Source organism: Thermus sp. 2.9 (genome assembly GCF_000794385.1).
GTDB lineage: Bacteria > Deinococcota > Deinococci > Deinococcales > Thermaceae > Thermus > Thermus thalpophilus.
Genome location: NZ_JTJB01000030.1, coordinates 1 through 51,601 on the forward strand (window position 1 = coordinate 1; position 51,601 = coordinate 51,601).

Here is a 51,601-nt window from a genome sequence, read left to right on the forward strand (position 1 = left end):
AATCCTAAGGCCAAGGGAGAGGGGTGCGGAATGTCGGCAGGAAGCAAGACCGGGGCCATAGAGTTCGTGGGCGAGTTTGACCGCTATAACGTGGCCAGCGCCACCGGCTACCTGCGCTTGACCTACGCCGGCCCGTTGGACCTGGTGGCCCTCCTCTATAACGGTCCGGGGGACGCTAGCCCCCGCGCCTTGGACCCCGTGATGAACTGCGCCCCTGTTTCCCCCGCCACGCTTTTGGTGGTGCGGGACCGGGGCCTGGCCCGGGCGGGGTTTGACGAGGAGGGAAGCGGCCGGTACACCCTGGAGCTTTCCAGCACCCCCTGCCCATAGGGTCTTTAAAGGAGATGAGCCTGAGCTAAAGGCCCTTAAGCAAGTTCTCATCCTACCCCGCTGAACCGGTTCCCTGTTCAGCGGGCTTTTTAAATTATGGGAACCATTGCAGGGATAGTGGGGGCGGGTTCCATGAGGGAAAGCCCTCATGGTTCTCAGCTTCCTCCAGGCTTTGCCCGCATACTTGGGGGCGCTATGCGGGGTTTGACGCTTTTGCTCCTTTTCGCCCTCGCCGTTGCGGGGGGTTTCGCCCAGGAAGCGCAAAAGGTTTTGCGCCTCCAGGCCACGGCCTATACCTCCAGCCTCCGGGAGACCGACGTCACCCCCTTCGTCACTGCCACGGGGATGCGCACCCGGCTTGGGGTTCTGGCCGTGAGCCACGACCTCTTAAAGGTGCTACCCTACGGCACCAAGGTGCGCCTGCGCGACCTTGGGAGCGTGTACGGGCGGGGTAAGGGCCAGTTTGACTACCTCTTCCAAGGCCGCCTCTTCGTGGTGGCGGACGTGATGCACCCCAGGATGCGGGAGAAGGTGGACGTCTGGCTTCCCGACCGGGCCACGGCGGTGCGCTTTGGCCGCCGTTTGGTGGAGCTCGTGGTGGTGGAATACCCCCGGCGCTAGGGACCCTCGTTATCCTGGTCTCGTGCGCTTCGCCCTTTTCCTCGCCTGGGCCCACTTGACGCGAAGACCCCTGCAGACCTCCTTGGCCCTCCTGGGGGTGGGGGTGGGGGTGGCGGTGCTCTTGGCCGCCCTTTCCCTAACCAACGGCTTCGTGAGCGGCCTGGTGCGGGCCACCCTGAAGGCCTACCCCCACCTGGTCCTCTTTAGCTTCACGGAAGACCTCCCGCTCCTCCCCTCCCACCCCGAGGTGGAGAGTGCGGCTCCCTTCGCCGCCACCAAAGCCCTCCTCACCCGGCCGGCGGAAGGGGCCCGGGGGCCGGGGGTGGACTTCGCCACCTTGGTGGGCCTGGGGGAAGGGGGCGAGGCCCTGTACCCCGAGCTCGGCCTGAGGCTTGCGCCGGGAGGGGTCTACCTGGGCGCGGCCCTGATGCAGTCCCTGGGGGCGGTGGTGGGGGACCGGGTATACGCCCTTTCCGCCACCCAGGAGCGGGTGGCGCTTCGGGTCTTGGGCTCCTTCCGCACGGGGAACTACCTTCTGGACTCGGGCTACGCCTTCGTGGACCTGGCTTCCGTGGAAAAGCTCGCGGGCCTAAAGGCCCAGGGCTACCAGGTGCGGCTCAAAGACCCTTGGCGGGCCAAGGAGGTGGGGGTGGCCCTGGCGGGCACCCGCTTCTTCCCCCAAGCCTGGCAGGACTCCCAGCGCACCCTCTTGGAGCAGCTTACCCTGCAGAAGCGGGTGCTGGGCATCCTGGTCTTCCTCATCGTGGCGGTGGCCGCCTTGGGGGTGGCTAACCTTTTGGTGCTCAAGGTGGTGGAGAAGACCCCGGAGATCGCCCTCCTTCGGGCCATGGGGGCCTCGAGGCTCACCGTGGGCTTGGTCTTCGCCCTGGAGGGGGTGTTCCTGGGGGTGGGGGGCGTTTTGCTGGGCAACCTTCTCGGCTACCTCCTTTGCCTCTACCTCGCCCTGCGCCCCTTGGACCTGCCGGGGGAGCTTTACTTCCTCACCCATCTGCCGGTGGAGATGCGGTTTTCGGACTTCCTGGCGGTGAGCGGGGCGAGCCTTTGCGCCACCTTCCTTTCCGCCCTCCTGCCCCTTTTCCGCGCCTTGAGGGTCCAGCCCGGGGTGGTCCTAAGGTAGTTGCACGGGCGGGGCTTCTGCCCTAAACTCTTCTGGGCGGGCCGGTGTAGCTCAGCGGTAGAGCAACCGCCTCGTAAGCGGTAGGCCGCCGGTTCAAATCCGGCCACCGGCTCCAGACCCCCCGCCTGCGGGTGGGGGTCTTTTTTGTGCTTGCCAAAAGGCCCGAGGCCATGTACACTAGGCAAGTTGAGGGCCCTCAGGGCCAGCCCCTGGCCCTGAGGGTGGTGCCCTGTGCGGGCTAAACCGGGAAACTTCCCGGGTGGATCTTGAGAACACGGGGGCAAGTCCAAGAAGAAGGGAGTGGTGGCACTGCCGACGATCAACCAGCTGGTCAGAAAGGGCCGCGAGAAGGTCCAAAAGAAGAGCAAGGTTCCGGCCTTGAAGGGCTCGCCCTTCCGCCGGGGGGTGTGCACGGTGGTGCGCACGGTTACCCCCAAAAAGCCCAACTCCGCCTTGCGGAAGGTGGCCAAGGTACGCCTCACCTCGGGCTACGAGGTCACCGCCTACATTCCCGGCGAGGGGCACAACCTGCAGGAGCACTCCGTGGTCCTCATCCGGGGTGGCCGTGTGAAGGACCTGCCGGGCGTGCGCTACCACATCGTCCGCGGGGTCTACGACACGCAAGGCGTGAAGGACCGGAAGAAGAGCCGCTCCAAGTATGGGACCAAGAAGCCCAAGGAAACCAAGGGCGCGGCCCCGGCCAAGAAGAAGTAGGTGAGCCATGGCGCGGAGAAGAAGAGCAGAGGTACGCCAACTCCAGCCTGACCTGGTCTACGGGGACGTGGTGGTGTCGGCCTTTATCAACAAGATAATGCGGGACGGAAAGAAGAACCTGGCCGCCCGCATCTTCTACGATGCCTGCCGCATCATCCAGGAGAAGACCGGGCAGGAGCCTTTGAAGGTCTTTAAGCAGGCGGTGGAGAACGTGAAGCCCCGCATGGAGGTGCGTTCCCGCCGCGTGGGCGGGGCCAACTACCAGGTGCCCATGGAGGTTCCTCCCCGCCGGCAGCAGTCCTTGGCCCTGCGCTGGTTGGTGCAGGCGGCCAACCAGCGCCCCGAGCGCGGCGCCGCGGTGCGCATCGCCCACGAGCTCATGGACGCCGCCGAGGGCAAGGGCGGGGCGGTCAAGAAGAAGGAGGACGTGGAGCGCATGGCCGAGGCCAACCGCGCTTACGCCCACTACCGGTGGTAAACCATGGCGGTCAAGGTAGCGTACGACCTAAAGCGGCTCCGCAACATCGGCATCGCCGCGCACATTGACGCCGGTAAGACCACCACCACCGAGCGCATCCTCTACTACACCGGCAAGATCCACAAGATCGGCGAAGTCCACGAGGGCGCGGCCACCATGGACTTCATGGAGCAGGAGCGGGAGCGGGGCATCACCATCACCGCCGCCGTGACCACCTGCTTTTGGAAGGACCACCGCATCAACATCATTGACACCCCGGGCCACGTGGACTTCACCATTGAGGTGGAGCGTTCCATGCGGGTGCTGGACGGGGCCATCGTGGTCTTTGACTCCAGCCAGGGGGTGGAGCCCCAGTCGGAAACCGTCTGGCGCCAGGCGGAAAAGTACAAGGTGCCCCGCATCGCCTTTGCCAACAAGATGGACAAGACGGGGGCCGATCTTTGGCTGGTGATCCGCACCATGCAGGAGCGCCTGGGGGCGCGCCCGGTGGTGATGCAGCTTCCCATCGGCCGGGAGGACACCTTCTCGGGGATCATTGACGTCCTCCGCATGAAGGCCTACACCTACGGCAACGACCTGGGGACGGACATCCGGGAGATTCCCATCCCCGAGGAGTACCTGGACCAGGCCCGGGAGTACCACGAGAAGCTCATAGAGACCGCCGCCGACTTTGACGAGAACATCATGCTCAAGTACCTCGAGGGCGAAGAGCCCAGCGAGGAAGAGCTGGTGGCGGCCATCCGCAAGGGCACCATTGACATCAAGATCACCCCGGTGTTCCTGGGCTCGGCCCTGAAGAACAAGGGGGTGCAGCTCCTCCTGGATGCGGTGGTGGACTACCTGCCTTCCCCCTTGGACATCCCCCCCATCCGGGGCACCACGCCGGAAGGGGAGGAGGTGGAGATCCACCCCGACCCCGACGGCCCCTTGGCGGCCTTGGCCTTCAAGATCATGGCCGACCCCTACGTGGGCCGCCTCACCTTCATCCGCGTCTACTCCGGCACCATCACCTCCGGCTCCTACGTCTACAACACCACCAAGGGGCGCAAGGAGCGGGTGGCCCGCCTTCTCCGGATGCACGCCAACCACCGGGAAGAGGTGGAGGAGCTCAAGGCCGGGGACCTGGGGGCGGTGGTGGGCCTGAAGGAGACCATCACCGGGGACACCCTGGTGGGCGAGGACGCGCCCCGGGTGGTTCTGGAGTCCATTGAGATCCCCGAGCCGGTCATTGACGTGGCCATTGAGCCCAAGACCAAGGCGGACCAGGACAAGCTCTCCCAGGCCCTGGCCCGCTTGGCGGAGGAGGACCCCACCTTCCGGGTGTCCACCCACCCCGAAACCGGCCAGACCATCATCTCCGGGATGGGCGAGCTTCACCTGGAGATCATCGTGGACCGGCTCAAGCGGGAGTTCAAGGTGGACGCCAACGTGGGCAAGCCCCAGGTGGCCTACCGGGAGACGATCACCCGCCCCGTGGACGTGGAGGGCAAGTTCATCCGCCAGACCGGTGGCCGGGGGCAGTACGGCCACGTGAAGATCAAGGCCGAGCCCCTGCCCCGCGGCTCCGGCTTTGAGTTCGTCAACGCCATCGTGGGCGGCGTGATCCCCAAGGAGTACATCCCCGCCGTCCAGAAGGGGATTGAGGAGGCCATGCAGTCGGGGCCCCTCATCGGCTTCCCCGTGGTGGACGTGAAGGTCACCCTTTACGACGGCTCCTACCACGAGGTGGACTCCTCGGAAATGGCCTTCAAGATCGCCGGCTCTATGGCCATCAAGGAGGCGGTGCAGAAGGGGGACCCGGTGATCCTCGAGCCCATCATGCGGGTGGAGGTCACCACCCCCGAGGAGTACATGGGGGATGTTATCGGCGACCTGAACTCCCGCCGGGGCCAGATCCTGGGGATGGAGCCCCGGGGCAACGCCCAGGTGATCCGGGCCTACGTGCCCCTGGCGGAGATGTTCGGCTACGCCACCGATCTGCGCTCCAAGACCCAAGGGCGGGGCTCCTTCGTCATGTTCTTTGACCACTACCAGGAGGTCCCCAAGCAGATTCAGGAGAAGCTCATCAAGGGGCAGTAAGGACGCTTTTGGGGTGGGCCTTAGGGCCCACCCGTGCTTGCCGAAAGGAGAACGAGGATGGCCAAGGGCGAGTTTGTTCGGACGAAGCCTCACGTGAACGTGGGGACGATTGGGCACGTGGACCACGGGAAGACGACGCTGACGGCGGCGTTGACGTACGTAGCTGCGGCGGAGAACCCGAATGTAGAGGTGAAGGACTACGGGGATATTGACAAGGCGCCGGAGGAGCGTGCGCGGGGGATTACGATCAACACGGCGCACGTGGAGTACGAGACGGCGAAGCGGCACTATTCGCACGTGGACTGTCCTGGGCACGCGGACTACATCAAGAACATGATTACGGGTGCGGCCCAGATGGACGGGGCGATTTTGGTGGTATCGGCGGCGGACGGGCCGATGCCGCAGACGCGGGAGCACATTTTGTTGGCGCGGCAGGTGGGCGTGCCGTACATTGTGGTGTTCATGAACAAGGTGGACATGGTGGACGATCCCGAGCTTTTGGACCTAGTGGAGATGGAGGTTCGGGATCTTTTGAACCAGTACGAGTTTCCTGGGGATGAGGTGCCGGTGATTCGTGGGAGTGCGTTGTTGGCGTTGGAGCAGATGCACCGGAATCCTCAGACGAAGCGAGGGGAGAACGAGTGGGTGGACCGGATTTGGGAGTTGTTGGATGCGATTGACGAGTACATTCCCACGCCGCAGCGGGACGTGGACAAGCCGTTCTTGATGCCGGTGGAGGATGTGTTTACGATTACTGGGCGCGGGACGGTGGCTACTGGGCGGATTGAGCGTGGGAGGGTGAAGGTTGGGGACGAGGTGGAGATTGTGGGGCTATCTCCGGAGACGCGCAAGACGGTGGTGACGGGTGTGGAGATGCACCGGAAGACGCTGCAGGAGGGGATAGCTGGGGACAATGTAGGTTTGTTGTTGCGTGGGGTAAGCCGGGAGGAGGTGGAGCGGGGGCAGGTGTTGGCGAGGCCTGGGAGCATTACGCCGCACACGAAGTTTGAGGCCTCCGTGTACGTGTTGAAGAAGGAGGAGGGTGGGAGGCACACGGGGTTTTTCACGGGGTATCGTCCGCAGTTTTACTTTCGGACGACGGATGTGACTGGGGTGGTGGAGTTGCCCCCGGGTGTGGAGATGGTGATGCCTGGGGACAATGTGACGTTTACGGTGGAGTTGATCAAGCCGGTGGCGTTGGAGGAGGGTTTGCGGTTTGCCATCCGGGAGGGTGGGCGGACCGTGGGCGCCGGCGTGGTCACCAAGATCCTGGAGTGAGGTGAAGCATGCCCAAGATCCGCATCAAGCTTCGGGGCTTTGACCACAAGACCCTGGACGCCTCGGCCCAGAAGATCGTGGAGGCCGCGCGGCGCTCGGGGGCGCAGGTCTCGGGCCCCGTACCCCTGCCCACCCGGGTGCGGCGCTTCACCGTGATCCGGGGTCCTTTCAAGCACAAGGACTCCCGGGAGCACTTTGAGCTCCGCACCCACAACCGCCTGGTGGACATCCTGAACCCCAACCGCAAGACCATTGAAAGCCTCATGAACCTGGACCTGCCCACCGGCGTGGAGATTGAAATCAAGACCGTGGGAGGTGGCAAGTGAAGGGCATCCTGGGCACGAAGGTGGGCATGACCCGGATCTACAAGGACGACCGGGCCGTTCCCGTCACCGTGATCCTGGCCGGGCCCTGCCCCGTGGTGCAGCGGCGCACCCCGGAGAAGGACGGGTACCTGGCGGTCCAGCTGGGGTTTCTGCCCCAAAAGCCCAAGCGGGTGAACCGGCCCATGAAGGGCCACTTCGCCAAGGCGGGCGTGGCCCCGGTGCGGATCCTCAAGGAGATCCGGGACTTTAACCCCGAAGGCGACGTGGTGACGGTGGAGATCTTCAAGCCGGGGGAGCGGGTGGACGTCACCGGCACCTCCAAGGGCCGGGGCACCGCCGGTGTGATGAAGCGCTGGAACTTCGCCGGTGGGCCGGACTCCCACGGCGCCCACAAGATCCACCGCCACCCCGGCTCCATCGGTAACCGCAAGACCCCGGGCCGGGTGTACAAGGGCAAGCGCATGGCCGGCCGCTACGGGGCCGAGCGGGTCACGGTGATGAACCTCGAGGTGGTGGACGTCATCCCCGAGGAAAACCTCCTCTTGGTCAAGGGCGCGGTGCCGGGGCCCAACGGCGGCCTCCTGGTGGTGCGCGAAACCAAGAAGGTGGCCAGGTGAAGGCAGGTAAGGAGGACATGGTGTACCAGATCCCTGTGCTCTCCTCTTCCGGCAAGCGGGAGCTTGCCGCCGACCTCCCCGCCGAGGTCAACCCCCACCTCCTTTGGGAGGTGGTGCGCTGGCAGCTGGCGAACCGCCGCCGGGGCACCGCCAGCACCAAGACCCGGGGTGAGGTGGCCTACTCCAGCCGTAAGATCTACCCCCAGAAGCACACGGGCCGCGCCCGCCACGGGGACATCGGTGCCCCCATCTTCGTGGGCGGCGGTACTGTCTTCGGGCCCAAGCCCCGCGACTACGGCTACACCCTGCCCAAGAAGGTGAGGAAGGCGGGGCTAGCCATGGCCGTGGCCGACCGGGCCCGGGAGGGGAAGCTCCTTTTGGTGGAGGACTTCGCCGGGGTGAACGGCAAGACCAAGGAGTTCTTGGCCTGGGCGAAGGCGGCGGGACTGGACGGCTCGGAAACCGTGCTTTTGGTGGCGGAAAACGAGGTGGTCCGCCGCGCCGCCCGCAACCTGCCCTGGGTGGTCACCCTGGCCCCTGAGGGGCTCAACGTGTACGACATCCTGCGCACCGAGCGGCTTGTCATGGACCTGAAGGCCTGGGAAGCCTTCCAGGCCCGTTTGGGAGGTGAGGCGTGAAAACCGCTTACGACATCATCCTCGCCCCCGTCCTCTCGGAGAAGGCCTACGCTGGCTTCGCCGAGGGCAAGTACACCTTCTGGGTTCACCCTAAGGCCACCAAGACCGAGATCAAGAACGCGGTGGAGGAGGCCTTCAAGGTGAAGGTGGTGGGGGTCAACACCCTGCGGGTGCGGGGCAAGAAGAAGCGCCTGGGCCGCTACCTGGGCAAGCGCCCCGACCGCAAGAAGGCCATCGTCCAGGTGGCCTCCGGGCAGAAGATTGAGGCCTTGGAGGGCCTCATCTAGACCTGGCCGGGTGGGGTGCCCGGCCCCGATCCGGCAAGGAGGATTGAGAATGGCAGTCAAGAAGTTCAAACCCTACACCCCAAGCCGCCGCTTCATGACGGTGGCGGACTTCTCCGAGATCACCAAGACGGAGCCGGAGAAGTCCTTGGTCAAGCCCCTGAAGAAGACGGGGGGGCGGAACAACCAGGGCCGCATCACCGTGCGCTTCCGGGGCGGCGGCCACAAGCGGCTTTACCGCATTGTGGACTTCAAGCGCTGGGACAAGGCGGGCATCCCCGCCAAGGTGGCGGCCATTGAGTACGACCCCAACCGCTCCGCCCGCATCGCCCTTCTCCACTACGCCGACGGGGAGAAGCGCTACATCATCGCCCCCGAGGGCCTGCAGGTGGGGCAGCAGGTGGTGGCGGGGCCCGATGCCCCCATCCAGGTGGGCAACGCCCTTCCCCTGCGCTTCATCCCCGTGGGTACCGTGGTCCACGCCGTGGAGCTGGAGCCCAAGAAGGGGGCCAAGCTGGCCCGCTCCGCCGGCACCAGCACCCAGATCCAGGGCCGGGAAGGGGACTACGTGATCCTGCGCCTTCCTTCTGGGGAGCTTCGCAAGGTGCACGGCGAGTGCTACGCCACCATCGGGGCCGTGGGCAACGCCGACCACAAGAACATCGTCTTGGGCAAGGCGGGCAGGACCCGCTGGCTGGGGCGCAAGCCCCACGTGCGCGGCGCCGCCATGAACCCGGTGGACCACCCCCACGGCGGTGGCGAGGGCCGGGCGCCCCGGGGCCGTCCCCCCGCTTCCCCCTGGGGCTGGCAGACCAAGGGCCTTAAGACCCGGAACCGGCGCAAGCCTTCCAGCCGCTTCATCCTGGCCCGGCGCAAGAAGTGAGGTGAGCCATGCCGCGTAGCTTGAAGAAGGGCGTTTTCGTAGACGACCACCTTCTGGAGAAGATCCTGGAGCTGAACGCCAAGGGGGAGAAGCGGCTCATCAAGACCTGGAGCCGCCGCTCCACCATCGTTCCCGAGATGGTGGGGCACACCATCGCGGTCTACAACGGCAAGCAGCACGTGCCCGTCTACATCACCGAGAACATGGTGGGGCACAAGCTGGGTGAGTTCGCACCCACCCGCACCTACCGGGGGCACGGCAAAGAGGCCAAGGCCACCAAGAAGAAGTAGCCATGGAAGCGAAAGCCATTGCCCGTTACGTGCGCATCGCCCCCAGGAAGGTCCGGCTCGTGGTGGACCTGATCCGGGGGAAGAGCCTCGAGGAGGCCCGCGCCATCCTGCGCTACACCCACAAGCGGGGGGCCTACCACGTGGCCAAGGTGCTGGAGTCCGCCGCCGCCAACGCGGTGAACAACCACGACATGCTGGAGGATCGGCTTTACGTGAAGGCGGCCTTCGTGGACGAGGGGCCCGCCTTGAAGCGGGTGCTTCCCCGGGCCCGGGGCCGGGCGGACATCATGAAGAAGAAGACCAGCCACATCACGGTGATCTTGGGGGAGAAGCATGGGAAATAAAATCCACCCCATCGGGTTCCGGCTCGGCATCACCCGGGACTGGGAGTCCCGCTGGTATGCGGGGAAGAAGCAGTACCGCCACCTCCTCTGGGAGGACCAGAAGATCCGCGAGGTCCTCACCAAGGAGCTCTACCCGGCGGGGCTTGCCCGCATTGACATTGAGCGGGCGGCGGACAACGTGGCGGTGACCGTGCACGTGGCCAAGCCCGGCGTGGTCATCGGCCGGGGCGGGGAGAAGATCAAGGTCCTGCGGGAAACCCTGTCCAAGATGACGGGGAAGAACGTGGCCTTGAACGTCCAGGAGATCCACAACCCCAACCTCTCCGCTCCCCTGGTGGCCCAGCGGGTGGCGGAGCAGATTGAGCGCCGCTTCGCCGTGCGCCGGGCCATCAAGCAGGCGGTGCAGCGGGTCATGGAATCCGGGGCCAAGGGGGCCAAGGTCATCGTCTCCGGGCGCATCGGGGGGGCGGAGCAGGCCCGCACCGAGTGGGCCGCCGAGGGCCGGGTGCCCCTTCACACCCTGCGTGCTAACATAGACTACGGCTTCGCTTTGGCCCGCACCACCTACGGGGTGCTGGGGGTCAAGGCGTACGTCTTCTTGGGCGAGGTGATCGGCGGCCAGAAGGCCAAGGCCCGGGCCGAAGGCCCCAAGGGCGAGGAGAAGCCCCGCCGCCGCCGCCCCGCCGTGCGGGTGAAAAAGGAGGAGTAGGCCATGCTGATGCCCAGGCGCATGAAGTACCGGAAGCAACACCGGGGCCGCATGAAGGGGGCCACGAAGGGGGGCGATTACGTGGCCTTCGGGGACTACGGCCTGGTGGCCCTCGAGCCCGCCTGGATCACCTCCCAGCAGATTGAGGCGGCCCGTGTGGCCATGGTGCGCCACTTCCGCCGCGGGGGGAAGATCTTCATCCGCATCTTCCCCGACAAGCCCTACACCAAGAAGCCCTTGGAGGTGCGGATGGGTAAGGGTAAGGGCAACGTGGAGGGGTACGTGGCGGTGGTGAAGCCGGGCCGGGTGATGTTTGAGGTGGCGGGGGTGAACGAGGAGCAGGCCCTGGAGGCCTTGCGCATCGCCGGCCACAAGCTTCCCATCAAGACCAAGATCGTGCGGAGGGACGCCTACGATGAAGCTCAGTGAGGTGAAGAAGGAGCTGGAGGAGGCCCGCAAGCTCTCCCCGGCGGAGCTGGAGAAGCTCATCCGGAAGAAGAAGCAGGAGCTGATGGAGCTCCGCTTCCAAGCCTCCATCGGCCAGCTTTCCCAGAACCATAGGATCCGGGAAACCCGCAAGTCCATTGCCCGGCTCCTCACGGTGCTGAACGAGAAGAGGAGGGCCAATGCCTAAGAAGGTGCTGACCGGGGTGGTGGTGAGCGACAAGATGCAAAAGACCGTCACGGTCTTGGTGGAGCGCCAGTTCCCCCACCCCCTCTACGGCAAGGTGATCAAGCGCTCCAAGAAGTACCTGGCCCACGACCCCGAGGAGCGGTACAAGGTGGGGGACGTGGTGGAGATCGTGGAGGCCCGCCCCATCTCCAAGCGCAAGCGCTTTAAGGTACTGCGGCTTCTGGAAAGCGGGCGGCTTGACCTGGTGGAAAGGTACGAGGTCCGCCGCCAAAACTACGCCAGCCTTTCCAAGCGGGGAGGTAAGGCATGATCCAGCCCCAGACCTATCTGGAGGTGGCCGACAACACCGGGGCCCGCAAGATCATGTGCATCCGCGTCCTCAAGGGCTCCAACGCCAAGTACGCCACCGTGGGGGACATCATCGTGGCCAGCGTCAAGGAGGCCATCCCCCGCGGGGCGGTGAAGGAAGGGGATGTGGTGAAGGCGGTGGTGGTGCGCACCAAGAAGGAGGTGAAGCGGCCCGACGGTTCGGCCATCCGTTTTGACGACAACGCCGCCGTCATCATCAACAACCAGCTGGAGCCCCGCGGCACCCGCGTCTTCGGCCCCGTGGCGAGGGAACTCCGCGAGAAGGGCTTCATGAAGATCGTTTCCCTGGCGCCGGAGGTGCTCTGATGCAGACCAAGGTGCACGTGAAGAAGGGGGACACCGTGCTGGTGGCCTCCGGCAAGTACAAAGGCCGCGTGGGCAAGGTGAAGGCGGTGTTACCCAAGCGCCAGGCGGTGATCGTGGAAGGGGTGAACATCGTCAAGAAGGCGGTGCGGGTGAGCCCGCAGCACCCCCAGGGCGGGTTCGTGGAGCAGGAGGCCCCCTTGCACGCCTCCAAGGTGCGCCCCATCTGCCCCGCCTGCGGCAAGCCCACCCGGGTGCGCAAGAAGCTCCTGGAAGACGGGCGGAAGATCCGGGCCTGCGCCAAGTGCGGCGGGTCCTTGGACGTGGAGGAGTAGCATGCCTCTGGACGTTGCCCTGAAGAAGAAGTACTACGAGGAGGTCCGGCCCGAGCTCATCCGCCGCTTCGGCTACCAGAACATCTGGGAGGTTCCCAGGCTGGTGAAGGTGGTGGTGAACCAGGGCCTGGGCGAGGCCAAGGAGGACGCCCGCATCCTGGAGAAGGCCTCCAAGGAGCTCGCCCTTATCACCGGCCAGAAGCCGGCGGTGACCCGGGCGAAGAAGTCCATCTCCAACTTCAAGCTCCGCAAGGGCATGCCCATCGGCCTTCGGGTGACGCTGCGGGGGGACCGCATGTGGATCTTCCTGGAAAAGCTCCTCAACGTGGCCCTGCCCCGCATCCGCGACTTCCGGGGCGTGAACCCGGCAAGCTTTGACGGCCGGGGCAACTACAACCTGGGCCTCAAGGAGCAGCTCATCTTCCCCGAGGTCACCTACGATATGGTGGACGCCCTTAGGGGGATGGACATCGCGGTGGTCACCACCGCCAGGACCGACGAGGAGGCCAAGGCCCTTTTGGAGCTCTTGGGTTTTCCCTTCCGCAAGTGAGGCGAGCATGGCGAGAAAAGCGCTGATTGAGAAGGCCAAGCGGACCCCTAAGTTCAAGGTGCGGGCCTACACCCGGTGCGTGCGGTGCGGGAGGGCCAGGAGCGTCTACCGCTACTTCGGTCTTTGCCGGCTCTGCCTGCGGGAGCTGGCCCACAAGGGGCAGCTTCCTGGGGTGAAGAAGGCCAGCTGGTAGGCCGTGGCCGGTCGGGGGGGTTCCCTCGAGACCGCATGGCTTGGGAGTGAGGTAAAAGGAGAGAGGAAATGCTGACGGACCCCATTGCCGACATGCTGACCCGGATACGCAACGCCACCCGGGTCTACAAGGAGAGCACCGAGGTGCCCGCCTCCCGCTTTAAGGAGGAGATCCTGAAGATCCTGGCGCGGGAGGGCTTCATCAAGGGGTACGAGCGGGTGGAGGTGGACGGCAAGCCCGTGCTGCGCATCCACCTGAAGTACGGCCCCAGGCGCCCCGGGCTTGACCCCCGCCCCGAACAGGTCATCAAGCACATCCGGCGCATCAGCCGCCCGGGACGGCGGGTTTACGTGGGGGTGAAGGAGATCCCCCGGGTGCGCCGGGGTCTCGGGATCGCCATCTTGTCCACGCCCAAAGGGGTTCTCACCGACCGGGAGGCCCGCAAGCTGGGCGTGGGCGGCGAGCTCATCTGCGAGGTGTGGTGATGTCTAGGATTGGTCGGCTTCCCATTCCCCTGCCCAAGGGGGTCAGCGTGGAGGTGGCCCCGGGCCTGGTCAAGGTCAAGGGCCCCAAGGGCGAGCTTTCCGTGGCCATCTCCCCCGAGATGCGGGTGGTGGTGGAGGAGGGTGTGGTCCGGGTGGAGCGCCCTTCGGACGAGCGCCGCCACAGGAGCCTTCACGGCCTCACCCGCACCCTCATCGCCAACGCGGTGAAGGGGGTGTCCGAGGGGTACGCCAAGGAGCTCCTCATCAAGGGCATCGGTTACCGGGCGCGGCTTGTGGGCCGGGCGGTGGAGCTTACCGTGGGCTACAGCCACCCCGTGGTGGTGGAGCCCCCGGAGGGGATCACCCTCGAGGTGCCCGAGCCCACCAGAATCCGGGTGGTGGGCATTGACAAGCAGCGGGTGGGCCAGGTGGCCGCCGACATCCGGGCCATCAAGAAGCCCAGCGCCTACCACGAAAAGGGCATCTACTACGCGGGCGAGCCCGTCCGCCTCAAGCCCGGCAAGGCCGGGGCCAAGAAGTAGGGGGGATTATGGCACGGCTTACCGCATACGAGCGCCGCAAGTTCCGGGTGCGCAACCGCATCAAGCGCACGGGCCGGCTACGCCTTTCCGTCTTCCGCAGCCTCAAGCACATCTACGCCCAGATCATTGACGACGAAAAAGGGGAGACCTTGGTGGCCGAGTCCAGCCTGGCCCTCAAGCTCCAGGGCAACAAGACCGAGGTGGCCCGGCAGGTGGGGCGGGCCCTGGCGGAGAAGGCTTTGGCCAAGGGCATCAAGCAGGTGGCCTTTGACCGCGGCCCCTACAAGTACCACGGCCGGGTGAAAGCCCTGGCCGAGGGGGCCCGGGAGGGCGGTCTGGAGTTCTAAGGGGGGGACCATGCCCGAGACCGACTTTGAAGAGAAGATGATCCTGGTGCGGCGCACCGCCAAGACCTACCAGGGCGGCCGCCGCTTCCGCTTCGGGGCCTTGGTGGTGGTGGGCGATCGGCAGGGCCGGGTGGGCCTGGGCCTGGGCAAGGCCAAGGAGGTGCCCTTGGCGGTGCAGAAGGCCGGGTACTACGCCCGCCGCAACATGGTGGAGGTGCCCATCCAAAACGGCACCATCCCCCACGAGATTGAGGTGGAGTACGGGGCGTCCAAGATCCTCCTGAAGCCCGCCGCCCCCGGCACCGGGGTGATCGCCGGGGCGGTGCCCCGGGCCATTTTGGAGCTGGCGGGCATCACCGACATCCTCACCAAGGAGCTGGGAAGCCGCAACCCCATCAACATCGCCTACGCCACCATGGAAGCCCTGCGGCAGCTCCAGACCAAGGAGGACGTGAAGCGCCTCCGGAAGGGCGGGGAGGAGTGATGGCTAAGCTCAAGGTCAAGTTGGTGAAAAGCCCCATCGGCTATCCCAAGGACCAGAAGGCGGCCCTGAAGGCCTTGGGACTCACCAAGTTGCAGAAGGAGAAGGTGTTGGAGGATACCCCGGCCATCCGGGGCAACGTGGCCAAGGTGGCCCACCTTCTCCGGGTGGAGGTGCTGGAATGAAGCTCACCGACCTAAAGCCCAATCCCGGGGCGAACAAGAAGCGCAAGCGGGTGGGGCGGGGCCCTGGCTCCGGCCACGGCAAGACGGCCACCCGGGGTCATAAGGGGCAGAAGTCCCGCTCCGGTGGCCTCAAGGATCCCCGCCGCTTTGAGGGGGGGCGCTCCACCACCCTCATGCGCCTGCCCAAGCGGGGCATGCAGGGGCAGGTGCCGGGGGAGATCAAGCGCCCCAAGTACCAGGGGGTGAACCTCAAGGACCTGGCCCGCTTTGAAGGGGAGGTGACCCCGGAGCTTCTCGTGCAGGCGGGCCTTCTGAAGAAGGGGTACCGGCTCAAGGTGCTGGGGGAAGGGGAGGCCAAACCCCTCAAGGTGGTGGCCCACGCCTTCTCCAAAAGCGCCCTGGAAAAGCTGAAGGCCGCGGGCGGGGAAGCCGTCCTCTTGGAGGGCTAAGATGCTGAAGGCCTTCCGGAGCGCCCTCCAGATCCCCGAGCTTCGCCAGCGCATCCTCTTCACGCTCCTGGTCCTGGCCGCATACCGCCTGGGGGCCTTCATCCCCACCCCGGGGGTGGACCTGGATAAGGTCCAGGAGTTCTTGCGCACCACCCAAGGGGGGGTCTTCGGCATCATCAACCTCTTTTCCGGCGGTAACTTTGAGCGCTTCTCCATCTTCGCCCTGGGCATCATGCCCTACATCACCGCCGCCATCGTCATGCAGCTTCTGGTGAACGTGGTGCCGGCGTTGGAGAAGCTATCCAAGGAAGGGGAGGAGGGCCGCCGCATCATCAACCAGTACACCCGCATCGGCGGCATCGCTCTGGGGGCCTTCCAGGGCTTCTTCCTGGCCACGGCCTTCTTGGGGGCGGAGGGGGGGAGGTTCCTCCTCCCCGGCTGGTCCCCGGGGCCCTTCTTCTGGCTGGTGGTGGTGGTCACCCAGGTGGCGGGGATCGCCCTCCTCCTCTGGTTGGCGGAGCGCATCACCGAGTACGGCATCGGCAACGGCACCAGCATGATCATCTTCGCCGGCATCGTGGTGGAATGGCTGCCGCAGCTGGTGCGCACCGCGGGCCTCATCCGCACCGGGGAGGTGAACCTGGTGGCCTTCCTCTTCTTCCTGGCCTTCATCGTGCTGGCCTTCGCCGGGATGGTGGCGGTGCAGCAGGCGGAGCGCCGCATCCCGGTGCAGTACGCCCGCAAGGTGGTGGGCCGCAGGGTGTACGGGGGCCAGGCCACCTACATTCCCATCAAGCTGAACGCCGCCGGGGTGATCCCCATCGTCTTCGCCGCCGCCATATTGCAGATCCCCATCTTCCTCGCTGCCCCCTTCCAGGACAACCCCGTGCTCCAGGCCATCGCCAACTTCTTCAACCCCACCCATCTTTCCGGGCTCCTCCTCGAGGTCCTCCTCATCGTCCTCTTCACCTACGTCTACACCGCGGTGCAGTTTGACCCCAAGCGCATCGCCGAGTCCTTGCGGGAGTACGGGGGGTTCATCCCGGGCATCCGCCCTGGGGAGCCCACGGTGAAGTTCCTGGAGCACATCGTCTCCCGCCTCACCCTCTGGGGAGCCATTTTCCTGGGCCTGGTGGCGGCCTTGCCCCAGATCATCCAAAACCTCACCGGGGTGAGGAGCATCGCCTTCTCAGGGATCGGCCTGTTGATCGTGGTGGGGGTGGCCCTGGACACCCTGAGGCAGATTGAGAGCCAGCTGATGCTCAGGAACTACGAAGGGTTCCTTTCCAAGGGCCGCATCCGCGGCCGCACGCGCTAGGAGGCGGAATGGGGGAAGCGGTGATCTTCTTGGGGCCGCCGGGGGCGGGCAAGGGCACCCAGGCAGCCAGGCTTGCGGCGGAGCTGGGCTTTAAGAAGCTCTCCACCGGGGACATCCTGCGGGACCACGTGGCCCGGGGCACCCCCTTGGGCCAGCAGGTGAAGCCCATCATGGACCGGGGGGACCTGGTGCCGGATGACCTGATCCTGGCCTTGATCCGGGAGGAGCTTGCCGAGCGGGTGATCTTTGACGGCTTTCCCCGGACCTTGCCCCAGGCGGAGGCCCTGGACCGCCTCCTGAAAGAGACGGGCACCCGGCTTCTTGGGGTGGTGCTGGTGGAGGTGCCCGAGGGGGAGCTGGTCCGGCGCATGCTCAAGCGGGCGGAGCTGGAGGGCCGCTCCGACGACAACGAAGAGACCATAAGGCGCCGCCTCGAGGTCTACCGGGAGAAAACCGAGCCCCTCATCCAGTATTATGAGAAGACGGGCGCCCTGAAGCGGGTGGACGGCCTGGGCACGCCCGATGAGGTCTACGCCCGCATCCGGGCCGCCTTGGGAATCTGATGGCCATCAAGCTGAAAAGCCCCTGGGAGATTGAGCGCATGCGGGAGGCGGGCGCCCTCCTCACCGAGGTGGTGGAGGAGGTGGCCCGCCACGTGGAGCCGGGGATCACCACCAAGGAGCTGGACCGGATCGCCCACGCCGCCATCCTGAAGCGCAAGGCCAAGCCGGCCTTCCTCGGGCTCTACGGGTTTCCCGCCACCCTTTGCACCTCGGTGAACGAGGTGGTGGTCCACGGCATCCCCTCGGACAAGCCTCTCCGGGAGGGGGATATCCTCTCCGTGGACGTGGGCCTCTTCTACGGGGGCTTCGCCGCCGACATGGCCCGCACCTTTCCCGTGGGGAAGGTTTCCCCCGAGGCACAAAGGCTCATCCAAGACACGGAGGCCGCCTTCTGGGAGGGGATGAAGTACCTCAGGCCCGGCTTCCGCATCGGGGACGTGGCCCACGCGGTGCAGACCTTCTTGGAAAGCCGGGGCTACGGGGTGGTGCGGGAGTTCGTGGGCCACGGGGTGGGCCGGGAAATCCACGAAGACCCCCAGCTCCCCAACTTCGGCAAGCCGGGCACGGGGCCCAAAATCCGCCCCGGCATGACCTTGGCCCTCGAGCCCATGGTCACCTTGCGCCCGGCGCCTGTGGTAATATTGGAAGATGGCTGGACGGCGAGCGCCGGCCAAGGCAACCTCGCCGCCCACTACGAGAACACCGTCTTGGTGACGGAGGAGGGCCCGGAGCTCCTCACCGGGGTTCCCCTGGTGCGGGCGCGGTAGGAGGGGTATGGCGAAGGAGAAGGACACCATTCGGGCGGAAGGCGTGATCACCGAGGCTTTGCCCAACGCCACCTTTCGGGTAAAGCTGGACTCGGGACCGGAGATCCTGGCCTATATCTCCGGCAAGATGCGCATGCACTACATCCGCATCCTGCCGGGGGACCGGGTGGTGGTGGAGATAACCCCCTACGACCCCACGCGGGGCCGCATCGTCTATAGAAAGTAGGAGGCGCGATGAAGGTACGGGCGTCGGTCAAGAAGATGTGCGAGAAGTGCAAGGTGGTGCGCCGGCACGGGCGGGTCTACGTGATCTGCGAAAACCCCAAGCACAAGCAACGGCAAGGTTAGGTAAGGAGGCAACGTGGCGAGGATTGCAGGCGTAGAGATTCCCAGGAACAAGCGGGTGGACGTGGCCCTCACCTACATCTACGGCATCGGGCCGGCCCGGGCCAAGGAGGCGTTGGAGAAGACGGGCATCAACCCCGCCACCCGGGTCAAGGACCTCACCGAGGCCGAGGTGGTGCGCCTCCGCGAGTACGTGGAGAACACCTGGAAGCTGGAAGGCGAGCTCCGGGCGGAGGTGGCCGCCAACATCAAGCGGCTCATGGACATCGGGTGCTACCGGGGGCTCAGGCACCGCCGGGGCCTGCCCGTGCGCGGCCAGCGCACCCGCACCAACGCCCGCACCCGCAAAGGACCCCGCAAGACCGTGGCGGGCAAGAAGAAGGCTCCGAGGAAGTAATCCTAGGGCCAGCGGATACTCCGGTAGAGGGAGAGTATGGCCAAGAAAACCACCAAGAAAAAGGTCAAGCGACAGGTCGCCAGCGGGAAGGCGTACATCCACGCCTCCTACAACAACACCATCGTCACCATCACCGACCCGGACGGCAACCCCATCACCTGGTCCTCGGGCGGGGTCATCGGCTACAAGGGGAGCCGCAAGGGCACCCCTTACGCCGCCCAGCTCGCGGCCATGGACGCCGCCAAGAAGGCCATGGCCTACGGCATGCAGAGCGTGGACGTGATCGTGCGGGGCACCGGGGCGGGCCGGGAGCAGGCCATCCGCGCCCTCCAGGCTTCGGGCCTCCAGGTGAAGTCCATCGTGGACGACACCCCCGTGCCCCACAACGGCTGCCGGCCCAAGAAGAAGTTCCGCAAGGCCTCTTAGGGAGTGAGAGAAGATGGGTCGTTACATTGGACCAGTTTGCCGTCTTTGCCGCCGGGAAGGAGTCAAGCTTTACCTCAAGGGGGAGCGGTGCTACAGCCCCAAGTGCGCCATGGAGCGCCGGCCCTATCCCCCGGGCCAGCACGGGCAGAAGCGGGCCCGCCGCCCTTCCGACTACGCGGTGCGCCTGCGGGAGAAGCAGAAGCTTCGCCGCATCTACGGGATCTCGGAAACCCAGTTCCGCAACCTCTTTGAAGAGGCGAGCCGGAAGAAGGGGGTCACGGGTACCGTCTTCCTGGGGCTTCTGGAGTCCCGGCTGGACAATGTGGTCTACCGCCTGGGCTTCGCCGCAAGCCGGCGCCAGGCCCGCCAGATGGTGCGCCACGGCCACATCACCGTGAACGGGCGCCGGGTGGACCTGCCCGCCTACCGGGTGAAGCCGGGGGACGAGATCGCCATCGCCGAGGGGAGCAGGAACCTGGCCTTCATCCGGGAGAACCTCGAGGCCATGAAGGGCCGCAAGGTGGGTCCTTGGCTTTCCCTGGACGTGGAGAACATGAAGGGCAAGTTCCTCAGGCTCCCCGACCGGGAGGATCTGGCCCTGCCGGTGAACGAGCAGCTGGTGATCGAGTTCTACTCCAGGTGAGGTTTTGGGGCCCGGGCGGACCGGGCCCCCATTGCCCCTTTAGAGGAGGCCTATGTTAGAGAGCAAGCTGAAAGCCCCGGTCTTCACGGTGCGAACCCAGGGGCGGGAGTACGGGGAGTTCGTCTTGGAGCCCCTGGAGCGGGGGTTTGGCGTCACCCTGGGCAACCCCTTGCGGCGCATCCTCCTTTCCTCCATCCCCGGGACCGCGGTCACCAGCGTCTACATTGAGGACGTCCTGCACGAGTTCTCCACCATCCCCGGAGTGAAGGAGGACGTGGTGGAGATTGTTCTGAACCTGAAGGAGCTGGTGGTCCGCTTCTTGGACCCCAAGATGCAGACCACCACCCTGGTCCTGCGGGCGGAAGGCCCCAAGGTGGTCACCGCCCGGGACTTCACCCCTTCTAGCGACGTGGAGATCCTGAACCCCGACCTCCCCATCGCCACCCTCGAGGCGGGGGGGAAGCTCTACATGGAGGTCCGGGTGGACCGCGGGGTGGGGTACGTGCCGGCGGAGCGCCACGGCATCAAGGACCGCATCAACGCCATCCCCGTGGACGCCATCTTTTCCCCGGTGCGCCGGGTGGCCTTCCAGGTGGAGGACACCCGCTTGGGCCAGCGCACGGATTTGGACAAGCTCACCCTGCGCATCTGGACCGACGGCTCCGTCACCCCCCTGGAGGCCTTGAACCAGGCGGTGGAGATTCTGAAGGAGCACCTTTCCTACTTCGCCAACCCCCAGGCCACCGCCTTGCCCACCCCGGAACCCGTGGCCGAGCGGGTGGAGAAGGAGGAGGACCTGGACCTGCCCCTGGAGGAGCTCGGGCTTTCCACCCGGGTTTTGCACAGCCTCAAGGAGGAGGGGATTGAGTCGGTGCGGGCCCTTTTGGCCCTCAACCTCAAGGACCTCCGCAACATCCCCGGCATCGGGGAAAGAAGCCTGGAGGAGATCCGCGAGGCCCTGGCCAAGCGGGGCTTCGCCTTGAAGGAGTGAGACCATGCGCCACCTAAAGTCTGGAAGGAAGCTAAACCGCCACTCTTCCCACCGCCTGGCCCTTTACCGCAACCAGGCCAAAAGCCTCCTGACCCACGGCCGCATCACCACCACCGTGCCCAAGGCCAAGGAGATCACCGGCTTCGTGGACCACCTGATCCACTTGGCCAAGCGGGGGGACCTGCACGCCCGCCGCCTGGTGCTCCGGGACCTGCAGGACGTGAAGCTGGTGCGAAAGCTCTTTGACGAGATCGCCCCCAAGTACCAAAACCGCCCCGGGGGGTACACCCGGGTCCTCAAGCTGGCGGAGCGCCGCCGGGGGGACGGGGCGCCCTTGGCCCTGGTGGAGCTGGTGGAGTAGGGCGAACGGGAAGGCGTGGGGGGCGGCCACGCCCCCTAGCTTTTTTCTTCCCCTTTGGGGGAAAGGAGCCTCAAAAGCTGGTCCTCCAGCTCGCCAATGTAGGCGGCCAAGGTGTTCCCGTGCTTCTCCAGGGTTTCGGCGATGCGGGCCTCGAGGGCCCGGATCTCCTCCTTTTCCGCCTCCTTCAAGCGGGCGAACTCCGCCTCCAGGTAGCGCCTGAGCTCCGTGTAGCGGCTTTGCTCGGCGTCTTCCGCAAGCTTCTTGTACTGGAGGACCTCCCGGGCGTAGCGGCGCACCTCCAAGAGGGCGGCCGTTTCCAGGCCGATGGTGAAGAGGAGGTAAAGGAGGGAAACCACCCCCAGGGCCACCACGAGGACGAGGCCCAAGGGGGCCTCCACCCGGGTGAGGCCCAAGGACAAGGGGGCGGGCCGGGTGATCTCCCCCCAGTTGAGCCAGGCGAAAAGGGCGAGGAGGAGAAGGAAAAAGAGGGCGAAGAGGGTACGCGCGCTCATAAGACCTCCATGAAGCACCTGGGGGGATTATACTCCCTTGCCATGGGCTACCTCTTTTTGCTCCTCGCCGCCTTCTTGTGGGGCCTTATTGGCCCGGTGAGCCGCCTGGCCTTCCAGGAAGGGCTTTCCCCCCTCTTGGTGGCCTTCTTCCGCGCGGGGATCGCCTGGGCCTTCTTCGCCCTCCACGCCGCGCTTTTGCGCCAGGTCAGGGTGGCGCCGCGGGACCTACCCGTCCTCCTCCTCTTCGGTTTGGTGGGGGTTTCCCTCTTCTACGGGTCCTACCAGCTGGCGGTGGGGTACGGGGGGGCGGCGTTGGCCTCGGTCCTCCTCTACACCGCCCCCGCCTGGGTGGCCCTCCTTTCCTCCTTGGTCCTCAAGGAGCCCTTGGACCGGGTGGGGGCCTTGGCCGTGGTCCTCACCCTCCTCGGGGTGGGGCTCATGGGCCTGGGCGGGGGGAGCGAGGTGCGGGCCGGGCCTTTGGCCCTTTTCTTCGGCCTCCTTTCCGGCTTCACCTACGCCCTTTACTACATCTTCGGCAAGCTCTACCTGCCCCGCTACGCCACCCCCACCCTTTTCCTTTACGCCCTGCCCGTGGGGGCGTTGGGGCTTCTGCCCTTCGTGGACTTCGTTCCCCTAAGCCCCAAGGCCCTTCTCGCCCTCCTTTTCCTCGGGGGCTTCTCCACCTATGGGGCCTACCTGGCCTACTACGCCGGGCTCAAGCGCCTTCCCGCCACCCGGGCCAGCGTGGTGGCCACCCTCGAGCCCGTGGTGGCCAACTTCTTTGCCTTCTTCCTCTTTAGAGAGGTCCTTTCCCCCTTGGGCTACCTGGGGGCGCTTCTGGTCCTCTTGGCGGTCCTCCTTTCGGTGCGGCGGTAGACTCTTGCCATGAAGCGCTTCCAAGCCCTGGCGCTCTTCCTGAGCCTGGCCCTGGCCCAGGCCCACGACCCGCAAGACCCCGCCCAGTTTTCCCGCCTCCCCGAGGGGTATTCCGTCCGCTTCCAGGCCCCGGCGGAGGAGGTGCGGGAGGCTTGGGTGGTCCAGGGAGGGCGGACCTTTCCCATGGGGCGCCAACTGGTCTTTGGGGGCCAGGAGGTGTGGCGGGGGCTCATCCCGGAGGCCGCCCCCTATACCTTGCGGGTGCGGGGCAGGGCGGGGGAGAAGGTCCTGGGCCCCTTCACCCCGCCCAAGGCTCCCTTCGCCGCCTTGGCCTGGGTGGGGCGAAAGGGGGGCTACCAGGTGTTCCCCGACCGCTTCCAAAACGGCGACCCGGGCAACGACGCCCTGGCCCTGGAGGACGACGAGTACCGCTACAACCTGCTCTGGCAGAGCCGCGGCGGGCCCTTGCCCCACCTCTCCGCCTGGCGGGACCCGCCCAGCCCCTTGCACTGCTGCCACCAGTACTACGGGGGCGACCTGAAGGGCCTGTGGGAGCGGCTTCCCCACCTGGCGGAGCTCGGGGTGGGGCTTCTTTACCTGAACCCCATCTTCCGCTCGGGAAGCGCCCACGGGTACGACACCCACGACTACCTCCAGGTGGCCCCCCGCCTGGGGGACGAGGCCCTGTTGCGCCAGGTTTTGGACCGGGCCCACGCCTTGGGCATCCGGGTCCTCTTTGACTTCGTGCCCAACCACACGGGCCTGGGCTTTTTCGCCTTTCAGGACGTGGTGAGGCGGGGCCCCGCTTCGCCGTACTGGAACTGGTACTTCGTGCGCCGCTACCCCTTCACCCCGGGGGACGCCTCCGCCTACGAGGCCTGGTGGGGGGTGGGGAGCCTGCCCAAGCTGAACACCGGCAACCCCGAGGTGCGGGCCTACCTCCTGGGGGTGGCGGAGCGCTGGGTGCGCTTCGGCTTTGACGGGGTGCGGGTGGACGCGCCCGAGGACCTCCTCGAGGCCCCAGCCTTCTTCCGCGAGCTCAAGCGCCGCCTGCGGGCCGTGAACCCGGAGGCCTACCTGGTGGGGGAGATCTGGCGCCGGGCCCCGGGCTGGGTGGGAGACGCCTTTGACAGCCTGATGAACTACGCCATCGGCCGGGACATCGTCCTGCGCTACGCCCAAGGGCTCCACCCCGCCCTTTTCGGCGGGCCCAGGGCCCTTAGCCTCCTTGCGGAAACCTACGCCCTTTACCCGGAGGCGGCCGCCGCCATGGGCTTTAACCTCATCAGCTCCCACGACACCTCCCGCCTCCTTTCCGACCTGGGGGGAAGCGCCCCGAAGGCCCGCCTCGCCTGGGCTCTCCTCTTCGCCTTGCCCGGGACACCCATGGTGTGGCAGGGGGAGGAGTGCGGTCTTTTGGGGGAGAAGGAGCCTTTGGACCTCCAGCGCCGCCCCATCCCCTGGGAGGCTTGCAACCAGGATTTTCGCGCCTACCTCCAAGGGCTTTACCGCCTGAAGGCCCAAGAGCCCGCGCTAAGGGGGAGCTCCTTCGCCACCTATTTGGCGGAGGGGGGCCTCCTTTCCTTCTTCCGGGGGGGAGGGGAGGAGAGCCTCCTTTTGGCCTTCAACAACCAAAGCGCCCCCGCCACTTTGCCCCTGCCCCAGGGGAGCTGGCGCGACCTCCTCACGGGGGAGGTCTTCCAGGGGCAGGCGGAGGTGCCGGGGCTTGGAGTCCGCTACTTCAAGAGGGCTTCCAGGTAAGGCCGCCAGTCCTCGGGGATCTCCCGCATCTCCGCCAAAAAAAGGGGCGCCTTGGGCGCCCGGGGGGGCTTCAAGAGGCGCATGCCCGCTTCCTCCGGGGTGCGGTCCCCCTTCTTGAGGTTGCAGCTGCGGCAAGCGGCCACCAGGTTTTCCCAGGTGCGCTGGCCCCCGCGGCTTTTGGGCACCACGTGGTCCACGGTGAGGTCGCTCCCCTGGCGGCCGCAGTACTGGCAGGTGTACCGGTCCCGCCGGAGGACGTTGCGGCGGTTTAGGGGGACGCGGCTTACGCCCCGGCGCACCATGCGCTTCAGGCGGATGACGCTGGGCACGGGGATGCGGGTGGAGGGGGTGTGGAGGTGGCGCCCGCTTTCGGAAACCATCTCCGCCCCCCCGGAAAGCACCAGGAGGACGCTCCGCTTGATGCTGGCTAGGCCCAAGACCTCGTAGGCGGCGTTGAGGACCAAGACCTTGGGGGCGTCCAGGTCCAAGGGCCTCGAGGGGGGTGCCTCCACGTCTTCTAGGATAGCAAAGCGGGTTTGCTTTCCTTGGGCGTGTGCTATGCTTAGGGCAAAGACGGGTTTGGAGGCCCTTATGATGAGACGCGTTCCCAAAGCCCTGCCGCTCCTGCTGGGGTTGGGCCTGGCCCTGGCCCAGCCTTCCTTGGAGGAGGCCGAGGCCCTTTTGCGCGCTGGAGAGTACGGCAAAGCCGCGCTGGCCTACGAGGAGATCCTGGCCCAGGACTATGGCCGCCTCGAGGCCCACCTGGGCCTGGGGGTGGCCCTGGCCAAGTCGGGCCGCTTGGAGGAGGCCCGCTTCGCCTTCTTGCAGATGACCCAGGTCTTCCCCGACCGCTACGAGGGGTACTACAACCTGGGCCAGGTCTACCTGCGCCTGGCCAAGCCCAAGGAGGCGGCGGAGGCTTTTTCCAAGGCAGTGGAGCTAAACCCCACGGAGGAGGCCTACCTGGGCCTCGCCAGTGCTTTGAGCCAAGCCGGCCAAGCCCAGGAAGCGGCGCAGGCCCTCAAGCGGGGCCTCACCCCCGAGCGCACCCCCGCCTACCGCCTGGCCTTGGCCCAGGCCCTCTACGCCGCTCAGGCCTGGGTGGAGGCCGTGCCCGTGCTCTATGGCCTTGTGAACCGGGAGCCCGGCCTGGCGGAGGCCTGGGACCTTTTGGCCCGCATCCTGGCGGAGGAGGGGCTAAAGGAAAGGGCCTTGCGGGAGCTGGACCGGGGGCTAAAGGCGGTGGAGGGTAAGGAGCGGGCCAAGCTCCTCCTGCGCAAGGCCCTCCTTTCCCCCACCCCGGAGCCCCTCTTGCGCGAGGCCTACGCCCTGGACCCCAGCCTTTGGCAGGCGGCTTACCTCCTTGGGCAAAGGCGCTTGGAGGCGGGCGACGCCCGGGGAGCTTTGGGCTTCCTCCAGGCGGCGTACCGGGTGAGCCCCGAGCCCGAGGTGGCCCTGGCCTTGGCCGCGGCCTATTTGCGCCTGGGGGACGCCCAGAACGCTTACCGCTACGCCGAGGAGGCGGGGCCCCCGGGGACCTTCCTCAAGGCCCAGGCGGCGGTGGCCTTGGGGCGAAAGGCGGAGGCTTTGCGCCTTTTGGAGGGGTTATCCGCGCCCGAGGCCCAGGCCCTGAGGGGGGCGTTGCTCTTGGAGGCGGGCCGGGCCGAGGAGGCGGTGGCCCTCCTCCGGCCCCTTTACGAGGCGGGCCGCAACCCCGAGGTGGGGGTGAACCTGGCGGCGGGGCTTTTGGCCCTGGGGCGGTTGGGGGAGGCGGAGCTGGTCCTTCGGGAGGTGCTGGAGCGGGCGCCTCGGCAGGCCGCCGCCTGGTATAACCTGGGCCTCGCCCTCCGGGGCCTTGGCCGGCAGCAGGAGGCGGAAAGGGCCCTGCGGCAGGCGGCGAGCCTTGGTTCCAAGGAGGCCCAGGCCCTCTTGCGGAGGTAGGATGCGCTGGCTTAAGGAGAACTGGCTGGACCTTTTCATCTTCCTCCTCATCGCCTTGGTGGCGGCGGGAATCGTCTTATACCTCACGGGCATCAACCCCTTTTCCCGTCCCGCCTCCCAGGCGGTGGCCCCGTCCCCCGCGCCAAGCCCCTCCGCGGCCCCCACCCCGCCTCCTTCCCCAACGCCTCCCTCCACCCCCGCTGAGCCCGTGGTCACCGTGATCCCCCTGCCCAAGGCCCCCGAGGCCCCGGCCGCACCCCAGGCCACACCGAAGGCCACCCGGGGCCGGGAGGAAGGGGCCAAGCCTGCTCCTTCCCCGGCGCCCACCCCCACCGCAAGCGGAGCCTACCGGGTGGTGGTGGGGGCTTTCGCCAACCCGGAAAACGCCCTTAGGTTAGAACGGGAGCTGAAGGCCAAAGGATACCTGGCCCGCCTCGAGGCCGCGGGCAACCTCACCCGGGTGGTGGTGGGCCCCTACGCCACGGAGGGGGAGGCGGCCCGGGTAGCCCGGGCCCTGGCCTCCTACGGGGCCCAGGTTTACCGGGGCCAGGGGGCGGCGCCTCCCGAGGGCCAGGTGTATTTGCAGGTGGGGGCGTTTCAAAAGGAGGAAAACGCCTTGGCCTTGGCGGGGAAGCTCAAGGAGGTGGGCTTGCCGGTGGTCTTGGTCAAAAACGGCGTGTACCGGGTGCGGGTAGGCCCGGTGGCGGAAGGGGAGAAAGAGGCGGTGAAGGCCAAGGTGGAGGCCCTGGGCCTTACGGCGTTGGAGGTGCAATGAAGGTTCCGAGCGCCGCCATCATCCGCCTGGTCACCTATTTGCGCATCCTGGAGGAGCTGGAGGCCAAGGGGGTGCACCGCACGAGCTCGGAGCAACTGGCCGAACTGGCCCAGGTTACCGCCTTCCAGGTGCGCAAGGACCTTTCCTACTTCGGCTCCTACGGCACCCGGGGCGTGGGGTACACGGTGCCCGTCTTAAAGCGGGGGCTCCGGCACATCCTGGGCCTGAACCGCCGCTGGGGGCTTTGCATCGTGGGTATGGGCCGTTTGGGCAGCGCCTTGGCCGACTACCCGGGCTTTGGGGAAAGCTTTGAGCTCCGGGGTTTCTTTGACGTGGATCCGGAGAAGGTGGGCCGCCCCGTGGGCAAAGGGGTGGTGGAACACATTGACCGCCTTCCCGAGAGGGTGCCGGGGCGCATAGAGATCGCCCTCCTCACCGTGCCCCGGGAGGCCGCCCAGGAGGCGGCGGACCGCCTGGTGGCGGCCGGGATCAAGGGCATCCTCAATTTTGCTCCCGCCGTCCTCGAGGTGCCCAAGGAGGTGGCGGTGGAGAACGTGGATTTTCTCGCTGGCCTTTCGCGGCTGACCTTCTCTATACTGAACCCTAAGTGGAGAGAGGAGATGATGGGATGAAGGGGAAGTGGTTGTTGGTTGGGTTATCGGGTGTGTTGGCTTTGCTCGTCTCGGGTTGTAGCAACTTTTTTGCAGGAGGGGTCATCTTTGGCGGTCCCACGGTCTTGGTGTCGCGGGAAAACTTCTCCTTCTCCACGGAAACGGACCAGAACGACAACACCACCTACACATATCGCTACGATATCGTTCTTTACGCTTTGCCCGGCTCTGGGGCGGGAAGCGTGGTTCTCCTGGACGCCCAGGACAATCCCTTGGACGCTCCCTTCCTGATCCCCCAGGCTTGCCCGCCTTCCAGTGCGGACCCTTGTGGCCCCTACACCCGCACTTACGAGAAAAAAGCTGCTACCCCCCTTTCGCCGGTGCAGGCGGTGAAGTACCGCACCACCTCCGCCAACGGCCAGTCCAAGGTGGTGCCCCTGCCCGCACCCATAGCGCTCTACTAGCCCTATACTGGGGGGCGTGACGGTCCACGAGGCCCTCGAGGCCCCCCTCCTTCGCTTTGAGGAAGCCCTTTCCGAGCTGGTGCAGTCCGAGGTCCTCTTCATCCGCCTCATCCACCAGGACCTGGTGACCGCCGGGGGCAAGCGGATCCGCCCCCGGCTCGTCTTTTTGGCCTCCAGGGCCTTGGGCGGGGCGCCCTTTGAGCTGGAGCTGGCCTTGGCCGTGGAGCTCCTCCACTCCGCCACCCTTCTCCACGACGACCTCATTGACGATGCCCAAATGCGCCGGGGCAAGGAGGCGGCCTTCCGCCGCTACGGAAACGCCGTTTCCGTGCTCTCCGGGGACTTTCTCCTGTCCCGGCTCCTCTACGTCATCGCCCAAACGGGGCGCATGGAGCTGGTGGAGCGCTTCGCCGAGGTGGCCAAAACCCTTTCCGAGGGAGAGGTTTTGCAGTTCCAGGTGGCGGCCTTGGAGGACTATTCCCTGGAAAACTACGAGCGCATTATCACCGCCAAGACCGCCGCCCTCATGGCCCTCTGCACCGAGGGACCCGCCCTTTTGCGGGGGGAAGGGGAGGAGGTGCGGGAGGCTTTGCGCCGCTTCGGCCTCCTCTACGGCCAGGCCTTCCAGATGCGGGACGACTACCTGGACCTCATGGGGACGCCCGAGGCCTTAGGCAAGCCCGTGGGCGGTGACGTGCGGGAGGGGAAGGCCACCCTCATCACCCTCCTCCTTATGGAGCGCTTTCCCGAGGCGCGGGAAATCCTGAAGCGCAAGGGGCGGGAAGAGGGGGACCTGGAGCGCCTTCGGGCCTGGGCCTGGGAAAGCGGGGTGGCGGCGGAGGTGGAAGGCCAAATCCGCGCCCGGGCGGAGGAGGCGGCGAGGGCCCTTACGCCCCTGCCGGATAGCCCCTACAAGGAGGCCCTGAAGGCGCTTGCCCTCAAGGAGGCAAAGCGGCTTTCCTAGCGGGCGGTTTGCCCCCAAGGGGCGGGGTATAATCCCCCCAGGTGATGCTATGAGCCTGCCCGCCTACCGTCCTCCCGAGGACCCTGGCCTTTGGGAGGCCTTCCTAGAGCGGCTAGAAAAGACCCTGAAGGTGGCCGCCGTTCACCCCACCACCTTGGAGTACCTGGCCCACCCCAAGCGCCTGGTCACGGTCTCCTTGCCCGTGGTGATGGACGACGGCAAGGTGCGGGTCTTCCAGGGCTACCGGGTGGTGCACGACATTGCCCGGGGGCCCGCCAAGGGTGGGGTGCGCCTCCACCCCAAGGTGAGCCTGGGCCAGACCGCGGGCCTTGCCGCCTGGATGACCCTGAAGGCGGCGGTGTATGATCTTCCCTTCGGTGGGGCGGCGGGCGGGGTGGCGGTGGACCCCAAGCTCCTTTCCCGGAGGGAGTTGGAACGTTTGGTGCGCCGGTATACCGCCGAGCTGGTCACCCTCATCGGCCCGGACATGGACATCCTGGGCCCCGACGTGGGGACGGACCAACAGGTGATGGCCTGGATCATGGACACCTACTCCATGACCGTGGGCTCCACCGTGCCCGGGGTGGTGACGGGAAAGCCCCACGCCCTTGGGGGCACCGAAGGGAGGGACGACGCCGCCGGGCTGGGCGTGGCCCTGGTCCTGGCGGAGCTGGCCAAAAGGCGGGGCCTGCCCCTAAAGGGGGCGAAGGTGGCGGTCCAGGGCTTCGGCCAGGTGGGGGGGAGCTTCGCTCTCCACGCCGAGCGCTTGGGCCTGAAGGTGGTGGCGGTTTCCACGAGCCGGGGGGCGCTTTACCGGGAAGAGGGGCTTGCGGTGGCTGAGCTTTTGGCCCACCACGAGGCCACGGGGGAGCTTCCCGCGTACAACCTGGCCCCGGAGGAACTCTTTGGCCTTCCCGTGGACTACCTGGTCCTGGCTGCTCTGGAAGGGGCCTTGGATGGGGAGGGGGCTAAGGGGGTAAAGGCCCCGGTGGTGTTGGAGGCGGCCAACTTCGGCCTCACCGCCGAGGCCGAGGCCTACCTCCTGGGCAAGGGGGTCTTGGTGGTGCCCGACCTCCTCACCGGGGGTGGGGGGCTTCTGGCGAGCTACCTGGAGTGGGTGCAGGACCTCAACATGTTCTTCTGGAGCGCGGAGGAAGTGCAGGCGAGCTTCGCCAAGAGCGTGGCCAGGGCGGTGGCGGAGGTGTGCGCCAAGGCTGAGGGGCTTTCCCTGGACCTCCGCACCGGGGCCTTGGTCTTGGCGTTGGAGCGGTTGAACGAGGCCACACGGCTTCGCGGCGTGTACCCCTAAAGAAGAGGCGGCTATGAAGAGCGAACCCCTTTCCTACCTGGGCAAAGACGGCGGCCCTTGGGAGATTTTTACCGAGCAGGTGGACCGGGTGGTCCCCTACCTGGGGCGCTACGCCCCCCTGGCGGAGAGCCTAAAGCGGCCCAAGCGGGTCTTGATCGTGGACGTGCCCATCCACTTGGACGACGGCACCGTGGCCCACTTTGAGGGCTACCGCGTCCACCACAACACCGCCCGGGGGCCGGCCAAGGGCGGGGTGCGTTACCACCCCGAGGTCACCCTCTCCGAGGTCATGGCCCTGGCGGCCTGGATGACCATCAAGAACGCCGCCGTGGGCCTGCCCTACGGCGGGGGCAAGGGGGGGATCCGGGTGGACCCCAAGAGGCTTTCCTCCCACGAGCTGGAGCGCTTAACCCGCCGCTACACCTCGGAAATCGGCATCCTCCTGGGGCCTGACCGGGATATCCCGGCCCCCGACGTGAACACCGGGGAGCGGGAGATGGCCTGGATGATGGACACCTTCTCCATGAACGTGGGCCGCACCGCACCCGGGGTGGTGACGGGGAAGCCCATCGCCCTGGGGGGCTCCCTGGGGCGGCGGGACGCCACGGGCCGGGGGGTCTTCGTCACCGCGGCGGCGGCGGCGGAGAAGATCGGGCTTCCCATTGAGGGAAGCCGGGTCACCTTGCAGGGCTTTGGCAACGTGGGGAACGCCGCCGCCCGCATCTTCCACGACCACGGGGCCCGGATCATCGCCGTGCAGGACCACACGGGCACCATCTACAACGAGGCGGGGATTGACCCCTACGACCTCCTCCGCCACGTGGGGGAGTACGGGGGGGTGCGGGGCTACCCCAAGGCGGAGCCTTTGCCCAACCCCGAGTTTTGGGCGGTGCCCACGGACTTCCTCATCCCCGCCGCCTTGGAGAAGCAGATCACGGAGCAGAACGCTTGGCGCATCCAGGCCAAGATCATCGCCGAGGGGGCCAACGGCCCCACCACCCCGGCCGCGGACGACATCCTGCAGGAGAAGGGGGTGCTGGTGGTGCCGGACGTGATCGCCAACGCCGGCGGGGTCACGGTGAGCTACTTTGAGTGGGTGCAGGACTTCAACTCCTACTTCTGGACGGAGGAGGAGATCAACCATAGGCTGGAGCGGGTCTTGAGGAACGCCTTTGAGGCGGTGTGGCAGGTGAGCCAGGAGAAGAAGATCCCCCTGCGCACCGCCGCTTACGTGGTGGCCGCCACCCGGGTCCTCGAGGCCCGCGCCCTAAGGGGGCTTTACCCCTAGGGGTCTTGCGCTAGGCTATCCCTTGTGGACTGGCCCCGCTATGGCCGCGTGACGCTGAAGCCCTTTAGCGCGGGGCTGAGCGAGGCGGAGTGGAAGGGCCTCTACGAGACCTTCCGCGACCCCGAGGTGGCGGAGTGGAACGGCTCTAGCCCCTTGCGCTCCCCCTTTTGGCTCTTTAGGCGCTTTGTCCAAGCGGAAACACGGCGGAAGGACCGCCTGGCCTTCGCCATCTTGGACGAGGAGGGGGGGTATTTGGGTACGCTTGAGCTTTACGACCTCACCCCGGAGGAGGCCACCTTGGGCATCCTCATCGGCAAAAAGGAGCGCTGGGGCCAAGGCTACGGCACGGAGGCGGTGCGGGCGGCCTTGGCCTACGCCTTTAGGGAGCTAGGCCTTAAGCGGGTGAAGCTCCGCACCTTCGCCCACAACCACCGGGCCCGGCGGGCCTTTCAGAAGGCGGGCTTCCGCGAGGTGGGCTTAGTCCCTGGGCCCCAAGGCAAGGAAGACGTGTACATGGAGGTGCGCCGTGAGGATTTTGGCCCCGAGGCTTAGGCAAGAGGTCTTCGCCCTCCTGCCCGAGGGGGTGGAGGTGCGCTTTTTGGACGAGCCCTGGCCCAAGACGGCGGATTTCTTCCTCCCCCCCTTCCGCCAGGAGGAGGTGGTGCGGAAGGTGCTGGCGGAGGTGGAGGTGAAGGTGGTGCAAACCCTCTCCGCCGGGGTGGACTGGATCCTTCCCCTGGTGCCGCAAGGGGTGGTGCTTTGCGACGGCTCCGGCATCCACGACGCGCCCGTGGCGGAGTGGGTGGTGATGGCCCTCCTCGCCCTCCTCAAGGACCTACCGGGTTTCCTCGAGGCGCAAAAGGAAAGGCGCTGGGCCCCCAAGCGGCTTTTGGGCCTAGAGGGGAAGACGGTTCTTCTCTTGGGCTACGGGGCCATCGGCCGGGCGGTGGCGGAAAGGCTTAAGCCCTTTGGGGTGGAGCTTCTTCCCGTAGCCCGCCACGCCCGCCCCGGGGTCTACACCCCCAAGGACCTCCCCCACCTCCTGCCCCAGGCGGACGCCGTGGTCCTCCTCCTTCCCCTAACCCCAGAAACCCAAAGGATGGTGGACCGGGACTTCCTCGCCCAAATGAAGCCGGGGGCTTTTTTGGTGAACGCTGGAAGGGGGGCTTTGGTGGACACGGAGGCGCTCCTTGAGGCTTTAGAGGCGGGAAGGGTGCGGGCCTTTCTGGACGTCACCGAGCCCGAGCCCTTGCCGGAGGACCATCCCCTCTGGCGGGCCAAGGGGGTGGTCATCACCCCCCACGTGGCGGGGCTTTCCGAGGGGTTTCATCGGCGGGCGGCCCGCTTTTTGGCGGAGCAGGTGGGGCGGTACCTCCGGGGGGAGCCCCTTTGGAACGTGGTGCGGGAGGGGTATTAGGATGCTATCCTGGAGAAGGATGAGGAGCGTTGCCCTACCTGAGGACGTGGCCGAGGCTTTGGAGCGCTTCCGCCGTGCCAGGGGACGGGGTTGGCGCAAGGCGCTTATGGACCTTCTTACGCAGGAAGAACGGAAGGCCTTGGCCCAGTTGGTGTGGGAGCTCAGGGCTACGGCTGCGTCCCAGGGGCTTACCGAAGAGGAAGTGGCCCGCCGCCTGGAAGGGTGAGGGTGGTCTTGGACACCAATGTTTTGGTGGCGGCTCTCCTCACCCAAGGAGTGGCGGCCCGCGTGGTGGACCTTTGGTTGGAGGGTCGCTACATCCTCCTCACCGCTGAGGTCCAGTTACGGGAGCTAAGGCGGGTGCTGCGGGATAAGTTTCCCGAGCTACCCCGGGCCAAGGTGGGTAGACTCGTCAACCTGCTGCGTCGCCAGGCGGAAGTGGTGGCCCGCTCCAAGCCGCCAGGCCTTTCCCCGGACCCCGATGACGACCTTCTCTTAGGCATCGCTTTGGCGGGACGAGCGGACTGCTTAGTGACCGGGGACAAGGCCCACCTCCTTTCCCTCAAGGTCCCTGGCCTGCGGGTTCTTCCAGTGAGGTCCTTTTTGCAGGAGGTGGGCTAATGGAGGTTGTTCTACACGGCGATCTGCGCCGCTACGGCGAGCGCCTGCAGGTGGAGGCCAGAACCCCGAAGGAGGCCCTGGAGAAGCTGGGCGTCCCCTTGGACGAGGTGTGGCTTCTGGCGGTGGGGGACAGGGTGGTGGGCCTCGAGGAGGAGGTGGAGGGCCCCTTGGAGGTTTACCCCCCCATCGCCGGGGGATGGTATACTTGAGGTCCTGCCCTAAGGAGGCAGGGGGCGCAGGAAGGGGGGAGCCGCCCAACGCCCACCCCGCGTAGAAAGGAGAAGCATGGAGAAGAAGGAACTCCTCTCTACGCCCGTGGTCCCCATTGACATCAAGGCCTTTGACGCCGGGCCCATCCTCGAGGCCATGGGCAAGACCGCCTTCCAGGCCAGGAACCTCCACAGGGCGGCGGAGATCTACCTCAGGATGCTGGAAGACGACGCCGCCGTCATCCTCACCCTGGCGGGGAGCCTGGTTTCCGCTGGCCAAGGGCTCATCATCCACGACCTGATCCGAAAGGGCCTGGTGGACGCCATCGTGGCCACCGGGGCCAACATCGTGGACCAGGACTTCTTTGAGGCCCTGGGCCACCGCCACTACCAGGGGGACCCCAAGGCCGACGACGAGGCCCTGCGCCGCCTTTGGATTGACCGCATCTACGACACCTACATTGACGAGGAAGAGCTCCGGCACACCGACTACACCATCGCCGAGATCGCCGATGGCTTGGAGCCCCGCCCCTACTCTAGCCGGGAGTTCATCTGGCACATGGGCCGCTACCTGGCGGAAAGGGGCCTGGGGGAAACGAGCATCGTCCGGGCGGCCTATGAGGAGGGGGTGCCCATCTTCGTCCCCGCCTTCTCCGACTCCTCCGCCGGCTTCGGCCTGGTCTACCACCAGGTGAAAAACCCCAAGGCCCACGTGACCATTGACTCGGTGGCGGACTTCCGCGAGCTCACGGAGATCAAGCTAAAGGCGGGCACCACGGGGCTCGTGATGCTGGGGGGCGGGGTGCCCAAGAACTTCGCCCAGGACATCGTGGTGGCGGCGGAGGTCCTGGGGCACCAGGTGGAGATGCACAAGTACGCCATCCAGATCACCGTGGCGGACGAGCGGGACGGGGGGCTCTCCGGCTCCACGCTTTCCGAGGCGCAAAGCTGGGGCAAGGTGGACGCCGCCCTTTCCCAGATGGTCTTCGCCGAGGCCACCTTGGCCTTCCCCCTCCTCGCCTCCTACGTCTACCACCGGGCCCCCATGCGGGCCAAGCGCCGCTACGCCGACCTCTTCCGCCAGGAGGTGCCCGCTTAGGGTCCCGGGGTCTTGGGGGGGCGGCTTTACCGCCCCCCTCCCTTTTTGGTACACTCCCGGCAAATGCCCGATGAGCTAAGGCTCTACCTAAAGGAGCGTTTCGGCGTTCAGGGGCCTGTTTCCCCGGGGCGCTTTGAAGCGGAGCTGGCCAAGCGCATGGGAAGCCCCGCCCGCCGGGAGCCCCTGCTCAAGGCCTGGCGCGCCTATCTGGCCGGGGGGGGCAGGGAAGCGGTGCGAAGTTTTTACCGGGAGGTGCTCAAGGTCCCCAAGGGGGAGGCCCTGGTCTACGGGATGCACCTTCCCTTCCTGGAGTTTTACGCCAAGGAGGTGCCTTCCCGGGTGGAGGGGCGGGTCTTGGAGGTGGGGGCGTTTACCGGGGCCTTGGTGGGCTACCTGCAAAGGAAGCGGCCCGAGCTTTCCTGGCACGCCCTGGACGGGGTGGAGGAGGCCGTGGACCTGGGGCGGAAGCGGGTGCCCGAGGTGGCGTGGCACCTGGGGTGGGCCGAGGAGGTGGACCTCCCCCCCTTTGACACCCTTTTGCTCCTTTCCGTCTTCCCGGAAGGGCAGGTGGACCAGGAGCTGGAAAGCCGCCTGGAGCCCGAGGCCTTTTGGAAGCGCTTCGCCTTCTTTGAGCGCCTGCCCCTCTTCGCCCGGCTCCTGAAGCCTGGGGGGCTTTTGGTCTACGGCCACGGGCCCTTTTTGGGCAAAAGCCTCGAGGGGGTGGAGGAGGGCCTGAGGCGGCTTGGGTTCCAGGAGGTGGCGCGGGTGGGGGAGGGGGAGTACTTTCTGGTGCTGGCCAGGAGGCCCGAGGCCTTGGCCGAGGTTTCGGCGGAGGAGGCCCTTTGGGAAGCGCCCGCCTTGGAGCCGGTGGCGGTTTTGGCGGAAGGGCCGGACCTGGCCCGGGTGCGGGCGCTTTTGGAGGCGGGGCAGTACGCCGAGGTGCTTTCCCTCCTGCCCGAGGGGGTGGAAGGGGAGGCGGCCCTCCTGCGGGGCAAGGCCCTTTTCGCCCTTTCCCGTTTCGCCGAGGCGGAGGAGGCCTTGCGGCGGGCCCTTTCCGAGGAAGCGGAGGACCTTAGGGCCTTGGTCCTGGTGGAGCTTGGGGAGTACGCCCGGGCCCAGGGGCGCCTCGAGGCCCTGGCGGGGCGGGGCGGGCGGTACCGCTTGGCCCTGGGGCGGGTCTACCTGGCCCAGGGGCGGTACGCCGACGCCCTAAGGCAGTTCGTGGAATCGGGCCTGCCCGAGGCGGAGCTTTACGTGCGGGAGGCCCTGGAGCGCATCACCGAGCGCATGCGCCGCTACGCCAAGGAGGGGGAGTGGGCGGAGGTGAGCCGCCGGGCGGAGTTCGTGGAGGACCTTTCCCCGAGCCTCCTCACCCGGGAGATGCTCCGCCTCGGCCTGAAGGCGGCCCTTCTGCAGGGGCTCTTCGCCCGGGCGGAGCGCTACGCCCGGCGGCTTGCCGACCTGGACGAGGCGGAGGGGTTTTTGGGCCTGGCCTTGGCCGCCTTGCGCCTGCGCACCCCCTTGGACCACAAGGGGGAGGACCTCAAAGGGGTGGAGCCCTACCTCACCGAGGCCTTGGCCCGGGCGGAGATCCCGGAGGCCCTCTTGCTCCTCGGGGTTTTGCGGGAGCGGGAAGGGCGCTACCGGGAAGCCCTTCACCTCCTGGAGCGGGCGGCCCGGCACGGGGAAGGGGAGGTGGCGGGGCTCGCCTACCACCACCTGGCGGAGGTGAAGCGGGCCTTAAGGCGCCCCCTTAGGGAGGTGCTGGGGGACCACAAGCGGGCCCACGCCCTGAGGGCCTACCCCGCCCCTTACCTCTTCCGCCTGGCCCAGGAGGCCCTGGCGGGGGGAGAGGAGGTCTTGGCCCGGGAGCTCCTCTCCCGGGCCCGGGACGCCGGGCTCGCCGAGGTGGCGGAGGAGGACCTAAGGGGGCTCCTTTCCCTTTTGGAGCGGCTAGAAGGCCCCTGGGCCGCCTTCCACGTCCTCTACCAGGCCCTAGGCCGCACCCCCGAGCCCCCCCTGGAGCTTCTGGCCTTGGCCTACCGCCTTTCCCGCTCCTTCCGGGAAAGCCCGGAGGCGGAGGCGGTGCGGGGGCGGTACCTGGCGGCCCTCTACGCCTCGGGGCGGGTGGGGGAGGCGGAGGCCTTGTTAAAGGCGGAGCTTGGGCAAAACCCCCAGGCCCTGGAGGTCCTCTTTGACCTGGCGGAGCACCAGGAGGCCCAGGGGAACTGGCGCCAGGCGGCGGAGTACTGGCAGAAGGCCCTGGAGGTGGCCCTTTACCGGGAGAAGGACCTGGAACTGGCCCGGGAGCTTCTCAGGAACCTCCTCTTCCTTAGGCCCCACGACGAAAGCCTCCTCCTCTACCTGGAGGAGCTAAGGGCGGTGGCCCGGGGCCTCGAGGCCTTGGGGGAGGAGGCCAAGCCCCTGCCCGAAAGTCCGGGGGAGCTAGTGGAAGAGGCCCTGCCCCGCTTCCACGGGGAGCACCTTTTGGTGGTGGGGGGGCACACGCAACTCCGGAGCCGCCTGGTGCCCTTCCTGGAGGGCCGGGGGCTCAAGGTGGACTGGTTTGACGCGGATAGCGCCGGGGTGGGGAAGGAGGCCCTAAAGCGCATCCTGAACCGGCTGGAGCGGGCCCACGGCCTCATGATCGTTTCCAGTTACGTGGGCCACGACCTTTCCGAGCCGGTGCGCCAGGAGGCCGAGCGCCTGGGCATCCCGGTCCACATCATCCCCGGGCGGGCCCGGGGGGCCACGGGTTTCCTCCGGGCCCTAAAGGGCTTCGCCCCCGAGCTCTTCAAGCGGGCCCTCAAGGGGGTACAGTAAGGGGCATGGAGGCTTTAAAGCTCGGCTACTCCCCCTGCCCCAACGACACCTTCATCTTCTACGCCTTGGTGCACGGCGAGGTGGCGAGCCCCGTGCCCGTGGAGGCGGTCTTGGAGGATGTGGAAACCCTAAACCGCTTTGCCCTAGAGGGAAGGCTTCCCCTCACCAAGCTCTCCTACGCCGCCTACGGCCGGGTGCGGGACCGGTACGTGGCCCTAAGGAGCGGGGGGGCCTTGGGCCGGGGGGTGGGGCCCCTTTTGGTGGCCAAGAGGCCCCTAAAGCGCCTGGAAGGGGCGCGGGTGGCCATCCCCGGGCGGAACACCACCGCCTTTTTGCTCCTCTCCCTTTATGCCGAGGGCTTCCACCCGGTGGAGGTGCGCTACGACCGGATCATGCCCTTGGTGGCCCGAGGCGAGGTGGAGGCGGGGCTCATCATCCACGAAAGCCGCTTCACCTACCCCCAGTACGGCCTGGTGAAGCTTTTGGACCTGGGGGAGTGGTGGGAAGGGGAGACGGGCCTGCCCCTGCCCCTCGGGGCCATCCTGGCCCGGCGGGACCTGGGGGAGGACCTCATAAAGGCCCTGGACGAGGCGGTGCGGCGGAGCCTAGAGTACGCCTTCGCCCACCCCGAGAGGACGCTTCCCTACCTCAAGGCCCACGCCCAGGAGCTCTCCGAAGAGGTCATCTGGGCCCACGTGCGCACCTACGTGAACCCCTTTAGCCTGGACGTGGGCGAGGAGGGGGAGAAGGCGGTGGAAAAGCTCTTCGCTCTGGCGGAGGCCAAAGGGCTTATGCCGTCCTCCTCCTTACCCCTTTTTCGGTAGACTCGGGGCATGTTCCAGGAACTTCCCCTCGAGGCCCGGCGGGAACTGGCCCGCATCTTCCTGCCCCTTAGGGTGCGGCGGGGGGCCACCCTGTACGCCCTGGGGGACGGGGTGGATGGGGTCTACCTGGTGCGGGAAGGGCTTCTTTGGCTGGAGGGCCCCCGCTCGGCCACGGGCGAGGCGGCGAGCCTGGGGGTGGTGGGGCCGGGGGGGCTTTTGGGGGAGGAGGCCTTGGTGGGGGAGAGGCGGCGCACCGCCGGGGCCACGGCCCTCACCTACGCCGAGCTCCTCTTCGCCAAGGCCGAGGAGCTTTCGGCCCTAAGGCGCTTCCCGGAGGTGGAGGCCTTTTTCCTCAAGGCCCTCTACAGGAGGCTCAAGGCTGCCGAGGAGGCCCTCTGGGCCGCCCGCCACCTCTCCGTGGCCCAGCGCCTGGCCCGCCTCCTCTTGGATCTGGCCCAGGAGGGGGAGGTGGCCCTTTCCCACCAGGACCTGGCCCACATGGTGGGGGCCACCCGGGAAACGGTGACCAAGCTCCTGGGGGAGTGGGCCCTGAAGGGCCTGGTGGACCTGGGCTACCGCCGGGTGGAGCTTCAGGACAAGGAAGCCCTTGCCCGCTTGGCCGAGGCGCTATAGGCTTTAAAGCTATGGAAGCCGCCCTTTTGGCCCGCCTCCTGGGCCTGCCCCAGGGGGAGGAGGCCCTTAAGGCGCGCCTTGGGCGGGCGGCCCACCCGGGGCTTGCCCAAGCCCTAGGGGCTTACCTGAAACGCCTGGGGGCACCCCCAGAAGCCTTGGCCGCCTTGGCGGGGCTTGCCCGGGGAGCGGTGGTCACGGGGCAGCAGGCGGGGCTTTTGGGGGGGCCTTCCCTCACCTTTTACAAGGCCCACGCCGCCCTTTCCCTGGCGGGGGGGTAGGGGGGAGCGCGGTCTTTTGGGTGGCCTCCCAGGACCACGATGTGGAGGAGGTACGCCACCTCCACCTCCTCCTGGACGAGGAGGTGAGGACCCTTTCCCTTCCTTTGCCCCCCTTGCCCGCGGGGCGCATTCCCCTGGCCCCCTACCGGGAGGACCTCAAGGCCTTCCTCGGGCCCTGGGCCAAGGACGCGCGGGTGGCCTACGCCCTGGAGGGGAAGACCCTTTCCGAGTTTTTCGCCCGCACCCTCCTGGCCTTTTTGGGGGAGCGGGGGCTCATCCCCTTTGACCCCATGGCCGAGGAGCTTGCCCCCCTTTTCCTGGAGGCGCTAGAGCGGGAGCTTTCCGACCCCCTAGCCAGCGCCGAGGCCATCAACCAGGAGGCGGAAAGGATCCGGGCCCTAGGGGGAAAGCCCCCCTTGCGGCGCAAGCCCGGGGCCACCAACCTCTTTCTGGAAACCGATGCCCGCCGCCTCCTCTTCTACGAGGGCGGAGCCTTCACCGACGGGGTGCGCCGCTACACGGCCAAGGAGCTTGGGGAAATCGCACGACAGGACCCTTCCCGCCTCACCCCGGCTGCGGGCTTGAGGCCCGTCTTCCAGGACCTCGTCCTGCCCACGGCGGGCTTTGTGGTGGGGCCCAACGAGTTCCGCTACGTGGCGGAGCTTTCCCGGGTCTATGCCCTTTACGGCCTTCCTGTGCCCGCCCTGTTTCTCAGGCTTCAGGCGGTAGTCCTGGAGCCCCCCATCCGGCGCATTCTGGAAAACTACCGCCTTTCCCCCTGGGCCTTCCTGGAGCGGGGAGAGGAGGCCTTTTTGGAAGCGGTCCGGGGCCTTTTGGAGGGCTACCGCTCCTTGGAGGAGGAGCTTCGGGAGCTTCTGGCCCGGCTCGAGGCCTTGCAGGCCCAGGCCAAGGCCTTGGAGCCCACCCTGGAGCGCCCCTTCCGCCGCTTTAGGGTGCGGCTTGCGGGAGAGGGGGAAAGGCTTTTGCGCAAGCTCCTCAGGGCCCGCATGGGCAAGGATGCGGTGCTCATGGGGCATCTTGAGCGGCTTAAGCGCCACCTCCTGCCCTTAGGGATGCCCCAGGAGCGGGTCTACCCCTTCGCCATGTACGCCCTGCGCCACCCGGAGGCCTTGGCCCGCTTGGTGGAGGCCCCGCCCCAGGGCAGGGCCACCCTGGTCTTGGGCTAGGATGGAGGGGAAGGCTATGGTCCGCTTCTGGCCCCTTATGTTCCTCCTTCCCCTCCTCGCCTTTTTCCCCGCCCGGGGGCAGGGGAAAGACCTCCTCCTCCGGGTGCTCCTTCGGGAGGTGCCTCCAGGGCAGGCGGTGCGCCTGGCCCTTCCTTCCGGGGAGGTACGCGCCTCTGCGGGCGGGGAAGGGGTGGTCCTGGAGGGGCGGGTTGCGCCCTCCTTTGACCTGGAGGTGCCCTACTTTAGCCTCGAGGGCCGCCCTTACCGGGGTGGGGTGCGGCTTCTCCCCCAGGGAGGCAAGCTCCTTGTGATCAACTTGGTCCTCCTGGAGGACTACCTCCTCGGGGTCCTGCCGGGGGAGATGCCCGAGGGCTTTCCCCTGGAGGCCCTGAAGGCCCAGGCGGTCCTGGCCCGCACCTTCGCCGTGAACCGCCTGAACCCCAAGGCGCCCTACGACCTCTGCGCGAGCGAGCTCTGCCAGGTCTACCTGGGCTTCGCCGCCGAGAAGCCCAAGCACGCCCAGGCGGTGGCCGCCACCCGTGGCCAGGTCCTGAGCTACGGGGGCAAGGCCATCTCCGCCCTGTACCACGCCGACTCTGGAGGCATGACGGCGGGGAGCGAGGAGGTGTTCCAAAAGGCTCTTCCCTACCTCCGCCCCCGGCCCGACCCCTACGCCAAGGGGCCCAAGAGCGCCTGGCGGGTTTCCGTGTCCAAGGAGGCGGCGGAGCAGGCCCTCAGGGCCTTGGGCTACACCCCTAAAGGGGAAGAGGCGCCCCAGGTGTTGGAGCGTAGCCCCTCGGGCCGGGCCTGGCGGGTGCGGCTTATGGGGGTGGAGGTATGGGGTCCGGAGGCCCAGCGCCTCCTCCGCCTCATGGGCCTTCCCTCCGCCTTGGCCGAGTTCCAGGGCTTTGAGGCGGTGGGCCGGGGGGCGGGGCACGGGGTGGGGCTTTCCCAGTGGGGGGCCAAGGGGATGGCGGAGGCGGGCTTTGACCACCGGGAGATCCTGGGCCACTACTTCCCCGGCACCTTCCTCTCCGAGCTCCTCCTGGCGGGGGTGCCCTAGGTGCTCCTTTCCACCCCCCTAGGCCCCCTTTGGCTGGCGGTTTCCCCCGTGGGGGTGGCGTGCCTAGAGCCCGCCCTTTTTCCCCGGGGCAAGGAGGCGCAAGGTCCCTTGGCCGAAAGGGTGCGGGAAAGCCTCGCCGCCTACTTCGCCGGAAAACGCCCGGACTTTTTGGACATCCCCCTAGACTATAGCGGGCTTTCCCCGGAGCGCATCCGCCTTTACGAGAGGGTACGCCGCATCCCCTACGGCAAGACCACAAGCTACGGGGCCCTCGCCCGGGAACTGGGGCTTTCCCCCCGGGCGGTGGGGGCGGGGCTTCGGGCCTCTCCCTTCTTCCTCCTGGTGCCCGCCCACCGGGTCATCCACCAGGATGGCCGGCTTGGGGGCTTCGCCGGGCAGGAGGGGCTAAAGCTTTGGCTCCTCCGCTTTGAAGGGGCCCTTTAGACCTCGGTCCAGACCGCCACGGAAAAGGGCGGAAGCTCGGGGCCGCAAAGCCGCCCCCCCTTGGGGGTGCAGAGGGCGCCCGAGAGGAGGTCCACCGCCTGGGCCCCCCGGGGCAGGGCCCCATGCAGGGGGATGTCCTGGAGGAAAGGCTCGGGGGTGGCGTTCACCACCACCAGGTAGGGCCCTCGGGTGAAGGCCAGGTGCCCGTCCACGGCGTAGACTCGCCCGTAAGGAGCGGTGCGGAGCTCCGGGTGCTCCCGGCGCAGGCGGGCGAGCCGCCGCACTGCTTCCCATAGGGGTTTTTTCCAGGCCGCCTCCGCCCAGACCATGCCGCCCCGGTTTTCCGGGTCGTGCCCGCCTTCCATGCCGATCTCCTCCCCGTAGTAAACCGTGGGGTTGCCGGGAAGGAGGAAGAGGAGGGAGAGGGCAAGCCGGGCCCGCTCCAGGCTTCCCCTAAGGAGGGTGAGGAGGCGGGGGGTGTCGTGGGAGGTGAGGAGGTTCATCTGCGCCCGCACCACCTCGGGACGGTATCGGGCGAAGAGGTTTTCCAGGCGGTGGCTAAAGGCCAGGGCTTGCAGGAGTTCTATGCGGCCCAGCCCGCTTCTTCCCGCCAGCTCCTGGTCCAGGGCCTCCCCACCCACGAAGCCTAAAACGGCCCTGCTCAAGGGGTAGTTCATGGTGGCGTCAAACATGTCCCCCTGGAGCCAGAAGTCCGCCTCCTCCCAGATCTCCCCCACGATGTAGGCCTCGGGGTTCGCCCCCTTGACCCGCCTGCGGAAGGCCCGCCAGAACTCGGGGTCTTGGATCTCGTTGGGCACGTCCAGCCGCCAGCCGTCGGCCCCGAAGCGGATCCAGTACTCGGCCACGGACAGGAGGTACTCCCGCACCGCCGGGGTTTCCACCTTGAGCTTGGGGAGCTCGGGGTTGCCCCACCAGGCCTCGTAGTTGGGGTTGGGGCCGTAGGCGTTCAAGGGGAACCCCCGCACGTGGTACCAGTCCCGGTAGGGGCTATGCTCCCCGTTTTCCAAAAGGTGCTGGAAGGCGAAGAAGCCCCGACCCGTGTGGTTGAAGACCCCGTCCAGAATGACCCGGATCCCGTGGGCGTGGGCCACCTCCAAGAGGTGGCGGAGTGCGGCGTTCCCTCCCAGGAGGGGGTCCACCTGGAAGTAGTCCACGGTGTGGTAGCGGTGGTTGGCGGTGGAGGCGAAGACGGGGTTGAGGTAGATGGCCTCCACCCCCAGCTCCACCAGGTAGGGGATCTTCTCCGCCACCCCCCAAAGCGTGCCCCCCTTGAAGCCCCTCAAGGTGGGCGGGGCGTCCCAAGGCTCCAGGGGCCCTGCGGGGGCGGGCTTGCCCGGGGGGCCTGCCCGGAAGAAGCGGTCGGGGAAGATTTGATAAAAGAAGGCGCCCTCGTACCAGGCCACGGGCTCAAGTGTACCACGGGCGAAAGGTGCCTACATCACAAAAATCCTTGCCCCCGGGCCCAGGGTTTTGGTATCCTCCCGGGGTGAAGGCCATGCGGGGCCGCCTTTTCGTCATGACCGGGGCTAGCGGGGTGGGGAAGGGCACGGTGCGGGCCAAGGTGCTGGAGCGCACCCGCCTCTTCTACTCCATCTCCATGACCACCCGCCCTCCCCGCCCCGGGGAGCGGGACGGGGTGGACTACTACTTCGTGGACCGCCCCACCTTTGAGGCCCTCCTGGACCAAGACGGCTTCCTGGAGCACGCCGAGTACGTGGGCCACCTCTACGGTACCCCTAAGGCCCCCGTGGAGCGGGCCCTGGCCCGGGGGGAGGACGTCCTCTTGGAGATTGAGGTGCAAGGGGCCTTGCAGGTGCGCAAGAAGGTGCCGGAGGCGGTCCTCATCTTCCTCCTTCCCCCATCCCTTTCCGAGCTGAAGCGCCGGCTGGTCTACCGGGGGAAGGATAGCCCCGAGAAGATCGCCAAGCGCCTGGCGCAGGCGGAGTGGGAGATCCAAAACGCCCATCTCTTTGATTACGTGGTGGTGAACGACGTTTTGGAGGAGGCGGTGGCGGACTTTTTGGCCATCCTCACCGCCGAAAGGCGGCGCACCCACCGGATGGCCTGGGCCCTGCAAAAGGCCCTGGAGCGGGACCCTGACCTGGAAAGCGAGCTGGACGAGATCCTGAGGAGGAACCATGGCGGAACCCGGCATTGACAAGCTTCTCGGCATGGTGGATTCCAAGTATCGGCTCACCGTGGTGGTGGCTAAGCGGGCGCAGCAGCTTTTGCGCCACCGCTTTAAGAACACGGTGCTGGAGCCGGAGGAAAGGCCCAAGATGCGGACCCTCGAGGGCCTCTTTGACGACCCCAACCCCGTGACCTGGGCCATGAAGGAGCTGCACACCGGCCGGCTGGTCTTCGGGGAGAACCTGGTCCCCGAGGACCGCCTGCAGAAGGAGATGGAACGGCTTTACCCCGTGGAAGAGGAGGCCTAGGTGGCCCGGGTCCTGGTGGCGGTGAGCGGAGGGGTGGCGGCCATCAAGGTGCCCCACCTTCTCCGCCTCCTCCGCCAGGCGGGGCACGAGGTGCGGGTCCTGGCCACCCCTCGGGCCTTGGCCTTCGTCACCCCCCTCTCCCTGGCGGTGGCCGCCGGGGGGGAGGTGGCCACGGAGGAGGCCTGGTTCCAGCCCCACGGCCGGGCCCTCCACATAGAGCTCGCCCGCTTCGCCGACGTGGTCCTGGTGGCCCCCGCCACCGCCGACGCCCTGGCCAAGGCCGCCTTGGGCTTGGCGGACGACCTCCTTTCCGCCACCCTCCTGGCTGGGGTCAAGCGGGTGGCCTGGGCCCCGGCCATGAACGAGGCCATGTGGCTCGCCCCCCAGACCCAGGGCCACGTGGAGCGGCTAAAGGCCTTGGGCCACGCCTTTTTTGGCCCCACCCACGGCCCCTTGGCCGCGGTGGGGGAGGGGGAGGGCCTGGGGCGGATGTTGGAGCCCGAGGAGCTGGTGGCGCGTTTGGAAGCCCTCCTTACCCCTAAGGACCTCGAGGGCCTGAAGCTCCTCGTGTCCGCCGGACCCACCCGGGAGTACCTGGACCCGGTGCGCTTCCTCTCCAACCCCTCCTCGGGGCGTATGGGCTACGCCGTGGCCGAGGCCGCCCGGGATAGGGGGGCGGAGGTGGTCTTGGTGGCGGGCCCCACCTGCCTCCCCGACCCTTGGGGGGTCCAGGTGGTGCGGGTGGAAAGCGCCTTGGAGATGCGGGAAGCCATCCTGGCCCGCTACCCTTGGGCGGAGGCCGTGGTCATGGCGGCGGCGGTGGCCGACTACCGCCCCGAGACCACCCTGGCCGACAAGGAGCCCAAGGTGGAGGCAAGCCGGGTCCTCCGCCTGGTACCCAACCCCGACATCCTCAAGGAGCTTGGGGAACGTAAGGAAAAGCGGGTTTTGGTGGGCTTCGCCATGGAAACCCGGGAGGGTCTGGAGCGGGCGCGGGGGAAGATGGTGCGCAAGAACCTGGACCTCATCGTCCTCAACTGGGTGAACCGGGAGGGGGTGGGGTTTGGCAGCCCGGAAAACGAGGTGGTCCTCCTCCTACGGGACGGGCGGGTCCTAGAGCTTCCCCGGATGCCCAAGCGCCAGGTGGCCCACCGTATACTGGATTTCGTCAGGGGGTTTTGGAAAGCCTAACGGGGTGGATATGCGCAGCAAGGCCGAGCGGCACCGCGCCATACAGGAGATCGTGAGCCGGGAGGAGATCGGCACCCAGAAGGAGTTGGTGGAGCGCCTACGGCAGCTGGGCTTTGAGGTGACCCAGGCCACGGTGAGCCGGGACATCGCCGAGCTCCGCCTGGCCCGCATCGCCTTGGGCAAGGGGCGGCACAAGTACGCCCTGCCCTCGGTGGAGCTTCCCGAGGACGTTTACGAGGAGCTCAAACGGCAGTTTGGCCTCTTCGTCAAGGACGTGGACCGGGGTGGGAACATCCTGGTGGTGAAAACCGCTGAGGGGCACGCCTCGGGGATCGCCCTCCTCTTGGACCGCCTCAAGCGGGACGAGATCGTGGGCACCCTGGCCGGGGAGGACACCATCTTGGTGGTGGCCCGGAGCGAGGAGGAGGCCAAGGCCTTGGAGGAGGAGCTCGGTGAGCTTCTCTTGGCGGGCAGGGCTATCAAGGGAGGGGCTTAGCGCCGCAGGCCCGAAGTGATAGAACTTTTCCTGAAGTCCTTCCTGACCCTCTTCGTGGTCATGGACCCGGTGGGCCTGGTCCCCGTGTTCTTGGCCCTGGCGGGGGACCGCCCCCCGAAAAAGCAGGCCCAGATCGCGGGGAGGGCGGTGCTGGTGGCGGGAGGGCTTCTCGTGGCCTTTTTCTTCTTCGGGAGGGGGCTTTTGGCCCACCTGGGGATTAGCCTCGAGGCCCTGCGCATCGCCGGGGGGATCCTCCTCTTCCGCATCGCCACCGACATGGTCTTCGCCCACCACGAGCGGGAAACCGAGGAGGAGAAGGACGAGGCCTTAGCCCGGGCCGACATCTCCGTCTTTCCCCTGGCCATCCCCCTCATCGCCGGGCCTGGGGCCTTGGCCAGCGTCCTCATCCTGGGGGGGGAGGCCCGGGGGGTGGTGGGGGGGTGGGCGGTGGTCCTCTTCAGCGCCTTCTTGGTCCTCCTTCTGGCCTATATCTTCCTGCGGGCCGCTTCCGGGGTGCGCCGGGCCTTGGGGCGCACGGGGGTGAACGTGGTGACCCGGGTCCTGGGCCTTTTGCTCGCCGCCCTGGCGGTGCAGTACGTGGCCGATGGGGTCAAGGGCCTCCTTTAGCCCGGTACATGCGGCGGTCCGCCTCCTGCAAAAGCGCCTCCAGCTCCTCCCCTTCCACCCCCACCCCGCCCGCCGCCACCCCGTAGGGGAGGCTTTGCCGCAGGCGGGCGATGAGGGCGGGGATCTCCTCCTCGCTAAGGCCCAGGTGGAGGCTCACGAACTCGTCCCCTCCCACCCGGAAAGCCAGGTCCCGGCGGCGGGAAAGGCGCTTCAGGGCCTCGGCCAGGGCCTTCAGGGCCCGGTCCCCGGCGGCGTGCCCTTCCCGGTCGTTCAGGGCCTTGAGGCTGTTTAGGTCCCAGTAGATGAGGGCCAAGGGCTCCCCCAGGGCTTTGGCCTCGGCCAGCAGCTCGGGGAAGGCCTCCTCCAGGGCCCGCCGGTTCCCCAAGCCGGTGAGGGGGTCGGTGCGGGCCGCCCTTTCCAGGGCCTGGCGCTCCTTCATGGCCTTGAGGAGGAGGGCGGCCTCCAAGGCGAAGGCCTGGGCCAGCTCCAGGGAAAGCGGGGTAAAGGCCTCGGGGTCGTGGAAGTTATCCAGGTTCATGGCCGCCAGCACCTCCCCTTCCAGGACGATGGGCAGCCCCAAGGTGGCCTGGATCTCCAGGAGGCGGCCGTGTTCAAAAAAGGCGGGGCGGGCCTCCACGGTGCTCAGGCTGGAGAGGTGGCGGATCTCCACCCCTTTGAGCACCCTGGGGCGGCCCTTAAGCCAGTTGTCCACGCCGAGCCCGTACCAGGCCAGCTCTTCCTCCAAGGAGGTGCGGGCCCCTAGGAGGGCTTCGGAAAACCCCTCCTGGGCCACCAGGTGGAAATACCCCCCCTCCCGGAGGAGGATGCTTCCCGCTTCCGCCCCCGGCACCACCGCCACCGCCTCCCGGATGAGGTCCTGCAGAAGCCCTTCCGGCTCCTCGTGCTGCAAAAGCCCCCGCAGGACCTTTAGAAGCCCGGTGTAGGCCCGGGCCTGGACGGAAAGGTCCGTGGTGTCCAGAAGGAGCAGGTAGGTGCCTTCCGGGACCCTCAGGCGGGCCACCCGGTAGGTCTTTTCCCCGAAGGCCAAGGTGTCCCCTTGCGGCACGGGGAGGCCCTGCGCCAGGGGATTGCGCTCCACGCCGGTTTCCCGGAGGAGAAAGACCGGGTAGGGGGCTTCCAAGAGGTTCATCCGGCCTCCAAGAGCAAGCGGGCGTGGGAGAGGGCGGCCTCGGTGTACTGGCCCGAGAGGAGGCGGGCCAGTTCCCGCACCCGCGCTTCCCCTTCTAGCACCTCCACCCGCACCTCGCTTCCCTCCTTCACCACCTTCAGGTGGCAGTGGGCCCGTGCGGCCACCTGGGGCAGGTGGGTCACCACCAGCACCTGGCGCTTTTCCCCCAGGCGGGCCAGGCGCTCCGCCAGCTTCCAGGCGGTTTCCCCCCCTACCCCGGCGTCCATCTCGTCAAAGACCACGGTGGGGGCCTCGGCCCCGGTGAGGAGGGCGAGGGCCAAGGCGATGCGGGAAAGCTCCCCACCGCTGGCGGCGGAAAGGGGGGAAAGGGGCAGGTGGGGGCTTGCGGCGAAGCGGAAGGCCACCTCCTCCAGGCCGAAGGGTCCGGGCTCGGGCAAGGGGGTGAAGGCCACCTGGAAGCGGGCCTGGGGAAGCCCCAAGGCGGCGAGCTCCTCACCCATGGCCTTCTCCAGTCCCTTGGCCGCCTCCCGCCGGGCCTCGCCCAAGGCTTCCCCCGCTTGCCAGAGGGCTTCTTCCGCCGCTTTGAGGGCCTGGTCAAGGTCCTGTAGGTGCGCTTCCCCTCCTTCCAGGGCGGCCAGCTCCGCCTCGGCCCGCTCCCCGTGGGCCAGGACGTCTTCCAGGGTGGGGCCGTACTTGCGCTTGAGGCGCTCCAAAAGGGCCAGGCGCTCCTCCACCTGGGCGAGGCGGCCGGGGTCGGCCTCGAGGCCCTCCAGGTACCCCTCCAGTTCCCGCGCCACCGCTTCTGCGCCCTCTAAAGCGGCTTCCAGGTCCTTGGCCAGGGCTTCCAGGGCCGGGTCGTACCGCCCCCCTTGGCGGAGCTCCCGCACGGCGCTTTCCAAGGGGGAAAGCCCCTCGTCCGCCAGGAGGGCGTAGGCCCTACCCGCCCTCTCCCGCAGGGTTTCCAGGTGCCGAAGGCGCCGGGCTTCCTCCTCAAGGGCTAGGTCTTCCCCCGGGCGGGGTTTGGCTGCTTGGATCTCCCGCAGCTGGAAGCGCAGGAGGTCTTCCCGCTCGCTTTTCGCCCGAAGGGCCTCCTCCAGGGCTCGCTTCTCGCCGAGGAGGGTCTGGTGGTGGGCGTAGGCCTCCCGGTAGGCCTGAAGGAGGGGGGAGGGCAACAGGGCGTCCAGGAGCTCCCGCTGGCGCTTGGGGGAAAGGAGGGCCAAGGCGGCGTGCTGGGCGTGGAGGGATAGCCAGCGCTCCGCCTCCTCCTGGAGCTCCTTGAGGCTCACCACCTCCCCGTCTATGCGGGGTGTGGAGCGGGCCCCCACCCGGCGGGAAAGGACCCGCTCCTCTTCCCCCTGGAAGAAGGCGGTGACGAGGAGGCTATCCCCATAAGGACCGATAAGCCCCTCGGCCCTTTCCCCCAAAAGGAGAGCCAAGGCGTCCACCAGGAGGCTTTTCCCTGCACCGGTTTCCCCGGTGAGGACGTTTAGGCCGGGGGCGAGCTCCAGGGTGGCCTCGCGGATGGCGGCGAGGTTCTTCACCTCGAGGCGCACGAGCATCTTCCTCTATTGTAAAGAAATCCGAGCCTAAGCTAGAGTTATCCGGTCGCGCCCGGACTCTTTAGCCCGAAGAAGGGCGTAATCGGCTTTTAAAAACCACTCCTCTACTTCCTCTTGTCCTTTTGGCACCTTTCCCCCCGCAATACCCGCGGAAAGGGTGAGGGGATAAGGAATGGGGTCCACCTTTTGGGTGCGGAAGCGGGACCGGATGCGCTCCACCACTTCCTTGGCGGCCTGTTCGTCCGCTCCGTACAGGAGCAGGAGGAATTCTTCCCCGCCATAGCGTACAGCTAAGTCTTCCCGGCGGATGCTTTCTTGGAGAATGCGGCCAAGGACCTCGAGCACTTTATCCCCCACGGGGTGGCCGAAGGAATCGTTGACGCGCTTAAAGTGGTCTATGTCCAGTAAAGCCACGCTTAGAGGGGTATGGTAGCGCTGTGTTAGTGCAAGAAGCTTGGGAAGCTCGGTCTCGAGGCCCCGGCGGTTCAGAAGCCCGGTGAGAGGGTCTGTAAGGGCTAAGGTCCCCCACTCCACCTGCCTGAGCACTTGGCGAAGCCGCTCACCCAAAAGAGAAAGTAGACCTTCGGGCACAGGTTCCGTGAGGGGTTTCTGCAAGAATAGGTGGGCCACCTCCCCGTTCATGGGCACTTTCACGCTATAAGGCGTGCGTTGGCCTACAAGCCCTCGCCTCCCCCGCACCTCGAGGCCCGCTGCCTCGGGGATCAAGGTGCGTGTGGCTTCCAAGGCGCTCAAGAGGGCGGCTTCAGGGCTTAGGGTCTGGGTAATTCTTGGAGAAAGGCGGGCAAGTTCGCCTAAGAACCGTATCCAGCGTGCGTGCTTTTCTTCTGTGCGAACCCGTTCTAGATGGATTGCGTAAAGTAGTCCCAAAGCCCCCACGATTCCCCCGTACACGAGCAGGATGCGGGTTCCCAGCGGGATGTTTTCCGAGAAGGATAGAAACGGAAAAATCACGAGTCCAGTGAGGGCTAGGGCTTGGGAGGGGAAGGAAATACTTTCCCAAGACCCCGCACTCATACCAATCAAAAGGTATCCCATGCTCCGGCCAAGGTGGAGAAGGGATCCACTTTGGCCTTCTGTATAGGCTGAGGCCATGGCCTCGAGGAGGATGAGAAGAAAACCCACACCCCATAAGGACGCTTCATCGGGAGCTTTGTGGAAAAGCACTTCCAAACGTGGAAGGAGCAAGAGGAAAAGAGCGATGTTCCACGCCGTGTAAAAAGAGTCTAAGCCAAGTCCCCCTTGGGCTAGGGCCTCGAGGCCCAATAACATCAGGGGAAGTAGGAGAAGCGTTAGGCGTGAAGGACGACCCGGTGTCCTTAGAACAGCGAGGGTTAGCGTTACGTACCCAAGGAAATCCAGGGTTGTACTTAGAACAAGGGTCTGAGGGCGCATCGGTGAATTTCCCAGATTCCAAAGGAGGTCGTCCAAGCTCCAAAAGAGGAGGCCAAAGCCCCATAGGGGCTTTTTCCGGATTAGAAGGTAAACAGCAGCACCAAGTCCAATCGCAGGGGCAAGGATGCGTTCGCTCCATGGTGAGGCTGGCAACAGGCCAAGGATTACTAGCAACAGGAAGCCCAACCAGGGGT

Annotated in this window: 69 protein-coding genes, 1 tRNA gene and 2 pseudogenes (1 of these 72 cut by a window edge); 66 read left to right on the forward strand and 6 right to left on the reverse strand. The window is 66.9% G+C overall.

Annotated elements, in window-relative coordinates:
* The 39 genes and pseudogenes from QT17_RS06550 to rplQ form a co-directional block, all read left to right on the forward strand.
* Positions 1-330, forward strand: a pseudogene (locus QT17_RS06550) (hypothetical protein); the annotation flags it as partial.
* A gap of 195 nt (positions 331-525) precedes the next feature.
* Positions 526-951 (forward strand): 3D domain-containing protein, encoded by a 426-nt coding sequence (locus tag QT17_RS06555; RefSeq protein WP_039458076.1) that lies wholly within the window; start codon positions 526-528, stop codon positions 949-951.
* A 22-nt stretch (positions 952-973) separates the two neighbouring features.
* On the forward strand, positions 974-2,089 hold the full coding sequence (locus QT17_RS06560) for an FtsX-like permease family protein (protein ID WP_039458078.1): 1,116 nt from the start codon (positions 974-976) through the stop codon (positions 2,087-2,089).
* 40 nt (positions 2,090-2,129) lie between these two features.
* Positions 2,130-2,204: transfer RNA gene (locus QT17_RS06565), tRNA-Thr, on the forward strand.
* A 194-nt stretch (positions 2,205-2,398) separates the two neighbouring features.
* The gene (rpsL, locus tag QT17_RS06570) at positions 2,399-2,803 is read left to right on the forward strand and encodes a 30S ribosomal protein S12 (RefSeq protein ID WP_038059159.1); all 405 of its coding nucleotides are present in this window, start codon (positions 2,399-2,401) and stop codon (positions 2,801-2,803) included.
* Positions 2,804-2,810: 7 nt separating this feature from the next.
* A complete protein-coding gene (gene rpsG / locus QT17_RS06575; RefSeq protein WP_039458081.1) occupies positions 2,811-3,281 on the forward strand; it encodes a 30S ribosomal protein S7 in 471 nt (156 codons plus the stop codon).
* A 3-nt stretch (positions 3,282-3,284) separates the two neighbouring features.
* Positions 3,285-5,360 (forward strand): elongation factor G, encoded by a 2,076-nt coding sequence (gene fusA, locus QT17_RS06580; protein ID WP_039458084.1) that lies wholly within the window; start codon positions 3,285-3,287, stop codon positions 5,358-5,360.
* 57 nt (positions 5,361-5,417) lie between these two features.
* The gene (gene tuf, locus QT17_RS06585) at positions 5,418-6,638 is read left to right on the forward strand and encodes an elongation factor Tu (RefSeq protein WP_039458085.1); all 1,221 of its coding nucleotides are present in this window, start codon (positions 5,418-5,420) and stop codon (positions 6,636-6,638) included.
* Between the two features lie 8 nt (positions 6,639-6,646).
* Entirely contained in the window at positions 6,647-6,964 is a 318-nt protein-coding gene (gene rpsJ / locus QT17_RS06590) for a 30S ribosomal protein S10 (protein WP_039458086.1), read from the forward strand.
* Positions 6,961-7,581, forward strand: a complete 621-nt coding sequence (gene rplC, locus QT17_RS06595) for a 50S ribosomal protein L3 (RefSeq protein ID WP_039458088.1) — start codon at positions 6,961-6,963, stop codon at positions 7,579-7,581. Before rpsJ ends, rplC begins: the two co-directional genes overlap by 4 nt.
* Before the next feature lie 17 nt (positions 7,582-7,598).
* Positions 7,599-8,219, forward strand: a complete 621-nt coding sequence (gene rplD, locus QT17_RS06600; RefSeq protein WP_039458368.1) for a 50S ribosomal protein L4 — start codon at positions 7,599-7,601, stop codon at positions 8,217-8,219.
* Positions 8,216-8,506, forward strand: a complete 291-nt coding sequence (locus QT17_RS06605; protein WP_039458090.1) for a 50S ribosomal protein L23 — start codon at positions 8,216-8,218, stop codon at positions 8,504-8,506. The genes rplD and QT17_RS06605 overlap by 4 nt, the downstream gene beginning before the upstream one ends.
* A 49-nt stretch (positions 8,507-8,555) precedes the next feature.
* On the forward strand, positions 8,556-9,386 hold the full coding sequence (rplB, locus tag QT17_RS06610) for a 50S ribosomal protein L2 (RefSeq protein WP_039458091.1): 831 nt from the start codon (positions 8,556-8,558) through the stop codon (positions 9,384-9,386).
* A gap of 8 nt (positions 9,387-9,394) precedes the next feature.
* Positions 9,395-9,676 carry a 30S ribosomal protein S19 gene (gene rpsS / locus QT17_RS06615; protein WP_039458092.1) on the forward strand — a complete coding sequence of 94 codons (282 nt, stop codon included), beginning with the start codon at positions 9,395-9,397 and terminating at the stop codon, positions 9,674-9,676.
* 2 nt (positions 9,677-9,678) lie between these two features.
* A complete protein-coding gene (gene rplV, locus QT17_RS06620; RefSeq protein ID WP_039458095.1) occupies positions 9,679-10,020 on the forward strand; it encodes a 50S ribosomal protein L22 in 342 nt (113 codons plus the stop codon).
* Positions 10,010-10,729, forward strand: a complete 720-nt coding sequence (rpsC, locus tag QT17_RS06625) for a 30S ribosomal protein S3 (RefSeq protein ID WP_039458098.1) — start codon at positions 10,010-10,012, stop codon at positions 10,727-10,729. Before rplV ends, rpsC begins: the two co-directional genes overlap by 11 nt.
* Before the next feature lie 3 nt (positions 10,730-10,732).
* Positions 10,733-11,158 (forward strand): 50S ribosomal protein L16, encoded by a 426-nt coding sequence (rplP, locus tag QT17_RS06630; RefSeq protein WP_039458101.1) that lies wholly within the window; start codon positions 10,733-10,735, stop codon positions 11,156-11,158.
* On the forward strand, positions 11,145-11,363 hold the full coding sequence (gene rpmC / locus QT17_RS06635; RefSeq protein ID WP_039458104.1) for a 50S ribosomal protein L29: 219 nt from the start codon (positions 11,145-11,147) through the stop codon (positions 11,361-11,363). Before rplP ends, rpmC begins: the two co-directional genes overlap by 14 nt.
* Complete coding sequence (rpsQ, locus tag QT17_RS06640; protein ID WP_039458107.1) at positions 11,356-11,673, forward strand: 30S ribosomal protein S17; 318 nt, start codon at positions 11,356-11,358, stop codon at positions 11,671-11,673. Before rpmC ends, rpsQ begins: the two co-directional genes overlap by 8 nt.
* Complete coding sequence (gene rplN, locus QT17_RS06645) at positions 11,670-12,038, forward strand: 50S ribosomal protein L14 (RefSeq protein ID WP_015718099.1); 369 nt, start codon at positions 11,670-11,672, stop codon at positions 12,036-12,038. Before rpsQ ends, rplN begins: the two co-directional genes overlap by 4 nt.
* Positions 12,038-12,370, forward strand: a complete 333-nt coding sequence (rplX, locus tag QT17_RS06650) for a 50S ribosomal protein L24 (RefSeq protein ID WP_039458114.1) — start codon at positions 12,038-12,040, stop codon at positions 12,368-12,370. Before rplN ends, rplX begins: the two co-directional genes overlap by 1 nt.
* Before the next feature lies 1 nt (position 12,371).
* Positions 12,372-12,920, forward strand: a complete 549-nt coding sequence (gene rplE, locus QT17_RS06655) for a 50S ribosomal protein L5 (RefSeq protein WP_039458117.1) — start codon at positions 12,372-12,374, stop codon at positions 12,918-12,920.
* A 7-nt stretch (positions 12,921-12,927) separates the two neighbouring features.
* Entirely contained in the window at positions 12,928-13,113 is a 186-nt protein-coding gene (locus tag QT17_RS06660; RefSeq protein WP_018111303.1) for a type Z 30S ribosomal protein S14, read from the forward strand.
* A 68-nt stretch (positions 13,114-13,181) separates the two neighbouring features.
* On the forward strand, positions 13,182-13,598 hold the full coding sequence (rpsH, locus tag QT17_RS06665) for a 30S ribosomal protein S8 (protein WP_039458124.1): 417 nt from the start codon (positions 13,182-13,184) through the stop codon (positions 13,596-13,598).
* Entirely contained in the window at positions 13,598-14,140 is a 543-nt protein-coding gene (gene rplF / locus QT17_RS06670) for a 50S ribosomal protein L6 (protein WP_039458126.1), read from the forward strand. The genes rpsH and rplF overlap by 1 nt, the downstream gene beginning before the upstream one ends.
* Before the next feature lie 8 nt (positions 14,141-14,148).
* Positions 14,149-14,487, forward strand: a complete 339-nt coding sequence (gene rplR, locus QT17_RS06675; protein WP_039458129.1) for a 50S ribosomal protein L18 — start codon at positions 14,149-14,151, stop codon at positions 14,485-14,487.
* 10 nt (positions 14,488-14,497) lie between these two features.
* Positions 14,498-14,971, forward strand: coding sequence for a 30S ribosomal protein S5 (gene rpsE / locus QT17_RS06680; RefSeq protein WP_039458133.1), 474 nt, complete (start codon positions 14,498-14,500; stop codon positions 14,969-14,971).
* Positions 14,971-15,153 carry a 50S ribosomal protein L30 gene (gene rpmD / locus QT17_RS06685; protein WP_039458136.1) on the forward strand — a complete coding sequence of 61 codons (183 nt, stop codon included), beginning with the start codon at positions 14,971-14,973 and terminating at the stop codon, positions 15,151-15,153. The genes rpsE and rpmD overlap by 1 nt, the downstream gene beginning before the upstream one ends.
* Positions 15,150-15,602 (forward strand): 50S ribosomal protein L15, encoded by a 453-nt coding sequence (rplO, locus tag QT17_RS06690; RefSeq protein WP_039458138.1) that lies wholly within the window; start codon positions 15,150-15,152, stop codon positions 15,600-15,602. Before rpmD ends, rplO begins: the two co-directional genes overlap by 4 nt.
* A 1-nt stretch (position 15,603) precedes the next feature.
* The gene (gene secY, locus QT17_RS06695; protein WP_039458140.1) at positions 15,604-16,920 is read left to right on the forward strand and encodes a preprotein translocase subunit SecY; all 1,317 of its coding nucleotides are present in this window, start codon (positions 15,604-15,606) and stop codon (positions 16,918-16,920) included.
* Positions 16,921-16,928: 8 nt separating this feature from the next.
* Complete coding sequence (locus tag QT17_RS06700; protein WP_039458142.1) at positions 16,929-17,483, forward strand: adenylate kinase; 555 nt, start codon at positions 16,929-16,931, stop codon at positions 17,481-17,483.
* Positions 17,483-18,250 carry a type I methionyl aminopeptidase gene (gene map, locus QT17_RS06705; protein WP_039458145.1) on the forward strand — a complete coding sequence of 256 codons (768 nt, stop codon included), beginning with the start codon at positions 17,483-17,485 and terminating at the stop codon, positions 18,248-18,250. Before QT17_RS06700 ends, map begins: the two co-directional genes overlap by 1 nt.
* 7 nt (positions 18,251-18,257) lie before the next feature.
* The gene (infA, locus tag QT17_RS06710) at positions 18,258-18,476 is read left to right on the forward strand and encodes a translation initiation factor IF-1 (RefSeq protein ID WP_016328575.1); all 219 of its coding nucleotides are present in this window, start codon (positions 18,258-18,260) and stop codon (positions 18,474-18,476) included.
* A gap of 8 nt (positions 18,477-18,484) precedes the next feature.
* Positions 18,485-18,598, forward strand: a complete 114-nt coding sequence (gene rpmJ, locus QT17_RS06715) for a 50S ribosomal protein L36 (RefSeq protein WP_014514895.1) — start codon at positions 18,485-18,487, stop codon at positions 18,596-18,598.
* Between the two features lie 13 nt (positions 18,599-18,611).
* Complete coding sequence (gene rpsM, locus QT17_RS06720; RefSeq protein WP_039458154.1) at positions 18,612-18,992, forward strand: 30S ribosomal protein S13; 381 nt, start codon at positions 18,612-18,614, stop codon at positions 18,990-18,992.
* A 36-nt stretch (positions 18,993-19,028) separates the two neighbouring features.
* Entirely contained in the window at positions 19,029-19,418 is a 390-nt protein-coding gene (rpsK, locus tag QT17_RS06725; protein WP_039458156.1) for a 30S ribosomal protein S11, read from the forward strand.
* Positions 19,419-19,431: 13 nt separating this feature from the next.
* Complete coding sequence (gene rpsD / locus QT17_RS06730) at positions 19,432-20,061, forward strand: 30S ribosomal protein S4 (RefSeq protein WP_039458158.1); 630 nt, start codon at positions 19,432-19,434, stop codon at positions 20,059-20,061.
* A 52-nt stretch (positions 20,062-20,113) separates the two neighbouring features.
* The gene (locus QT17_RS06735; protein WP_039458161.1) at positions 20,114-21,052 is read left to right on the forward strand and encodes a DNA-directed RNA polymerase subunit alpha; all 939 of its coding nucleotides are present in this window, start codon (positions 20,114-20,116) and stop codon (positions 21,050-21,052) included.
* 4 nt (positions 21,053-21,056) lie between these two features.
* Positions 21,057-21,413, forward strand: coding sequence for a 50S ribosomal protein L17 (gene rplQ, locus QT17_RS06740; RefSeq protein ID WP_039458163.1), 357 nt, complete (start codon positions 21,057-21,059; stop codon positions 21,411-21,413).
* 35 nt (positions 21,414-21,448) lie between these two features.
* Here rplQ and QT17_RS06745 read toward each other — a convergent pair whose 3' ends face one another.
* Positions 21,449-21,925 (reverse strand): hypothetical protein, encoded by a 477-nt coding sequence (locus tag QT17_RS06745; protein WP_039458165.1) that lies wholly within the window; start codon positions 21,923-21,925, stop codon positions 21,449-21,451.
* A gap of 42 nt (positions 21,926-21,967) precedes the next feature.
* Between QT17_RS06745 and QT17_RS06750 the strand changes: the two genes are divergently transcribed.
* Positions 21,968-22,801, forward strand: a complete 834-nt coding sequence (locus tag QT17_RS06750) for a DMT family transporter (protein WP_039458371.1) — start codon at positions 21,968-21,970, stop codon at positions 22,799-22,801.
* 9 nt (positions 22,802-22,810) lie between these two features.
* Positions 22,811-24,562 carry an alpha-amylase family glycosyl hydrolase gene (locus tag QT17_RS06755; protein WP_052155182.1) on the forward strand — a complete coding sequence of 584 codons (1,752 nt, stop codon included), beginning with the start codon at positions 22,811-22,813 and terminating at the stop codon, positions 24,560-24,562.
* Here the strand turns inward: QT17_RS06755 and QT17_RS06760 are convergent.
* Positions 24,538-25,050 carry an HNH endonuclease gene (locus tag QT17_RS06760; protein ID WP_039458167.1) on the reverse strand — a complete coding sequence of 171 codons (513 nt, stop codon included), beginning with the start codon at positions 25,048-25,050 and terminating at the stop codon, positions 24,538-24,540. The two genes, QT17_RS06755 and QT17_RS06760, sit on opposite strands and share 25 nt — an antisense overlap.
* Positions 25,051-25,153: 103 nt before the next feature.
* On the opposite strand from QT17_RS06760, the gene QT17_RS06765 reads away from it, so the two are divergent.
* The 20 genes and pseudogenes from QT17_RS06765 (at position 25,154) to QT17_RS13670 (ending at position 42,512) form a co-directional block, all read left to right on the forward strand.
* Positions 25,154-26,503: a tetratricopeptide repeat protein gene (locus QT17_RS06765; RefSeq protein WP_039458169.1), complete on the forward strand. Its 1,350-nt coding sequence runs from the start codon at positions 25,154-25,156 to the stop codon at positions 26,501-26,503.
* Between the two features lies 1 nt (position 26,504).
* Positions 26,505-27,278, forward strand: coding sequence for an SPOR domain-containing protein (locus tag QT17_RS06770; protein WP_039458172.1), 774 nt, complete (start codon positions 26,505-26,507; stop codon positions 27,276-27,278).
* Positions 27,275-27,910: a redox-sensing transcriptional repressor Rex gene (locus QT17_RS06775; protein ID WP_039458174.1), complete on the forward strand. Its 636-nt coding sequence runs from the start codon at positions 27,275-27,277 to the stop codon at positions 27,908-27,910. The genes QT17_RS06770 and QT17_RS06775 overlap by 4 nt, the downstream gene beginning before the upstream one ends.
* Before the next feature lie 32 nt (positions 27,911-27,942).
* Positions 27,943-28,353, forward strand: a complete 411-nt coding sequence (locus QT17_RS06780; RefSeq protein WP_235283823.1) for a hypothetical protein — start codon at positions 27,943-27,945, stop codon at positions 28,351-28,353.
* Between the two features lie 16 nt (positions 28,354-28,369).
* Positions 28,370-29,317 carry a polyprenyl synthetase family protein gene (locus tag QT17_RS06785; RefSeq protein ID WP_039458180.1) on the forward strand — a complete coding sequence of 316 codons (948 nt, stop codon included), beginning with the start codon at positions 28,370-28,372 and terminating at the stop codon, positions 29,315-29,317.
* Positions 29,318-29,366: 49 nt separating this feature from the next.
* The gene (locus QT17_RS06790) at positions 29,367-30,626 is read left to right on the forward strand and encodes a Glu/Leu/Phe/Val dehydrogenase (protein ID WP_039458183.1); all 1,260 of its coding nucleotides are present in this window, start codon (positions 29,367-29,369) and stop codon (positions 30,624-30,626) included.
* Between the two features lie 13 nt (positions 30,627-30,639).
* Positions 30,640-31,914: a Glu/Leu/Phe/Val dehydrogenase gene (locus tag QT17_RS06795; protein ID WP_039458186.1), complete on the forward strand. Its 1,275-nt coding sequence runs from the start codon at positions 30,640-30,642 to the stop codon at positions 31,912-31,914.
* Between the two features lie 24 nt (positions 31,915-31,938).
* Positions 31,939-32,466: a GNAT family N-acetyltransferase gene (locus QT17_RS06800; protein ID WP_039458189.1), complete on the forward strand. Its 528-nt coding sequence runs from the start codon at positions 31,939-31,941 to the stop codon at positions 32,464-32,466.
* A complete protein-coding gene (locus QT17_RS06805) occupies positions 32,441-33,331 on the forward strand; it encodes a 2-hydroxyacid dehydrogenase (protein ID WP_039458192.1) in 891 nt (296 codons plus the stop codon). The genes QT17_RS06800 and QT17_RS06805 overlap by 26 nt, the downstream gene beginning before the upstream one ends.
* A gap of 19 nt (positions 33,332-33,350) precedes the next feature.
* Complete coding sequence (locus QT17_RS06810) at positions 33,351-33,557, forward strand: hypothetical protein (RefSeq protein ID WP_039458194.1); 207 nt, start codon at positions 33,351-33,353, stop codon at positions 33,555-33,557.
* Complete coding sequence (locus QT17_RS06815; protein ID WP_039458197.1) at positions 33,554-33,952, forward strand: putative toxin-antitoxin system toxin component, PIN family; 399 nt, start codon at positions 33,554-33,556, stop codon at positions 33,950-33,952. The genes QT17_RS06810 and QT17_RS06815 overlap by 4 nt, the downstream gene beginning before the upstream one ends.
* Positions 33,952-34,174 (forward strand): annotated as a pseudogene (locus tag QT17_RS06820) (hypothetical protein). Before QT17_RS06815 ends, QT17_RS06820 begins: the two are co-directional and overlap by 1 nt.
* Positions 34,175-34,237: 63 nt before the next feature.
* The gene (locus QT17_RS06825; RefSeq protein ID WP_039458201.1) at positions 34,238-35,260 is read left to right on the forward strand and encodes a deoxyhypusine synthase; all 1,023 of its coding nucleotides are present in this window, start codon (positions 34,238-34,240) and stop codon (positions 35,258-35,260) included.
* 63 nt (positions 35,261-35,323) lie between these two features.
* Positions 35,324-38,083, forward strand: a complete 2,760-nt coding sequence (locus QT17_RS06830) for a DUF2325 domain-containing protein (protein WP_039458373.1) — start codon at positions 35,324-35,326, stop codon at positions 38,081-38,083.
* A 5-nt stretch (positions 38,084-38,088) separates the two neighbouring features.
* On the forward strand, positions 38,089-38,907 hold the full coding sequence (locus QT17_RS06835; RefSeq protein ID WP_039458203.1) for a menaquinone biosynthesis family protein: 819 nt from the start codon (positions 38,089-38,091) through the stop codon (positions 38,905-38,907).
* A gap of 9 nt (positions 38,908-38,916) precedes the next feature.
* Positions 38,917-39,540 (forward strand): Crp/Fnr family transcriptional regulator, encoded by a 624-nt coding sequence (locus QT17_RS06840; RefSeq protein WP_039458205.1) that lies wholly within the window; start codon positions 38,917-38,919, stop codon positions 39,538-39,540.
* 11 nt (positions 39,541-39,551) lie between these two features.
* Positions 39,552-39,818 (forward strand): bacillithiol biosynthesis BshC, encoded by a 267-nt coding sequence (gene bshC, locus QT17_RS14990; RefSeq protein ID WP_369792370.1) that lies wholly within the window; start codon positions 39,552-39,554, stop codon positions 39,816-39,818.
* A 41-nt stretch (positions 39,819-39,859) separates the two neighbouring features.
* Positions 39,860-41,005: a bacillithiol biosynthesis BshC gene (bshC, locus tag QT17_RS06845; protein ID WP_369792371.1), complete on the forward strand. Its 1,146-nt coding sequence runs from the start codon at positions 39,860-39,862 to the stop codon at positions 41,003-41,005.
* Between the two features lie 37 nt (positions 41,006-41,042).
* Complete coding sequence (locus QT17_RS06850; protein ID WP_369792372.1) at positions 41,043-42,068, forward strand: SpoIID/LytB domain-containing protein; 1,026 nt, start codon at positions 41,043-41,045, stop codon at positions 42,066-42,068.
* Complete coding sequence (locus QT17_RS13670) at positions 42,069-42,512, forward strand: methylated-DNA--[protein]-cysteine S-methyltransferase (RefSeq protein WP_152607349.1); 444 nt, start codon at positions 42,069-42,071, stop codon at positions 42,510-42,512.
* Here QT17_RS13670 and QT17_RS06860 read toward each other — a convergent pair.
* Entirely contained in the window at positions 42,509-43,936 is a 1,428-nt protein-coding gene (locus tag QT17_RS06860) for a glycoside hydrolase family 13 protein (protein WP_039458211.1), read from the reverse strand. The genes QT17_RS13670 and QT17_RS06860 overlap by 4 nt on opposite strands.
* Before the next feature lie 92 nt (positions 43,937-44,028).
* On the opposite strand from QT17_RS06860, the gene gmk reads away from it, so the two are divergent.
* From gmk to QT17_RS06885, 5 genes are read left to right on the forward strand one after another with little or no spacing between them, the layout of a single operon-like run.
* Positions 44,029-44,691 carry a guanylate kinase gene (gene gmk / locus QT17_RS06865; RefSeq protein WP_039458214.1) on the forward strand — a complete coding sequence of 221 codons (663 nt, stop codon included), beginning with the start codon at positions 44,029-44,031 and terminating at the stop codon, positions 44,689-44,691.
* On the forward strand, positions 44,672-44,971 hold the full coding sequence (gene rpoZ, locus QT17_RS06870) for a DNA-directed RNA polymerase subunit omega (protein ID WP_039458217.1): 300 nt from the start codon (positions 44,672-44,674) through the stop codon (positions 44,969-44,971). Before gmk ends, rpoZ begins: the two co-directional genes overlap by 20 nt.
* Positions 44,972-46,162 carry a bifunctional phosphopantothenoylcysteine decarboxylase/phosphopantothenate--cysteine ligase CoaBC gene (gene coaBC, locus QT17_RS06875; protein ID WP_039458220.1) on the forward strand — a complete coding sequence of 397 codons (1,191 nt, stop codon included), beginning with the start codon at positions 44,972-44,974 and terminating at the stop codon, positions 46,160-46,162.
* Positions 46,163-46,172: 10 nt separating this feature from the next.
* On the forward strand, positions 46,173-46,658 hold the full coding sequence (gene argR, locus QT17_RS06880) for an arginine repressor (RefSeq protein ID WP_039458222.1): 486 nt from the start codon (positions 46,173-46,175) through the stop codon (positions 46,656-46,658).
* Positions 46,659-46,673: 15 nt separating this feature from the next.
* Positions 46,674-47,285 carry a MarC family protein gene (locus QT17_RS06885; RefSeq protein WP_039458225.1) on the forward strand — a complete coding sequence of 204 codons (612 nt, stop codon included), beginning with the start codon at positions 46,674-46,676 and terminating at the stop codon, positions 47,283-47,285.
* On the opposite strand, the gene QT17_RS06890 is transcribed toward QT17_RS06885, so the two are convergent.
* The 3 genes in view from QT17_RS06890 to QT17_RS06900 are tightly spaced (at most 27 nt apart) and all read right to left on the reverse strand, a layout consistent with a single transcriptional unit that may run on beyond the window.
* Entirely contained in the window at positions 47,269-48,435 is a 1,167-nt protein-coding gene (locus QT17_RS06890; RefSeq protein WP_039458226.1) for a diguanylate cyclase, read from the reverse strand. The genes QT17_RS06885 and QT17_RS06890 overlap by 17 nt on opposite strands.
* On the reverse strand, positions 48,432-49,994 hold the full coding sequence (locus tag QT17_RS06895; RefSeq protein ID WP_039458229.1) for a DNA repair protein RecN: 1,563 nt from the start codon (positions 49,992-49,994) through the stop codon (positions 48,432-48,434). The genes QT17_RS06890 and QT17_RS06895 overlap by 4 nt, the downstream gene beginning before the upstream one ends.
* A 27-nt stretch (positions 49,995-50,021) precedes the next feature.
* On the reverse strand, positions 50,022-51,601 hold the 3' portion of the coding sequence (locus tag QT17_RS06900) for a diguanylate cyclase (protein ID WP_039458232.1). Its footprint extends 7 nt past the window's final position; 1,580 of the gene's 1,587 nt are visible here — the last part of the coding sequence; its start codon lies beyond the right edge, outside the window; its stop codon occupies positions 50,022-50,024.

What these genes read in the sequence shown, in the direction of transcription:
- QT17_RS06555 (WP_039458076.1), top strand. Translation starts at nt 526, where the DNA reads ATGCGGGGTTTGACGCTTTTGCTCCTTTTCGCCCTCGCCGTTGCGGGG.
- rpsG (WP_039458081.1), top strand. Translation starts at nt 2,811, where the DNA reads ATGGCGCGGAGAAGAAGAGCAGAGGTACGCCAACTCCAGCCTGACCTG.
- fusA (WP_039458084.1), top strand. Translation starts at nt 3,285, where the DNA reads ATGGCGGTCAAGGTAGCGTACGACCTAAAGCGGCTCCGCAACATCGGC.
- tuf (WP_039458085.1), top strand. Translation starts at nt 5,418, where the DNA reads ATGGCCAAGGGCGAGTTTGTTCGGACGAAGCCTCACGTGAACGTGGGG.
- rpsJ (WP_039458086.1), top strand. Translation starts at nt 6,647, where the DNA reads ATGCCCAAGATCCGCATCAAGCTTCGGGGCTTTGACCACAAGACCCTG.
- rplD (WP_039458368.1), top strand. Translation starts at nt 7,599, where the DNA reads ATGGTGTACCAGATCCCTGTGCTCTCCTCTTCCGGCAAGCGGGAGCTT.
- rplB (WP_039458091.1), top strand. Translation starts at nt 8,556, where the DNA reads ATGGCAGTCAAGAAGTTCAAACCCTACACCCCAAGCCGCCGCTTCATG.
- rpsS (WP_039458092.1), top strand. Translation starts at nt 9,395, where the DNA reads ATGCCGCGTAGCTTGAAGAAGGGCGTTTTCGTAGACGACCACCTTCTG.
- rplV (WP_039458095.1), top strand. Translation starts at nt 9,679, where the DNA reads ATGGAAGCGAAAGCCATTGCCCGTTACGTGCGCATCGCCCCCAGGAAG.
- rpsC (WP_039458098.1), top strand. Translation starts at nt 10,010, where the DNA reads ATGGGAAATAAAATCCACCCCATCGGGTTCCGGCTCGGCATCACCCGG.
- rplP (WP_039458101.1), top strand. Translation starts at nt 10,733, where the DNA reads ATGCTGATGCCCAGGCGCATGAAGTACCGGAAGCAACACCGGGGCCGC.
- rpmC (WP_039458104.1), top strand. Translation starts at nt 11,145, where the DNA reads ATGAAGCTCAGTGAGGTGAAGAAGGAGCTGGAGGAGGCCCGCAAGCTC.
- rpsQ (WP_039458107.1), top strand. Translation starts at nt 11,356, where the DNA reads ATGCCTAAGAAGGTGCTGACCGGGGTGGTGGTGAGCGACAAGATGCAA.
- rplN (WP_015718099.1), top strand. Translation starts at nt 11,670, where the DNA reads ATGATCCAGCCCCAGACCTATCTGGAGGTGGCCGACAACACCGGGGCC.
- rplX (WP_039458114.1), top strand. Translation starts at nt 12,038, where the DNA reads ATGCAGACCAAGGTGCACGTGAAGAAGGGGGACACCGTGCTGGTGGCC.
- rplE (WP_039458117.1), top strand. Translation starts at nt 12,372, where the DNA reads ATGCCTCTGGACGTTGCCCTGAAGAAGAAGTACTACGAGGAGGTCCGG.
- QT17_RS06660 (WP_018111303.1), top strand. Translation starts at nt 12,928, where the DNA reads ATGGCGAGAAAAGCGCTGATTGAGAAGGCCAAGCGGACCCCTAAGTTC.
- rpsH (WP_039458124.1), top strand. Translation starts at nt 13,182, where the DNA reads ATGCTGACGGACCCCATTGCCGACATGCTGACCCGGATACGCAACGCC.
- rplF (WP_039458126.1), top strand. Translation starts at nt 13,598, where the DNA reads ATGTCTAGGATTGGTCGGCTTCCCATTCCCCTGCCCAAGGGGGTCAGC.
- rplR (WP_039458129.1), top strand. Translation starts at nt 14,149, where the DNA reads ATGGCACGGCTTACCGCATACGAGCGCCGCAAGTTCCGGGTGCGCAAC.
- rpsE (WP_039458133.1), top strand. Translation starts at nt 14,498, where the DNA reads ATGCCCGAGACCGACTTTGAAGAGAAGATGATCCTGGTGCGGCGCACC.
- rpmD (WP_039458136.1), top strand. Translation starts at nt 14,971, where the DNA reads ATGGCTAAGCTCAAGGTCAAGTTGGTGAAAAGCCCCATCGGCTATCCC.
- rplO (WP_039458138.1), top strand. Translation starts at nt 15,150, where the DNA reads ATGAAGCTCACCGACCTAAAGCCCAATCCCGGGGCGAACAAGAAGCGC.
- secY (WP_039458140.1), top strand. Translation starts at nt 15,604, where the DNA reads ATGCTGAAGGCCTTCCGGAGCGCCCTCCAGATCCCCGAGCTTCGCCAG.
- QT17_RS06700 (WP_039458142.1), top strand. Translation starts at nt 16,929, where the DNA reads ATGGGGGAAGCGGTGATCTTCTTGGGGCCGCCGGGGGCGGGCAAGGGC.
- map (WP_039458145.1), top strand. Translation starts at nt 17,483, where the DNA reads ATGGCCATCAAGCTGAAAAGCCCCTGGGAGATTGAGCGCATGCGGGAG.
- infA (WP_016328575.1), top strand. Translation starts at nt 18,258, where the DNA reads ATGGCGAAGGAGAAGGACACCATTCGGGCGGAAGGCGTGATCACCGAG.
- rpmJ (WP_014514895.1), top strand. Translation starts at nt 18,485, where the DNA reads ATGAAGGTACGGGCGTCGGTCAAGAAGATGTGCGAGAAGTGCAAGGTG.
- rpsK (WP_039458156.1), top strand. Translation starts at nt 19,029, where the DNA reads ATGGCCAAGAAAACCACCAAGAAAAAGGTCAAGCGACAGGTCGCCAGC.
- rpsD (WP_039458158.1), top strand. Translation starts at nt 19,432, where the DNA reads ATGGGTCGTTACATTGGACCAGTTTGCCGTCTTTGCCGCCGGGAAGGA.
- QT17_RS06735 (WP_039458161.1), top strand. Translation starts at nt 20,114, where the DNA reads ATGTTAGAGAGCAAGCTGAAAGCCCCGGTCTTCACGGTGCGAACCCAG.
- rplQ (WP_039458163.1), top strand. Translation starts at nt 21,057, where the DNA reads ATGCGCCACCTAAAGTCTGGAAGGAAGCTAAACCGCCACTCTTCCCAC.
- QT17_RS06745 (WP_039458165.1), bottom strand. Translation starts at nt 21,925, where the DNA reads ATGAGCGCGCGTACCCTCTTCGCCCTCTTTTTCCTTCTCCTCCTCGCC.
- QT17_RS06750 (WP_039458371.1), top strand. Translation starts at nt 21,968, where the DNA reads ATGGGCTACCTCTTTTTGCTCCTCGCCGCCTTCTTGTGGGGCCTTATT.
- QT17_RS06755 (WP_052155182.1), top strand. Translation starts at nt 22,811, where the DNA reads ATGAAGCGCTTCCAAGCCCTGGCGCTCTTCCTGAGCCTGGCCCTGGCC.
- QT17_RS06765 (WP_039458169.1), top strand. Translation starts at nt 25,154, where the DNA reads ATGATGAGACGCGTTCCCAAAGCCCTGCCGCTCCTGCTGGGGTTGGGC.
- QT17_RS06770 (WP_039458172.1), top strand. Translation starts at nt 26,505, where the DNA reads ATGCGCTGGCTTAAGGAGAACTGGCTGGACCTTTTCATCTTCCTCCTC.
- QT17_RS06775 (WP_039458174.1), top strand. Translation starts at nt 27,275, where the DNA reads ATGAAGGTTCCGAGCGCCGCCATCATCCGCCTGGTCACCTATTTGCGC.
- QT17_RS06790 (WP_039458183.1), top strand. Translation starts at nt 29,367, where the DNA reads ATGAGCCTGCCCGCCTACCGTCCTCCCGAGGACCCTGGCCTTTGGGAG.
- QT17_RS06795 (WP_039458186.1), top strand. Translation starts at nt 30,640, where the DNA reads ATGAAGAGCGAACCCCTTTCCTACCTGGGCAAAGACGGCGGCCCTTGG.
- QT17_RS06810 (WP_039458194.1), top strand. Translation starts at nt 33,351, where the DNA reads ATGAGGAGCGTTGCCCTACCTGAGGACGTGGCCGAGGCTTTGGAGCGC.
- QT17_RS06825 (WP_039458201.1), top strand. Translation starts at nt 34,238, where the DNA reads ATGGAGAAGAAGGAACTCCTCTCTACGCCCGTGGTCCCCATTGACATC.
- QT17_RS06830 (WP_039458373.1), top strand. Translation starts at nt 35,324, where the DNA reads ATGCCCGATGAGCTAAGGCTCTACCTAAAGGAGCGTTTCGGCGTTCAG.
- QT17_RS06835 (WP_039458203.1), top strand. Translation starts at nt 38,089, where the DNA reads ATGGAGGCTTTAAAGCTCGGCTACTCCCCCTGCCCCAACGACACCTTC.
- QT17_RS06840 (WP_039458205.1), top strand. Translation starts at nt 38,917, where the DNA reads ATGTTCCAGGAACTTCCCCTCGAGGCCCGGCGGGAACTGGCCCGCATC.
- bshC (WP_369792370.1), top strand. Translation starts at nt 39,552, where the DNA reads ATGGAAGCCGCCCTTTTGGCCCGCCTCCTGGGCCTGCCCCAGGGGGAG.
- QT17_RS06850 (WP_369792372.1), top strand. Translation starts at nt 41,043, where the DNA reads ATGTTCCTCCTTCCCCTCCTCGCCTTTTTCCCCGCCCGGGGGCAGGGG.
- gmk (WP_039458214.1), top strand. Translation starts at nt 44,029, where the DNA reads ATGCGGGGCCGCCTTTTCGTCATGACCGGGGCTAGCGGGGTGGGGAAG.
- rpoZ (WP_039458217.1), top strand. Translation starts at nt 44,672, where the DNA reads ATGGCGGAACCCGGCATTGACAAGCTTCTCGGCATGGTGGATTCCAAG.
- argR (WP_039458222.1), top strand. Translation starts at nt 46,173, where the DNA reads ATGCGCAGCAAGGCCGAGCGGCACCGCGCCATACAGGAGATCGTGAGC.
- QT17_RS06890 (WP_039458226.1), bottom strand. Translation starts at nt 48,435, where the DNA reads ATGAACCTCTTGGAAGCCCCCTACCCGGTCTTTCTCCTCCGGGAAACC.
- QT17_RS06895 (WP_039458229.1), bottom strand. Translation starts at nt 49,994, where the DNA reads ATGCTCGTGCGCCTCGAGGTGAAGAACCTCGCCGCCATCCGCGAGGCC.